Genomic DNA, 57,671 nt, shown 5'->3' with positions numbered 1-57,671 from the left:
TACGATCGGAGGACAGGGTGTAATGAACTCCCAGGGCGTTGAGGGCATTCAGCATGTGGCGCACATCGTCGCTATCCAGCAGATTGGTCAGCACCGTAGTGCCATGGGCTAATGCCGCCAGCAGCAAAGCACGATTGGAGACACTTTTGGACCCGGGCAGGTTAATAGTGCCATCTACACGTGCGATGGGTTGTAACGTCAGGGATTCCATTAAACTCAACTCTCAAACAAACAGAATAAAAACCCCGCAGGCTGGCTGCGGGGATGAAAAACAAAGCAACGATTAACCGTGACGGCGTTCGAAGTCCTGCATAAAGTCAGTCAGCGCCTTCACACCGGCCAACGGCATCGCATTATAAATGGAGGCTCGCATGCCGCCCACCACGCGGTGACCTTTCAACGCATGCAGACCGGCTGCAAAAGACTCTTCAAGGAACAACTTGTCAAGAGCGCTATCCGCCAGTTGGAACGGCACGTTCATGCGAGAACGGTTCGCCACAGCAACGTCATTGCGATAGAAGCCACTGCGATCAATCACGCCATATAATAAGTCGGCTTTCTGCTGGTTAATTTTATCCATCACGGCGACGCCGCCCTGCTCTTTCAGCCACTTAAACACCAGGCCTGACAGATACCAGGCAAATGTCGGCGGCGTGTTGAACATTGAGTCATTCTCAGCCAGGATGGAATAGTCAAGAATCGACGGGCAGGCTACGTTGGCTTTGCCCAGCAGATCTTCGCGAACAATAATCAGCGTCAAACCTGCCGGACCGATGTTTTTCTGCGCACCGGCGTAGATCACGCCATAACGGCTAACGTCGATTTCACGAGATAAAATAGTCGAAGATAAATCCGCCGTGACTATCACATCGTCAGCAAAGTTCGGCGCTTCTTCGATGGCAATACCATCAATGGTTTCATTCGGGCAGTAGTGCAGGTACGCAGCGCCAGGCGTCAGTTGCCATTCGCTCATTGGTTTAACCGCGCGCAGACCGTCAACGGTGATTTTGGCGTCGATTACGTTCGGATTACAGTATTTATGTGCTTCTTTAACCGCGCTGGCTGCCCAGTAACCAGCATCAACGTAGTCGGCAACGGTTTTATCGCCAAGCAGGTTCAGCGGGATGCCCGCAAACTGCCCGCGGCCGCCGCCATGACAGAATAAAACTTTGTAGTTGGAAGGAATATTGAGCAGGGAGCGAAAATCCTGTTCCGCCTCTTCAGCCACCTTAATGAACTCTTTCCCACGGTGGCTGATTTCCATCACCGACGTCCCCAAACCATTCCAGTCACACAGTTCCTGCTGCGCCAGTTTGAGTACTTCCGCCGGCAGCATTGCCGGGCCCGAACTGAAGTTATAGACCTGAGCCATTTACCCTCACCACGTTGCTATGTTATTTGCCCGCGAACCGTCGCGGGCATAAGTTATTCCTGTGGCTATCGGTTTTATCATTCAGTGACACGTACCGCAACGGCTAAAACTGAACAGTGGCAAAATGCGACCCCACTCACACAAAAGAATCTGCCAGCTTGACGTCATATAACCGACATAATTGCTGTCAGGTGACTCTTTTTGCTCGACTGACCTTCGACCATTCTGCATTTGCACAACGCGGGCATAATTGCTTATCCCCGGCACGAAGCATAAGGATTGCGCTACAGCGGACGCAGGCGTACTCATCATCATGTGGGATGGTAGTAAAACGCTCAGTAAAGCGTGAAGGTAAAATAGAGAGTCCGGCTTTAACATTCGGATCCGGGTAGTAATAAAGGCTAATTTGCCCGTTAGTTTCCAGAATAGCCAGCCGGACCTGCCCCAGTTGTTCCACGCCGTTGGTGCGAAGCTCCATAAAAAACTCAAATTCGGTCATGTTTTCAGCCTGGAGCTTTTCCCATGCCAGCTCGCCGTCTTCCACCACCACGATCGGCTTACCTTCAAGTAAATCCTCCAGCTTTTCACTGTGCCCCATCAGCCACATGACTAACCGGTACAGGAGCGCCAGGGTGATAAAAACGGCCAGCACCGGCAACATGGGGACGTCATCATAGAATGCGACATCACCCGCCGCTGAACCGAGGGTCAGAATGATCAGTACTTCAAACAACGACATCTGTCGAACACCACGCCGACCGGTTATTTTAAGGAAAATGAATACCAGCACGAAGGTATAGAGGCTACGTAACGCCACCTCGGCAAGAAATTCCACTGGCACCTTATCCAGTGCCATACGATGCCAATCAAAAGTCTTCATGGTTAACGCCTGAACAGTTATCGAATAACATAAGCATAGCCAGACGATGGAGATAGCACCTGTCATCTAAAACCCGTATGATTGCGCGCTTTACGTACGATAAAAGTGACTGCCATGACTCAAACATTTATTACCGGCAAAGATGCCGCCCTGGAAGATTCCATCGCTCGCTTCCAGAAAAAATTGCTCGACCTCGGATTTGATATTGAAGAGGCTTCATGGCTCAACCCGGTACCGCACGTCTGGTCAGTGCACATCCGCGATAAAGAGTGCGCTTTATGTTTCACCAACGGTAAAGGCGCAACCAAAAAAGCCGCGCTGGCTTCCGCACTAGGGGAATACTTCGAGCGTCTCTCCACTAACTACTTTTTCGCTGATTTCTGGTTGGGCGACACCATCGCTAACGGCCCTTTCGTTCACTATCCGAATGAAAAATGGTTCCCGCTCACCGACGATGATGAAGTGCCGGAAGGCTTGCTAGATGCCCGCCTGCGTGCGTTCTACGATCCTGACGATCAGTTAACTGCCAGCATGCTGGTGGATCTGCAATCAGGTAATGACGATCGCGGCGTGTGCGGCCTGCCGTTCACTCGCCAGTCTGACGGCGAGACGATATATATTCCGATGAATATCATTGGCAACCTGTACGTTTCGAATGGCATGTCTGCGGGCAATACCCGCAACGAAGCCCGCGTTCAAGGTCTGTCAGAAGTATTTGAACGCCATATTAAAAATCGCATTATTGCTGAAAGCATCAGCCTGCCGGAAATTCCGGCGGAGGTGATGGCGCGTTATCCGGGCGTTGTGGAGTCGATTAATAAACTGGAAGCCGAAGGTTTCCCGATTTTCGCTTATGACGGTTCACTGGGCGGCAAATATCCAGTTATCTGCGTTGTGCTGTTTAACCCGGCTAACGGAACTTGTTTTGCGTCTTTCGGCGCGCACCCTGATTTCGGCGTCGCGCTGGAACGTACGGTCACTGAGTTACTACAGGGCCGCAGCCTGAAAGATCTCGACGTCTTTACGCCGCCGACCTTCGATGATGAAGAAGTTGCCGAACACGCCAATCTTGAGACTCACTTTATCGATTCCAGCGGTCTGATCTCCTGGGATATGTTTAAGCAGGATGCCGACTACCCATTCATGGACTGGAGCTTCTCCGGAACGACGGATGAAGAGTTCGCCACCCTGATGGCTATCTTCAAACAAGAAGATAAAGAAGTGTATATCGCCGATTACGAACACCTGAGCGTCTACGCATGCCGAATTATCGTTCCGGGCATGTCCGATATCTACCCGGCGGAAGATCTCTGGCTGGCGAACAACAGCATGGGTGCACACCTGCGGGAAACCATTCTTTCCCTGCCGGGAAGCGAGTGGGAAAAAGAAGATTATCTGGCGCTTATCGAACAAATGGACGATGAAGGCCTTGATGATTTCACCCGCGTTCGCGAGCTGCTTGGCCTGGCAACTGGCAAAGATAATGGCTGGTACACGCTACGCATTGGTGAGTTAAAAGCGATGCTGGCGCTGGCGGGAGGTGATATTGAGCAAGCCTTGATCTGGACCGAATGGACCATGGAGTTCAATGCTTCAATATTTAGCGCTGAACGCGCTAATTACTACCGTTGCCTGCAAACGCTACTGTTGCTCAGCCAGGAAGAAGAGCGCCAGCCGCTGCAATACCTGAACGCCTTTGTGCGTATGTACGGCGTTGAAGCAGTAGAAGCCGCCAGCGCAGCGCTTAGCGGCGAAGCTCCTTTCTACGGTTTGCAGACCGTAGACAGCGATCTGCTGGCTTTCCCGGCTCATCAGTCTTTACTGAAGGCCTATGAAAAGTTGCAACGCGCAAAAGCAGAATTCTGGGTTAAATAACGCGTTTTTATCTGTCAAAATATCAGTATCACGGGGTCAGTTGTGACCCCGTTTTCTTATGCTTTTCGCAAGCCTTCGATTATTTGTGGCAACAAAGTTAATTAATAGTGAAAAATAACGAATGGTCGCTGAAAATATTGTTAGTTTTAATAAAAATACCCCATTTTAATTAACCATCAGAGAGGGCGCGAATGAAAAAAATCAACATAATTTGCAAATTTTAAAATTTATTTTTCACATAAAAAACAACACATTAAGTGCATTTAAAGCCAAAACCATACACTAAAAAGGCCTATAGTTCCGGTAGGATATGATCTACATCAAATTCCCTTCTATAATGCTTTGTTAGTATCTCACCGCCAACTTACATAAAGAGAGAGTTAGTGTGAAAGCTGACAACCCTTTTGATCTTTTACTCCCTGCAGCTATGGCGAAAGTCGCCGAAGAAGCGGGTGTCTATAAAGCGACAAAACATCCGATAAAGACGTTTTATCTGGCTATCACCGCAGGTGTCTTCATCTCTATCGCTTTTGTTTTCTATATCACAGCAACAACCGGCGCGGCCGGGATGCCTTTCGGTGTTGCCAAACTGATTGGGGGCGTCTGCTTCTCACTGGGTTTGATTCTCTGCGTCATTTGCGGTGCCGACCTGTTTACCTCCACCGTACTTATTGTCGTGGCGAAAGCCAGTGGACGAATTACATGGGGTCAACTGGCGAAAAACTGGCTCAACGTCTATGTTGGTAACCTGATCGGCTGCTTACTGTTTGTGTTATTGATGTGGCTTTCAGGCGAATATATGACCGCCAATGGTCAATGGGGGCTTAACGTCCTGCAAACCGCCGACCACAAAATGCACCATACTTTTATTGAAGCCGTGTGCCTGGGTATCCTGGCAAACCTGATGGTCTGCCTTGCGGTATGGATGAGTTACTCCGGCCGTAGCCTGATGGATAAAGCCATGATCATGGTTTTACCGGTGGCAATGTTTGTTGCCAGCGGATTCGAGCATAGTATCGCTAACATGTTTATGATCCCGATGGGCATCATAATCCGCGACTTTGCAAGCCCGGAATTCTGGACCGCGGTAGGTTCAACTCCGGAAAGTTTCTCTCACTTAACCGTAATGAACTTCATCACTGATAACCTGATTCCGGTAACTATCGGGAACATCATCGGCGGTGGTCTGCTGGTTGGGTTGACATACTGGGTCATTTACCTGCGTGGCGACGACCATCACTAAGGGTTGTTTCAGGCAGTAAATAAAAAATCCACTTAAGAAGGTAGGTGTTACATGTCCGAGCTTAATGAAAAGTTAGCTACAGCCTGGGAAGGTTTTGCGAAAGGTGACTGGCAGAAAGAAGTCAACGTCCGCGACTTTATCCAGAAAAACTATACCCCGTACGAAGGTGACGAGTCCTTCCTGGCTGGCGCAACTGACGCGACCACCAAGCTGTGGGACAACGTAATGGAAGGTGTTAAACAGGAAAACCGCACTCACGCGCCTGTTGATTTTGACACTTCCCTTGCATCCACCATCACTTCTCATGACGCTGGCTACATCGAGAAAGCTCTCGAGAAAATCGTTGGTCTGCAGACTGAAGCTCCGCTGAAACGTGCGATTATCCCGTTCGGCGGCATTAAAATGGTTGAAGGTTCTTGCAAAGCGTACGATCGCGAGCTGGACCCAATGCTGAAAAAAATCTTCACCGAATACCGCAAAACCCATAACCAGGGCGTATTCGATGTTTACACCAAAGACATCCTGAACTGCCGTAAATCTGGCGTTCTGACCGGTCTGCCGGATGCCTACGGTCGTGGTCGTATCATCGGTGACTACCGTCGCGTTGCGCTGTACGGTATCGACTTCCTGATGAAAGACAAATACGCGCAGTTCGTTTCTCTGCAAGAGAAACTGGAAAACGGCGAAGATCTGGAAGCAACCATCCGTCTGCGTGAGGAAATTTCTGAACAGCACCGCGCTCTGGGTCAGATCAAAGAAATGGCAGCAAAATATGGCTGCGATATCTCTGGTCCGGCAACGACTGCTCAGGAAGCTATCCAGTGGACCTACTTCGGTTACCTGGCTGCTGTTAAATCTCAGAACGGCGCAGCAATGTCCTTCGGTCGTACCTCCAGCTTCCTGGATATCTTCATCGAACGTGACCTGAAAGCTGGCAAAATCACCGAGCAAGATGCTCAGGAAATGATTGACCACCTGGTCATGAAACTGCGTATGGTGCGTTTCCTGCGTACTCCTGAATATGATGAACTGTTCTCTGGTGACCCGATTTGGGCAACTGAATCCATCGGCGGTATGGGCGTTGACGACCGTACTCTGGTGACCAAAAACAGCTTCCGCTTCCTGAACACCCTGTACACCATGGGGCCGTCTCCGGAGCCGAACATCACCATTCTGTGGTCTGAAAAACTGCCGCTGAGCTTCAAAAAATACGCAGCGAAAGTGTCTATCGATACCTCTTCTCTGCAGTATGAGAACGATGACCTGATGCGTCCGGACTTCAACAACGATGACTACGCTATCGCTTGTTGCGTAAGCCCGATGGTTGTTGGTAAGCAAATGCAGTTCTTCGGTGCTCGTGCTAACCTGGCGAAAACCATGCTGTACGCAATCAACGGCGGCGTTGATGAAAAACTGAAAATGCAGGTTGGCCCTAAATCTGAACCGATCAAAGGCGACGTTCTGAACTTCGACGAAGTGATGGACCGCATGGATCACTTCATGGACTGGCTGGCTAAACAGTACGTCACTGCGCTGAACATCATCCACTACATGCACGACAAGTACAGCTACGAAGCTTCTCTGATGGCGCTGCACGACCGTGATGTTATCCGTACCATGGCATGTGGTATCGCAGGTCTGTCCGTTGCTGCTGACTCCCTGTCTGCAATTAAATATGCGAAAGTTAAACCGATTCGTGATGAGAACGGTCTGGCTGTCGACTTCGAAATCGAAGGCGAATACCCGCAGTTTGGTAACAACGACTCTCGCGTCGATGATATGGCCGTTGACCTGGTTGAACGTTTCATGAAGAAAATTCAGAAACTGCACACCTACCGTAACGCTATCCCGACTCAGTCTGTTCTGACCATCACTTCTAACGTTGTGTATGGTAAGAAAACCGGTAACACCCCTGATGGCCGTCGCGCTGGCGCGCCGTTCGGACCAGGTGCTAACCCGATGCACGGCCGTGACCAGAAAGGTGCTGTTGCCTCTCTGACCTCCGTTGCTAAACTGCCGTTTGCTTACGCGAAAGATGGTATCTCCTATACCTTCTCTATCGTTCCAAACGCGCTGGGTAAAGACGACGAAGTTCGTAAGACTAACCTGGCAGGCCTGATGGATGGTTACTTCCACCACGAAGCTTCCATCGAAGGCGGTCAGCATTTGAACGTCAACGTCATGAACCGCGAAATGCTGCTCGACGCGATGGAAAATCCGGAAAAATATCCGCAGCTGACCATTCGTGTATCTGGCTACGCAGTACGTTTTAACTCCCTGACTAAAGAACAACAGCAGGACGTTATCACTCGTACCTTCACTCAGACCATGTAATTCCCTGTCTGACTGAAAACGCGTACAATAAAGGCTCCACGCAAGTGGGGCCTTTTTAGCACTCCCCTCTGCCATAGTCTCTTTTGTCTGCTGTCTATACTCAATGGATAACCGCCAAAACAGACTTAACACAGCCGGTTTGAGCTGTGCATCCACAGGCCCCGAACGGGCCGAATCTGGAGATATCACTGCAATGTCAACTATTGGTCGCATTCACTCCTTTGAATCCTGTGGCACCGTCGATGGCCCGGGGATCCGTTTTATCACCTTCTTCCAGGGCTGCCTGATGCGCTGCCTGTATTGTCATAACCGTGATACCTGGGATACCCACGGCGGTAAAGAGATCACCGTTGAAGAGCTCATGAAAGAAGTGGTGACCTATCGCCACTTCATGAACGCTTCCGGAGGCGGAGTGACAGCATCCGGCGGCGAAGCTATTTTGCAGGCTGAATTCGTTCGCGACTGGTTCCGCGCCTGTAGGAAAGAAGGCATTCATACTTGTCTCGACACCAACGGTTTTGTGCGCCGCTACGACCCAGTTATTGATGAACTGTTGGAAGTGACCGACCTGGTGATGCTCGATCTCAAACAGATGAACGACGAAATCCACCAGAATCTGGTTGGTGTTTCTAACCACCGTACGCTGGAGTTTGCGCGCTATCTATCCAATAAAAACATTAACGTCTGGATCCGCTACGTTGTTGTCCCCGGCTGGTCCGACGATGACGATTCCGCACATCGTCTGGGCGAGTTTACCCGCGATATGGGTAATGTCGAAAAAATCGAGCTGCTGCCGTATCACGAGCTAGGCAAGCATAAATGGGTCGCAATGGGCGAAGAGTACAAGCTAGATGGCGTTCATCCGCCGAAGAAAGAGACAATGGAACGCGTGAAAGGCATTCTCGAGCAGTACGGCCATAAGGTGATGTACTAAAACTAGCCTTAGCAAAACGGCTGCCCTAACCGGCAGCCGTTTTGTTATCCCCCAAGGGAAAAAGCAGGAAAGGAAGCTATGCGTTTATTTATTTCAGGGATTTTATTGCTGTTAGCTCAGCACACTAATGCCGCCAGCAGCTGTGATATCCGCGCCATCGTCCAACAGGTATGGCCGGATGCGAAACCAACGGCGGAAGGCATGATCACCCACCGTAATCAGGCTATAGATATCAGTGGTAACTCTCCACAAAGCGCTATTTGTCGCGTCTGGCCTGCTCACCCGGAACTAACACTTGCGGCTGTGCCATTGATGTCCCAGGAGCAGAGCGACTATGGACATACCGGTGATGTGGAAATGCTGGTGCTCGACTCCGCAACCCTGAAGGTTAAACAACGATTACAGCTGGCTGGACGGATGAATGATGATGCATTTCGCATTACCGGTATTGCACTTGACACCGCGCGCTGGAAAGTTGCCCCTAATCAAACTGCATTTGGCCTGCATATCGCCCGGAGCGGCAGTTCACGAGTTAACCCGTTTAGTGAGGATGCTCTGTCACTTTACGTGATTGAGAACAATCAACTACGTACCTTGCTGGAGGGGATCCTACTGGAGGAAAGCAGTGGTGAATGGGACGGAAACTGCGCTGGCGAGTTCAACGACATCAAGCGCACCCTTTCTATAGACACTTCCTCCCACAACGGTTATGCCGATATTCGGGTTAGCGAAAAAAGCGTTGCATCCACGGCTTATTTTGACGCCAACGATGAATGTACTTCGAAGGATAAGCCCGGCAAAGCCAGTTGGATCCTGCGCTATGATGGCAAACAATATGCCGTCCCGAAAAAACTGACACCGCTTGAGTAGCCACTTTACGACATAAAATATTCCGACAGCTTATTCGCCACGCTCTCAATCGAGAAAATACGTTTCTGATGCGCTTTGCGGTATTCGGCATAGCGTTCATCCTGCTCTTCCAGCGCACTCAGGATCCGATCAGCCACCATCATTGCGCCCGCAATTTCTGCAAATCCGGATTCACCTTCCCCTTGTAAAGCAACGGCTGCCTGAAGGTTCCAGTCAGACAGGCGGGCTAACGGCGTAAACGTCCCACGCGTTAGCGATAATATTTTAACCCCCTGCTGTTTTGCCAGAGACAGGGCCTGCATCATGTCCGCCGATGCCTGCTCGGTATGAATGACAATAATGCCGATTTTTTGATTATCAGCCAGCAGCGGCATCGCCGCTGGATAAGAGCGATCGACAAAACTTGCCGCTTTACCCATATTGATTAAATTCATTTGCAGGAACAACGCGACCGGCACCGCCGTACCTACAGCATAAATAGCAATGTTATTCAGCGAATTAAGCCAGTCTGCCGCAGCTTTCAGCTCCTGATTATCAACAATGGCATTGCTGTCACGGATGCTCGCCAGTACTGGTGCGATCTCTTCATTGCCATTGTCTTCTGAGCGCGCAGCCCCCTGCTCCATCGCCAGCGCCGTTCTGAAATCCGAAAAGCCTTTAAAGCCGAAAGCCCGACAAAAACGGGTGATACTCCCCTCACTGGTATCAATGGAGTCAGCCAGTTCTGAAATAGTGTGACGCATCACAAAATCAGGATTTTCCGTAATAAAACGGCCGACTTTCTCCAGTATCGGGCTTAACCCCGAAGCTCCATTTCTTATGCTTATCAACAAGTTATTGTCTATCTGGCTCATTTTTTGCCTTATTTGCTCAAAATGCAAACACAGTCACATCTTTCGTTCTGCGGTAAAGATAATAATTATTATCTCACACAAACAAATAAAAATAATTATTTTTACAAACAGGAGAACATCTCATGAAAGGTCTCATAGTCTGTCGTACCGGTATGGGTAGCTCGTTAATGCTCAAAATCAAAGCCCAAAAAATTATCGACAAACATGGCTGGGATATCGATCTGGAACACGATGTCCTTTCGGGTCTGAGGACCTGGCGAGACATTGATTTCGTCATCACTATGCGCGATCTCACCGATGAAGTCGAAGCTGCCGGATTCAGAGCTATCGGCATTACCGATCTGATGAATAGTGAAGAAATGGAATCTGCTCTCACTCACGTCGTCCAAAGCAACTAACCTCTCCCGGAGGCAATATGGATCTCCTCAGATTTATTGTATTCGACATTCTGGGTGTAACCCCACTTTTAGTTGGCTTTATCGCGTTAATCGGCTTGTTAATCCAACGTAAGCCGATTGAAAAAGTCCTTTCCGGCACCTTCAAAACTATCGTCGGCTTTTTGGTGTTCGCCGGTGGTGCCGGGCTCGCGGTGACCTCTCTGGGTAATTTTCAGACGTTATTTAGCGATGGATTTGGTTTAAAAGGTGTTATGCCGCTCGCGGAAGCACTAACCGGGCTGGCGCAAACCAAATTCGCGATGTGCGTATCGCTTATCATGGTGATCGGCTTTGGCTGGAACCTGTTCTTTGCACGCGTCACGCCGTTTAAATACATCTTTCTGACCGGACAACATAACCTTTATCTCTCCGCGCTGCTTACCGTCACGCTGAAAGCGCTCGGCTATAGCGACATGACGACCATTATTGTCGGTTCCGTGTTATTAGGTCTGGCGGCCTGTCTTTATCCGGCAATTGCACAACCCTGGATGCGAAAGATCACCGGTAACGATGAAATCGCGATGGGGCACTACGTGACCCTGGCTTACGCCGCATCCGGCTGGATCGGCTCGAAGGTCGGCGATCCTAAACAATCCACCGAAAAGCTGAACCTTCCCGGCTGGTTGGGGATCTTTAAGGATTACATCGTCTCTGTGTCGATCTCGGTGAGTATTTTCTACTACATCGCCGCGCTCGCTGCCGGGAAAGAGGCGGTAACCGCTGCAGCAGGTGGAATGCACTGGCTGGTTTATCCACTCTTCCAGTCGCTGACCTTCACCGCTTCGCTGTACATCATTATTACCGGCGTGCGTCTGCTGCTGTCAGAGATTGTTCCGGCCTTCCTCGGGATCTCGGAGAAATTTATTCCTAACGCCAAACCCGCGCTCGACTGTCCAGTGGTCTTCCCGTATGCCCCCACCGCCACGGTTCTGGGATTTATCTCTTCGTTTGTTGGCGGGCTGGTGGTGATGGGCTTTCTCGCGATTTTGGGGCAAACCGTCATTATCCCCGTAGCCATTCCTTATTTCTTCATCGGCGCCACCGCAGCGGTATTTGGTAATGCCTCTGGCGGCTGGAAAGGTGCGATTGCGGGAAGCTTCGTCACCGGGATCCTCATCGGCATTGGCCCTGCGCTGATTTACCCGATTATGGAGTCCGTGGGTCTGTCAGGCACCAGCTTCCCGGAAACCGACTTCGTTGCCCTGGGCCTGGTTGTGTACTACATCGGTAAAATGCTGCCATAAGAAGGAAAAAACATGAACATTGATGAACTGAAATCTCATGCGCTCGCCGCTCGCCGCGAGATAGTCACCATGATTTACGAGTCCGGAATCGGTCATCCAGGCGGAGCGTTATCGATCATCGACATTCTGACCTGGCTCTATTATCAAGAAGTCGATCTGACAGCCTCTCCGCGTTCGCGAGTGGTGATGAGCAAAGGGCATGCCGTCGCTGCGCAGTACGCCATGCTATACCAAAAAGGGAAAATCGATCGCAGCGAGTTTAGTACGTTCCGCCAGATCAACTCGCGTCTGCAGGGACACCCCAGCATAAAATCGCTGCCGGATGTCGATGCAACAACCGGCCTGTTGGGTCAGGGGTTGTCTATTGCTTTCGGTATGGCAGCGGCAAAAAAGCGGCTCAACGATCCGCACCGGGTATTTGCCATCATTGGCGATGGTGAAATGCATGAAGGGCAGATCTGGGAAACCTTGCAGCAGGCCGGGCATATGAAGATGGATAACCTGGTTGCCATTATCGATTACAACGGCTTCTCTTCTCACGATCCAGTCAACGAAGTCGTTAACCTCGAACCGCTGGCGGATAAAATCCGCGGCTTTGGCTGGCACGTACTTGAGCTTCATAACGGCAATGATATGCATCAGGTGGCCGACACCCTGATGTTATCCCGCCATCTGAAAGGCAAGCCAATTGCCATCGTGGCACACACCACGAAAGGTTCCGGCGTCAGCTACATGGAAAACAACGGCGACTGGCACTCAAAAACCCCGAGTAAAGAACAATATCAGCAGGCAATGGAGGAGTTACAGTGATGAAAGCACCCCGTGATGAGATCGGTAATGCCCTGATTGCCCTGAGAGAAAAAGGCTATCCTGTCGTTGCCATTGACAGCGACTTAGCCAGCTCAACGCGTACCGACCAGTTTCAGGCAATCTACCCTGAGGCCTTTTTCGAAATGGGCATTGCGGAAGGTTCCGCTATGAGCTTTGCGGTCGGTCAGGCGCTGGAGGGCTTTATGCCCTTCTATGTCAACTTTGCGATGTTCGTAACCGGAACCGCCTGGACTCAGCTGCGGCAGGCCTGTTATGCCAAAGCGAATATTAAGCTCGTCGGCAGCCATCCCGGCATGGATGATGGCCCGGACGGCGCATCGCATCACGCACTGGAAGATCTGGCGTTAACCCGCGTACTGCCTGGCTTGACTATTCTGACGCCTGCTGATGCCGAAGAAATTGCCGAAGCCTTTGAACAAGCCGCGAAAATTAATGGGCCAGTCTATATCCGCGTCGCGCGAGAGCCGATGCCGGTTCGCGATAAGAGCGCGATCCCGCGGGTGACCGATATCGCCGCCATCGCCGACAGCGGCAACGATTTCGCCATTATCTTCGAAGGAACCGTGCTCGAGCAGGCTACCGACGGCTACGAAAAACTGCTCGCCAGCGGCAAAAAGGGCAAGCTAATCCATGTGGCTACGCTCAAACCTTTCAATCAGCAGGCATTCTATCAGCTGGTCGAAGACTGCCCGCTCATCGCCACGCTGGAAAATCACAGCGTAAACGGTGGGCTCGGTGGATTGATTGCTGAAACCATGGCTCAGGCGGCTCACCCTGCCCGTCTTGCACGACTGGGGACGCAGGATACGTTTACTGAATCAGGTAATAGCAGGCAACTGAAAGCGAAATATGGTATCTCGGGCGAGGCGCTGTTGAACGCGCTTCGTTAACCATCACGCGAGCCGATCGCGTTGCCGATCGGCTCCGTTATTAAAGAGGTCCAATATGGAAAATGCGTTATTTTCCGCCTGTCAGTTTGCCAGTAACGGGCTGGACTGGCGCAATGCCATTCAGCTCGCCTGCCACCCTTTGGAGCAGCAAGGAAAAATCACCTCGGAATATGCTCAGGCAATTATCAGTGCCACGGAACAACACGGCCCCTGGTACATACTCAGCCCGGAATTTGCGCTACCGCACGCGCGTCCGCAAGAAGGCGTGTTAAGCCAGAGCAGTGTACTTTCGTTGCTTTGTTGCGAAGAAGGCGTTGAATTTCCCGGCTATCCCGGTATACGGCTGATAGTGGTGCTGGCGGCAGCGGATAGCGAACAGCATATTCAAACGATCCAGCGGTTAGTGTGCTGGCTGGATGAGGGGGACAGGCTACAACAATTCACTACAGTTCAGGATAAAGCCCAGTTTGCGGCGCTTATCGCTTCTCACCAATAGTCAGGGGATGTATCCCCTGACTATTGCTTGAATCAGGCGTGCGCCACCGGCGTCGGATGATGTCCGGCCTTGCGCAGCAGCGTCAGAAGGTAGATAAAGGAGACGCTGGCAATCATGATAAACAGCAGATTGTCTGAGAAATTTTGCATCAGCATGGCGGTAAGCGTCGGACCAAGCAGGCTACCAACGGTGTAGCTCATCAACAGCGCCTGGTTCATCGCCACCAGCTGATGACGTTCCACTTTTTCACAGGCCCAGGCCATAGCGACCGGGTAGAGCGTGAAGCCGGAAGCGCCAAGCACGAACAGCGCAGGCGCCATTGCGGCCTGGCTCAACATCGCCAGACAGCCCAAAATCACCACAAAAACCTGAACGCGCAGGACCATCAGACGGCCATAGCGATCGGCCAGTCGACCAATTGGCCACTGCCCAACGATACCCGCACTCACCATCACCGCCATCCAGAAGCCGATACCCGAATCGCTGACGCCCTTATGGTTCAGCCATAGCGGCATCAGTCCGTACAATGAACCGAGGACTATACCGGAGATAATGCAGCCGTTAACTCCGTGACGCGCCTGTCGCAGCCTTAACATTGGCCAGATACGCGCGGGTTCATGCTGCTCATCAGCTTGATTTGCCACGCGGGTAAACAGCAGCGGCAGAATGCCCGCCAGAGCCAGCGCCGTCACCCACGGTAGTACGCTCATCAAATCCGTCGGCAGTTTGCTGACCATTAATTGACCCAGCACCGTGCCGACATAATAAATCATCATATACGCCGCCAGCAGGCGACCACGGCTACGTGAGGTGCCGCTACAGACCAGCGCGCTCTCAACCACCACCCAAATCATCGCGCAGCCCACGCCCGCGATAAAACGCCAGCTAAACCACGTCCAGAAACCAATGGTGATACCAAGACCCACGCAGCCAACGGCAAAAATCATCGATGCCAGATAATAGCTACGGTTAAAACCCAGACGCTTAATCACCCATCCGGCCAACAGCGTTCCCACCAGGTTGCCGGTGAAATAGGACGAACCCACCATCCCAACCTGCCAGGTAGGCATGTTTTCATGGGCGAGCCAAAGCGGGACGAGCGTATTTAAAACCGCTATCGCCAGGGTCAATAAAAGCAGGCCACAGAGCAACATTTGCACTGGCCGGGTGTAGATGGTCATGGATATAAACCGTGATGGAGTTCAGATTTCGTGCGCATCATGCCACTGCCGCAAACATTGTCAATCCACCACAAATCAGGCATCGCGGGGTTTGCGGGCGAACGATAGAAGTTTTTTATCCAGCGAGTCGACAACAGAATCGTTGTTTATATTATTCCATTGTTTTTATTAATTTATTAGAAAACAGAGGCGGGAATATCAGTAGAAATATTTCATGAATCGACCGCACTTTTTATCGCGCCAGAGTACTTATTTCTGGCGCGATAAAGGTCATTAACTGGCGATAGCCATCCCTACGGTCATATGCAGGCCATAGAAGACGCCACGACCAATCATCTCACCAACCAGTACCAGCACAAATGCCAGCCCCAGTAGCGGTAATGCAGGCTGATACCCCTTAAGTTGTGGGGCAACCCAGCAAACCAGCGCCAGCACCAGCGCAACCACGCGCCATGCCATCAGCGAACCGTAATCCGGCACCAGAGCCGAGGCCTGCTGTATGGAACTATGGATTGTTGCCAGTTCGCTCCCCTGCATCAATACCACCGTCACGCTAACCACCAGCGCCAGCAAAGTTACCGCAGGCAACAGACGCATCGCCCAGCCATTAACTCCCGAGAAACGCAGCAGCAGATATCCCAGCAGCGGGCCGCCGATAAACATCGTCAGGAAGAAGCTAAGCGGCGTCCAGATCGTGTACCAGGTAGGTACCGTATCGATGGTGTTATACACTCGCACCATCATCCAGACGAAGATAACGCCCAGCACCATGGTAACGACCAGCCAGAGGTTACGCAGTCCCGACGGGAGTTTATTGACCACCGCCAGCAGCCAGCCAATACCGCCGATGGCGAAGAAAATCGCCCCGCTGGCGATTTCATTACTCAACGACGAAGCACCCACGCGATTCAACGAATTAAAAGCACGCATTGGCGATCCGAGATGCATCGTGGAGGCAATAAAACCAATCCCCATCAGCACCCACAGGCCAAACATACTCCACACCACGCGCTGCTGTTGTTCACGCGATAAGTCGCCTTTCATTAGCGCCAGGGCCAGTACAATAAACCCGCCCACCACGCACTGCCCAAAGACCGTGAAAATCATCAACGGCCATTCATGCCATCCACTCCCCATCTCACACCTCCTTCGGGTTGGCCAGATAGCCGGTGGTATCACCACACGGACGGCTGTTGGCGTTAGGTTTTATTACAATGCTTGGCTTAGTGAAATGCGCGGCAGGTAGCGGCGCAACGGCAGCCAACTGACCGTGTTTTTTACGCAATTCTTCAATAGGGCCAAAATCGAGCGCGCGCAGCGGACAAGATTCGACGCAGATCGGTTTTTTGCCTTCGGCTACGCGTTCATGGCAACCATCACACTTAGTCATATGCCCTTTCGCCGCATTGTACTGCGGCGCACCGTACGGACAGGCCATATGGCAATAGCGGCAGCCGATACACACATCTTCATCCACTACCACAAAACCATCTTCACGCTTGTGCATCGCACCGCTTGGACAAACCTTGGTACAGGCCGGATCCTCACAATGGTTGCAGGCGATAGAGAGATAGTAGGCAAAAACGTTTTGCTGCCAGACGCCGTTATCTTCCTGCCAGTCGCCACCGGCGTATTCGTAAATGCGACGGAAGCTCACATCCGGCGTGAGATTTTTGTAGTCTTTACAAGCCAGTTCGCAGGTTTTGCAACCGGTGCAACGGGCGGAATCAATAAAAAATCCATATTGAGTTGTCATCGGTCACTCCTTACAGCTTTTCAACCTGGACAAGGTTGGTATGCGATGGGTTGCCTTTCGCCAGCGGCGACGGGCGTTGGGTGGTCAGCACGTTAATGCTGCCCGCCTGATCCACGCGACCTGCATCCGGGTTGTACCAGGCCCCCTCTCCCAACGCGACAACGCCAGGCATCATTCGCGGCGTCACTTTAGCTTCGATATGCACTTCACCACGGTCGTTGAAAATACGGATACGATCGCCATTGGCGATCCCGCGTTTCTTCGCATCAAGTGGGTTAATCCACATCTCCTGACGGCAAGCAGCCTTCAGTACATCAACGTTGCCGTAGGTTGAGTGGGTGCGAGCTTTGTAGTGGAAACCGGTAAGTTGTAGCGGATAATTTTTAGTCAAAGGATCGTTATAGTTTTCGAACCCTGGGCTATAGATCGGCAGCGGATCGATAACGTCTTCTTCTTTTAGCTCCCAGGTCGCGGCAATCTCCGCTAGCTGTGCAGAGTAAATTTCGATTTTCCCTGACGGAGTGGTTAACGGGTTAGCCGCAGGATCCTCGCGGAAAGCCCTGTAGGCTACATGATGCCCTTCAGGATCGCGCTGTTTGAACATTCCTTGTTTACGGAATTCATCAAACGGTAATAGCTCAGGAATCGCTTTACGGGATTGCTCATAGAGATGACGTAACCACTCTTCCTGAGTACGCCCTTCCGTAAACTGTTGCTCAACGCCCATACGTTTTGCCAGTTCCGTCGTCATGTCGTAGATGGTCTTGCACTCAAAGCGAGGTTTGATCGCCTGGTCGGCAAAAATCACGTAAGACATGTTGCCGCAAGAAGCATCGAGGGCAAAATCCATCTGCTCTGAGGCCGTACAATCAGGTAGCAAAATATCGGCATATTTCGCTGACGAGGTCATATGGCAATCAATCACCACAATCATCTCGCACTTCTTGTCATCCTGCAGAATTTCATGAGTACGGTTGATTTCTGAATGCTGATTTATCAGACAGTTACCAGCATAGTTCCAGACCATTTTGATGGGCACATCGAGCTTATCTTTGCCGCGCACGCCGTCGCGCAGCGCGGTCATTTCGGTCCCGCGTTCAATAGCATCGGTCCACATAAACATGGAAATGCTGGTTTCAACTGGGTTTTCCAGCGTCGGCATACGTTCAAACGGCAACGAGTAAGAGCCTTCACGCGCGCCGGTATTCCCACCATTGATCCCGACGTTACCGGTTAAAATCGCCAGCATAGAGATTGCACGGGAAACCAACTCGCCGTTGGCGTGACGCTGCGGTCCCCAGCCCTGGGAAATGTAGGCAGGCTTGGCACCAGCAATCTCACGCGCCAATTGCACAATACGCGCCTGCGGGATGCCGGTAATCGTCGATGCCCACTCAGGGGTTTTCGCAATACCATCTTTGCCCTGACCGAGAATATAGGCCTTATAGTGGCCATTGGCTGGCGCACCTTCCGGCAACGTTTTCTCGTCATAGCCTACGCAGTACTTATCCAGGAAAGCCTGATCAACGAGATTTTCGCTAATCATCACCCACGCCAGCGCGGAAACCAGTGCGGCATCAGTACCGGGTCGGATGGGGATCCACTCGTCTTCACGCCCAGCGCCGGTATCGGTGTAGCGAGGATCGATAATGATCAGCCTGGCATTAGATTTCTCTCGCGCCTGCTCCAGGTAGTAGGTCACCCCGCCGCCGCTCATTCGAGTTTCACCTGGGTTGTTGCCAAACAGCACCACCAGCTTACTGTTTTCGATATCCGAAGGGCTATTGCCATCAGCCCAGCCGCCGTAAGTGTAATTCAGACCTGCGGCGATTTGCGCGGTGGAGTAGTCGCCGTAATGGTTAAGATAACCGCCGCAGCAGTTCATCAGGCGGGCAATCAGGGTTTTCCCCGGTGGCCAGGAACGCGTCAAGGTACCACCCAGGGTTCCGGTACCGTAGTTCAGATAGATCGATTCGTTACCGTAGTCTTTAATCAAGCGCTGCATATTGCTGGCGATAGTATCGAACGCTTCCTCCCAACTGATGCGTTCAAACTTACCTTCACCGCGTTTGCCAACGCGCTTCATCGGATATTTCAGGCGATCGGGATTATAGACGCGCCGACGCATCGAGCGACCGCGCAGACAGGCACGAACCTGGTGCAGACCATCATAGTTATCATCGCCGAGATTATCGGTCTCAACATATTTGATTTCGCCATCAACCACATGCATACGCAGCGGACAGCGGCTACCGCAGTTAACCGTACAGGCGCTCCAGGTGACCGTTTCGCTAACAGGAATTTGGGTGTCCGCAGCATAGGCAATGCGAGCGAAGGGTAATGTAAATGCGCTGCTGGCCATCGCCAGCCCGCCAATCGCCGTGGTTTTCATTAAACCACGCCGGCTCACCTCGGCAGCCAGTAAAGCATCGGGGGTTTTGGTTTTCATAAATACTCGCTTTGGTTGCTCACAATTAACTGAAAACCGCTATATAGATTAATATATAACGAAATTAGCCTTTATTAGTTTTTTATACTGGTTAATCCAAAGGGAGTATCTTCGTATTCACTGAGGCGATTATTGCCCGGTATCAAGAAGGGGGTAAAAAAAAAAGCGCCTGAAGGCGCTTTTGAGAAGAGTGTCGAAAAATCAGCCGATAAATTCGAGGCCACGCATGTACGGACGTAGAATTTTCGGGATCTCGATGCGACCATCAGCCTGCTGATAGTTCTCCATCAGGGCAACCAGCGTACGTCCGACCGCGAGGCCAGAGCCGTTCAGCGTGTGCACCAGGCGAGTTTTCTTGTCAGACTTGCTGCGGCAGCGAGCCTGCATACGACGCGCCTGGAAATCCCCGACGTTGGAGCAGGAAGAAATTTCACGGTAGGTGTTCTGCGCCGGAACCCACACTTCCAGATCGTAGGTTTTGCATGCACTAAAGCCCATATCACCAGTGCACAAAGCCACTTTACGATACGGTAGATCCAGCAATTGCAGAACCTTTTCCGCATGCCCGGTCATTTCTTCCAGCGCCGCCATTGAATCTTCCGGACGCACGATCTGTACCATTTCAACTTTGTCGAACTGGTGCATACGGATCAGGCCGCGAGTGTCACGACCGTAGGAGCCCGCTTCAGAGCGGAAGCAAGGGGTATGCGCTGTCATTTTGATCGGCAGATCGTCTTCATCGATGATCTCATCGCGAACCAGGTTGGTCAGCGGGACTTCCGCCGTCGGGATCAGCGCGTAGTTGCTGCTATCGGCTTCTTCTTCCAGCGGGCGGGTGTGGAACAGATCGCCTGCGAATTTTGGCAGTTGGCCGGTGCCGTACAGCGTGTCCTGGTTAACCAGATACGGAACATAGTTTTCGCTGTAACCGTGCTGTTCAGTGTGCAAGTCCAGCATAAACTGCGCCAGCGCGCGATGCAGGCGAGCCAGTTGGCCTTTCATCACCACAAAACGGGAACCAGTCAGCTTCACGGCGGCGGCAAAATCCAGGCCCCCGTGCATTTCGCCCAGCGTCACGTGATCGCGAACGTCAAAATCAAACTCACGCGGCGTACCCCAGCGGCTAACTTCAACGTTATCGTTTTCATCGCGACCGGCCGGAACATCGTCGTGCGGGAGATTAGGGATAGTCAGCGCGATATCACGGATTTCCGCCAGTAGTGTATCCAGTTCGGCCTTCGCAGCATCGAGCTGTTCACCGAGCTTATTCACTTCCAGGCGTAATGGCTCGATATCTTCCCCACGCGCTTTCGCCTGGCCTATGGATTTCGATCGGGAGTTGCGCTCCGCCTGCAGGTTTTCAGTTTGAACCTGAAGAACTTTACGACGCTCTTCCAGAGCGCGAAGTTTATCTACATCCAGCTTATAGCCCCGGCGTGCCAGTTTTTCTGCGACTGCGTCTGGCTCGGTACGCAGCAGATTGGGATCGAGCATGCTTATCCTGTGCTTATCGAATTAATAAAGAAAAATGGCCGCAGATGCGACCACGGAAATATTGTGACAACCTTACCGCAACGCCCCAATTATCGGTAGCGTTTTATCGGGCTATTTTGATCCTGTTCGGTTAACCAGGCGAGCTTTTCGCCTATTTTGACTTCCAGCCCCCGGTTTGTCGGCTGATAATAGCGTGTTTGTGCCATTTCCTGCGGGAAATACTGCTCTCCCGCGGCATAAGCATTGGGTTCATCGTGCGCATAGCGATACTCTTGCCCGTAGCCCATTTCTTTCATCAGTTTGGTTGGTGCATTACGCAAATGCACCGGTACATCATAGTCAGGGCGCTCGCGAGCATCAGCCATCGCCGCTTTAAATGCCGTGTAAACTGCGTTGCTTTTTGGCGCGCAGGCAAGATAGACAATCGCCTGCGCAATCGCCCGCTCGCCTTCAGCCGGGCCGACGCGGGTGAAGCAGTCCCAGGCGGAAATGGCGACCTGCATCGCCCGCGGATCGGCATTGCCGACGTCTTCCGAAGCTATCGCCAGACAGCGCCGAGCCACATACAGCGGATCGCCACCGGCAGTAATAATTCGCGCATACCAGTACAGGGCCGCGTCCGGTGCACTCCCGCGAACCGATTTGTGTAGTGCGGAGATTAAATCGTAGAAACGGTCGCCTTTATTATCGAACCGCGCGCTGCGTTCTCCGGCAATTTCAGTCAACAACTCAACGTTCAGCACTCGATTACCGGAAGCATCGGTTTCGGCCATATCGGCCATCATTTCCAGAGTATTCAGCGCCCGGCGCGCATCACCGTTTACCAGATCGGCAATGGCCTTGCGCGTCTGGTCCGGCAGAACTATATTTTGCCCGCCGTAGCCTCGGGTTTTATCACTCATTGCCTGATCGAGAACCTGCTCAATGTCGTCACCGGTTAGTGATTTCAGCAGATAGACGCGCGCACGCGATAGCAGCGCAGAGTTGAGTTCAAAGGAAGGGTTTTCCGTTGTCGCACCGATAAAGGTGATGGTCCCGTCTTCAATATGCGGCAGAAAAGCATCCTGCTGGCTTTTATTGAAACGGTGAACTTCGTCGACAAACAGGATCGTGCGGCGGCCTGCGTTGCGGTTTTGACGCGCCCGCTCGATGGCCTCACGGATCTCTTTCACGCCGGAGGTCACTGCCGAGATGCGTTCTACGTCGGCGCTGGCATAGCGGGCAATGACCTCAGCCAGCGTAGTTTTTCCGGTACCCGGCGGTCCCCACAGGATCATGGAGTGCAGATGCCCGGCTTCAATTGCCCTCGGCAAAGGTTTACCGGGTGCCAACAGATGCTGCTGGCCGATGTACTGTGCTAAATTTTCTGGCCGCATACGAGCGGCCAGTGGTTGAAACGCGTTATCGGAAAAATCGAGCGACAGATTGCTCACGTTCGCCTCTACTTACGTTGATCGTCCACCGTAACCCCTTGCGGCGGCGTAAAGGTGAACTTAGATGCATCGACGGCACCATTTTGTTGCGATTTCAGCTGATAGCTGCTGCGTTGATCGTCCTGTTCCACGGCGCTGAACTGATGAATCGTGCCGTCACGACCCACGTTGATGGTGAACTGCTTCAGATTACCGCTACCGCTTTTCGGGGTCAGAATAAAATCATCACCGTTCTGTTTGATGTTGTAGTTTTGCCAGTCGCTGGCCTGATTGCGGGCAATCAGCATAAACGGCGTATTGCTGGTCGCATCTTTCAGCCAGGTGGCAGTAGCCTGCTCAACAAACGGGTTGTAAAACCACAGGGTTTTACCATCGGAAACCAGTACGCTTTCGTCCGGCTGAGTCATATGCCAGTTGAACAGATTGGGGCGCTTGACCCACAGGTCACCTTGTCCGTCCTGTACGGCATTACCGCTGCCATCGGTCACTTTCTGCGTAAAGCTGGAGTGGAAACTGCTCACTTTATCAAGGCGGCTTTTTAAATCGCTGGCGGCATCCGCCCATACCTGGCTTACGACAAAACCGGACAATAATGCACAGGTGATTGCGAGTTTTTTCATTGTTGTTCCTTAATGTGCGTCACTCCCGACGCGGGAGCCTCTTCTGCTCCTAATGTAGGACCACCAACGGCGGCGTAACAGCAGAACAGGCTGATTTTCACTTATTTACCCAACTTTGCCATTACTCGAAAGGCGGCGGAGCCAGCACTTCACGGTTACCATTATGACCTTGTTCGCTAACAATACCCTGAGCTTCCATCTGTTCGATGATACGCGCTGCACGGTTATAGCCGATGCGGAACTGACGCTGCACCCCGGAAATAGAGGCTTTGCGTTTTTCCGTTACAAAGTTGACGGCCTGATCGAATAGCGGATCAAGCTCTTCGCCACCTTCGTAGCCACCGCCACTGCCTTCACTTTCGCTATCAGAGGTGATGCCATCAACATACTGTGGACGTCCACGAGCTTTCCAGTCCTGAACCACAGCATGCACTTCCTCGTCGCGAACAAAGGCGCCATGAACACGCACTGGGATCGTCGAGTTTGGCGCCGAATAGAGCATATCGCCCATACCCAGCAGTGATTCCGCTCCGCCCTGGTCAAGGATTGTGCGCGAGTCAATTTTACTCGACACGGTAAAGGCAATACGCGTCGGGATGTTCGCTTTGATAAGGCCGGTAATAACGTCAACCGAAGGACGCTGGGTCGCCAGTACCAGATGAATCCCTGCGGCACGCGCCTTCTGCGCCAGACGAGCAATCAGCTCCTCCACTTTCTTGCCGACGGTCATCATCAGGTCAGCAAATTCATCGACCAGAACCACAATATAAGGCTCTTTTTTCAGCACCGGATGGGTGGCATCCATACTATCGCCGGGTTTCCAGTACGGATCAGGAATTGGCCGTCCCATGCGCGCAGCTTCAGCAATCTTCTCGTTGTAGCCCGACAGGTTACGCACACCCAGAGCAGACATGAGCTTATAACGACGCTCCATCTCATTAACGCTCCAGCGCAGTGCGTTGGCTGCGTCTTTCATATCCGTAACGACTTCCGTCAACAGATGCGGGATCCCTTCATAAACCGACAGCTCTAGCATTTTCGGGTCGATCATGATGAATTTCACATCTTCCGGCTGCGCTTTATAGAGCATGCTGAGGATCATAGCGTTGACCCCAACCGATTTACCGGAACCGGTGGTACCGGCGACTAGCAGGTGCGGCATTTTAGCCAAATCAGCGGTAACCGGATCGCCTGCGATATCTTTACCCAGAACAACAGTCAGCGGTGAAGGATTGTCGCGGAATTTCGCACAATCCAACACTTCACGCAGGTAAACGGTCTGACGCTTTTTGTTCGGCAGTTCCAGACCCACATAAGGCTTGCCTGGAATAACTTCCACGACGCGCACAGCAGCGGTCGACAGCGAACGCGCCAAATCTCGCGACAAGTTGGAAATTCGCGCTGCTTTCACCCCAGGAGCCAGATTCAGCTCAAAGCGGGTGATAACCGGGCCTGGCGAGTAGTTCACCACATCAGCTTTGATACGGAAATCAGCCAGACGCGCTTCGACCAGCCGCGCCATTTGCTCCAGCGCGAAAGTATCGACTGGCTCAACTTCAGACGGCGGCGGCGTCAGCAGATCTAAAGACGGCAGTAGCGTAGTCGGTTTTTGTAGCGGACGGCTATCGCCATTACGCATCAACAGCGGATGAATCAGACTTTCCTGCGGCTGTGGTACTGGCTGTTGCGCCACATGACTCTGAGGCGCAGGCTGCTGCGGATAACTACCTGGAGCCGGTGTCATCTGAGGAGCCATTTGCGGATGCTGTACCGGCTGCTGTTGAACCGGCTGATAAACCTGCTGCACAGGCTGCGGCTGCATTTGTTGCTGGGGCATCTGCGGATGTGCCGCATGATGTCCGGGCTGCTGATACTGATGGGCAGGCTGTTGCACTTCCGGCATCGGTGTGAACATCGGCTCGCTCGGCGTATCATCAACTAACGCTTTCATCGGCGAAAATTCATAATCTGCCGGAGAGAACGGATGAGAACCCGGTGGTTGTTCGCTCGCATAGCGCTGCTGCTGAGTCGCAGCAAACTGACGAGCGAGTTCGGCCTCAGCGACAGAATCTTCATCATCGTCTACTTCATCTGCAACGTCAGCACCGTAGGTTTCGCTATAACGCTGGTTTTGAGAGGCGGCAAACTGACGCGCCAGTTCACCCTGCTCAAGTTCAGCAACTTCTTCATCGGTTAATGGCTCATCATCGTAGTGTTGGTGCTCAGCCTGACGAGCACGTTCCTCAGCCATTCGCTGCGATGGCAGTTTAATGCCATAGGAGGCGAGCTCACGACGCGTTGGCACACGAACACGATTTGGGCGCGGCAATTTCGGACCGATACCCTCTTTTACCTGCACGCGAGGACCACCAGATACGGGGCTAAATAACGGCGCAGCGCTGGACGCCGCAGATGCGGCGGAAGCCACCACAGCGCTAGCGGCACCTGCGCCAGTTGCCTGGTGGACGCCTGCAGCCAGCGTGCTGACTACTGCGGCATCAACCGGCGATGGCGTTGGCGGCGCGATCGGTTTTGTCGCCACCGGGTTAACAGGCTCTGGAATGGGCTGATACCACGCTGCAAGCTGTTCACGTTCACGCGCGCGCTTCTCTTCAACCTCTTCAAAGTAATACATAGGCGGACGCTGCGGCTTCACTTCCTCTTGCGGGGCCTCAGGCTCCACGACAGGAGTGGGAGCGTACGGCTCAGGCTGATAAGCTGGCTGCTGCATCGGAGCCTGTTCCGGCTGATATGCCTGCTGCGGCTGGTAAGCGGGCTCAGGCTGATAAGCTGGCTGCTGCATCGGGGCCTGTTCCGGCTGATACACGTGCTGCGGCTGGTAAGCGGGCTCAGGCTGATAACCTGGCTGCTGCATTGGGACCTGTTCCGGCTGATATGCCTGCTGCGGCTGGTAAGCGGGCTCAGGCTGATAAGCTGGCTGCTGCATCGGGGCCTGTTCCGGCTGATACACGTGCTGCGGCTGGTAAGCGGGCTCAGGCTGATAACCTGGCTGCTGTATTGGGGCCTGTTCCGGCTGATACGCGTGCTGTGGCTGGTAAGCAGGTTCGGATTGATACGTTGGCTGGGCCTCATGTCCTGCCACCGGCTCAGCCCACGCTTGGGGCGCACTGGTTGCCAATGCAGCGGTTGCAACCGGGTCGGCAACACTGTGGCCATTCAGCAGTGGATCGTATGGGTCAAAATCACCCGGCCGTGCCGCACTAGCGCCAGAAAATAGAACATCATCAGCATCCGCCGGACGCGCAGCGCTGGATCCAGAGAAAAGTACGTCTTCAGCTGCCACGGGTGCGCCGCTAGCGCTGTACTGAACGTCTTCTTCGGCATCATCCATACGCCTGCCGGAGAACAACGCCGCATCGGTCTTGCGCCCCATCGGGTTGGAAAACTTCTCAGCCAGGCGCTGACGGCGTGCTAAAGCGCTACGTAAAATTCGTGCACGACGCGACTCTTGCGGTTTCGCAGAATCATCGTCTTCATATTCATCTTCATCATCTTCATATTCCCCTTCATCGACCCAGGTATCGTCGCGACGGGTACGGTTGCTGGCGAAAGTTAATACCGAAAGGATCGCGCCGCCTAGCTTTTCAGCGATGCTTACCCAGGACCAGCCGGTAAACAACGTCAGACCAGCCGCCCAGATACATAGCAGCGCGATCGTCCCACCGCTGCTGTGGAGCAATGGCTTTAGCGTGGTGCTAAGAAGGCTACCAATCACGCCACCAGAGGCGAAATACCAGATATCATCAGCATTAATAGCCGCCAACCCACATGAGGTGAGGATCAGCGCTAATGCGCCAATCAAGCGTAATGATACAGCGAAATAGTCAATATATTCGTCGTTTTCCTGATGACGCCATGCAAACCAGCAGCCACCGATGATGATAATCGGAATGGTGTATGCCATTACGCCAAAAATGAAAAATAGCGTATCGGCAAGCCAGGCGCCTGGTATCCCACCTATGTTATGGATAGGCTCGTGCCATGCAGTTTGTGACCAGCTCGGATCCGAGGGATTAAAGCTGAGTAAGGCCGCCATCAACCAGATGGCAAAAAGGGAGCAAAGAATGAGTAACGCCTCAAGGAGTCGACGCCCACTACTAAGCTTTGTAAATTTGACTTCTTTGTCTTCAGTGTATTCCTGGCTCAAGAAAGGCTCTCCAGGTATCAGGCTGTTTCCTGCCTGCAGCTAAAACGGACAACAGTGCCGGGTCTCCCCGGCACTGTTGCTGTATGGATTAACAGGAGTGTAATCAAACTACGTCGATTTTGCACCTGTTCCGTGTTAGCGCGTCTTGATTACCAGACGATTACTTTGCTTGACTTCTTCCATTACCACGTAGGTACGGGTGTCATTTACGCCCGGTAGGCGCAGCAAGGTCTCGCCCAGTAACTTACGATACGCTGACATATCCGGCACGCGGGTTTTCAACAGATAGTCGAAATCTCCGGATACCAGATGACACTCTTGAATTTCTTCAAGTTTTTGCACAGCGGAGTTAAATTGCTCAAACACATCCGGCGCGCCACGATTCAGAGTAATCTCAACAAATACCAGAAGTGATGCATCCAGATAATGCGGGTTGAGCAGCGCTGTATAGCCCTGAATAAAACCCTGTCTTTCCAGTCGACGCACACGCTCAAGGCAAGGCGTCGGAGAAAGTCCCACCCGTTTAGAAAGCTCGACGTTGGAAATACGCCCGTCTTTTTGCAATTCATTCAAAATATTACGATCGATGCGGTCGAGATCTTTGCCTGGGCGCTTCTTGCTATCTACCATTATTATTGTCTCTCTGTATTCCTTCCCTACTCCTGTTCTGACCCTGGCCTTCACTGCCAGAGTCCATCCTGTTATTACCCGTACGGCATTGGGTAACCCAGGGGTACGTGAGAAGTCCGTTGCCTGAAGGCAGCCACCGACATCACGCATGGCGTCTGTCCACACCATGCGTAGATTTCGCTGACCCGGATAAAAATGGCATTTGCGTGCATGAAAATTCGCCACACGCGAAACACTGCTTTTCTTCTTCCATGAATGTTTTCGCAAAAGCACAGGGGATTGTCAAAGCAAAACATCGATTTTTAGTACAAGATGCCAGATATTCATTATCCTCCCCCGTTGATTCTCATGTTTTCCTCTTATAATTGTCCCGCTGACAGTAGAATTAGTTATATTCTTCGTTCGTTAAATCGCCAATTCATCGGCAGCTTCTATTGCACATATCGTTAACAAAACCGCTGCGCTCTTTTTTTACGACAACAAATTCCCTACAATCCAGCACATGTATGCCAATAAATTATGGGGTTCTCATGGGCACGGCCAAACACAGTAAACTGCTTATTCTTGGTTCTGGACCTGCGGGATATACCGCTGCGGTCTACGCAGCGCGCGCAAATCTTCAGCCGGTACTGATTACCGGGATGGAAAAAGGCGGTCAGCTGACCACCACGACAGAAGTGGAAAACTGGCCAGGCGATCCAAGCGATCTGACCGGACCGCTGCTGATGGAGCGCATGCACGAACACGCCACCAAGTTTGAGACCGAAATTATTTTCGATCATATCAACAGCGTCGATCTGCAAAACCGTCCATTCCGCCTGGTGGGTGACAGCGGCGAATATACCTGCGATGCGCTGATTATCGCTACCGGTGCGTCTGCGCGCTATCTGGGACTGCCATCCGAAGAAGCCTTTAAAGGCCGCGGCGTTTCCGCCTGTGCCACCTGCGACGGCTTCTTCTATCGCAACCAGAAAGTTGCCGTTATCGGCGGCGGCAATACCGCAGTAGAAGAAGCGCTGTATCTGTCTAACATCGCTTCCGAAGTCCACCTGATCCACCGCCGTGACGGTTTCCGTGCGGAAAAAATCCTTATCAAGCGCCTGATGGATAAAGTGGAAAGTGGCAATATCGTGCTGCATACCAATCGCACGCTGGAAGAGGTCACCGGTGACCAGATGGGCGTAAGCGGCTTACGTCTGCGCGATACACAACATGCTGACAACGTTGAATCTCTGGAAGTTGCAGGGTTGTTTGTGGCTATCGGCCACAGTCCGAATACGGCAATTTTTGCCGGTCAACTGGAGCTGGAAAATGGCTACATTAAAGTCCAGTCCGGTATCCACGGCAACGCAACCCAGACCAGCATTCCGGGCGTTTTCGCCGCAGGCGACGTAATGGACCATATCTACCGTCAGGCCATTACTTCTGCGGGAACAGGTTGTATGGCGGCGCTGGACGCAGAGCGTTATCTCGATGGTTTAGCCGACGCCTGCAAATAATCTTTACAAGTCAGTAACAAAGGTAAAGAAGGCGACGAAAAGTCGCCTTTATTTTTGCCTCGTTGTAACATTGCCGTGCCCAAAAATACTCATAACTACACCTGCTAAGCGCGCAATGAATAAAACCCGTCAACAAGAATTAACCCGTTGGTTAAAAGATCAAAGCATTATCTCCCGTCGCTGGTTGATGATTTCCCGTGCACTCGGTGTCATTAGCGGTCTGCTGATCGTTGCCCAGGCCTGGTTCCTCGCGCGGATACTCCATCGTATGATCATGGAAAATATCCCCGCTACAGCGTTGTTGCTGCCCTTTACGTTGCTAGCGCTGACCATCGTGCTTCGCGCCTGGGTGGTGTGGCTGCGCGAACGAGTCGGCTTTCAAACGGGGCAACACATCCGCGTTGAGATCCGCCGCCTGGTTCTGGATCGTCTGCAGCAAGCAGGCCCGGCATGGATTCAGGGCAAACCCGCGGGAAGTTGGGCCACGCTGATTCTTGAACAAATTGACGATATGCATGACTACTACGCGCGTTATTTGCCACAGATGACGCTTGCAGCCTGCGTGCCGTTATTAATTGTCATCACCATTTTCCCGATTAACTGGGCTGCAGCGCTCATTCTGCTGGGTACCGCGCCGCTTATTCCGCTGTTTATGGCGCTGGTGGGAATGGGGGCGGCTGATGCCAATCGGCGTAACTTCCTTGCTCTGGCGCGATTAAGCGGCCATTTCCTCGACCGCTTGCGAGGGATGGAAACGCTGCGAATTTTTCATCGCGGCGAAGCAGAAACGGACAACATTCGTGAGGCCTCCCAGGATTTCCGCCAAAGGACGATGGAAGTGCTGCGTCTGGCCTTTCTCTCTTCCGGCGTACTGGAGTTTTTCACCTCGCTCTCTATCGCTCTCGTCGCTGTCTACTTTGGTTTCTCCTACCTTGGAGAGCTCAATTTTGGCCATTACGGTGTCGGCGTGACCTTAATGTCCGGCTTTCTGGCGTTAATTTTGGCCCCAGAGTTTTTCCAGCCGCTACGCGATTTAGGCACTTTCTATCACGCGAAAGCACAAGCCATTGGTGCTGCGGATAGCCTGAAAACCTTTATGGAAGCGCCGCTGGCGCAGGCCGAGCGTGGTGAAAAAGTATTGAGCGACAATGAAATGGTGAGCCTTGAAGCGCGCGACCTGGTGATTAAATCGCCTGAAGGTAAAGTGCTGGCCGGGCCGCTGAACTTTTCATTGCGCGCAGGTGAGCGCGTGGTCCTGGTTGGTCAAAGCGGCTCCGGCAAAAGTTCTCTTCTCAATACCTTGACTGGTTTTCTTCCCTATGAGGGGTCTCTCAAAGTCAATGGCGTTGAGCTACACACCCTGGACGCCGACCGCTGGCGGCGCCTTCTGAGCTGGGTTGGACAAAACCCACAGTTACCTGCGGCAACGCTGCGCGAAAACGTTCTGTTGGCATGGCCCGAAGCCACAGAGGCCCAGCTTCAACTGGCGCTGGATAAGGCCTGGGTCAGCGAATTTGTCTCTCTCCTGCCCCAGGGTATTAATACTTCTGTCGGCGATCAGGCCGGTCGTTTGTCTGTTGGGCAGGCCCAGCGTGTCGCCGTTGCGCGCGCGCTGCTGGTACCTTGCCGTATGCTGCTGCTGGATGAACCCGCCGCCAGCCTTGATGCGCATAGCGAACAGCGAGTGATGCAGGCGCTCACCAATGCTTCAACCCAGCAAACCACGTTGATGGTGACCCACCAACTGGAAGGCCTGGCAAATTGGGACGCCATCTGGGTTATGCAGGATGGCCAAATTGTCGAGCAGGGCCGTTATTCACAGTTGGCAACTGCAGGTGGCCCTTTTGCTACCCTGCTCGCACACCGTCAGGAGGAGATTTAAATGCGCGCATTATTGCCTTACCTGGCGCTCTACAAACGGCACAAATGGCTGCTGATGCTAGGCGTCGTACTGGCGATCGTTACGCTGCTGGCCAGCATTGGTTTGCTGACGCTCTCGGGCTGGTTCCTGTCGGCATCCGCCGTTGTCGGCGTGGCAGGCATCTACAGTTTTAACTATATGCTGCCTGCCGCTGGTGTACGCGGCGCGGCTATTATTCGTACAGCAGGACGCTACTTCGAGCGTCTGGTCAGCCACGACGCCACCTTCCGTGTTCTCCAGCATCTGCGCGTATTTACCTTCAGTAAGCTTCTGCCGCTCTCCCCCGCCGGACTGGCTCGTTTTCGTCAAGGTGAACTGCTCAACCGGGTCGTTGCCGACGTCGATACTCTGGACCATCTTTATTTGCGTGTGATATCGCCGCTGGTGGGTGCCCTGGTGGTGATCCTGGTGGTAACTGCGGGTCTGAGTGTACTGGATGTGCCGCTGGCCCTGACCCTCGGCGGCATTATGCTTCTTACCCTACTGGTACTGCCACCGCTGTTCTATCGCGCCGGTAAACCCGCAGGTGAAAGTATGACCCAGCTTCGTGGCCAGTATCGACAGCAGCTCACTGCATGGCTTCAGGGCCAGGCTGAACTTATGCTGTTCAATGCCAGCGATCGCTACCGGGAGCAGATGGAGAAAACCGAAGTCCGCTGGCAGGATGCACAGCGTCGTCAGGCAGAACTTACCGCACTCTCCCAGGCATTAATGCTGCTGATTGGCGGTATTGCGATCATCGCTATGCTATGGCTCGCCTCGGCGGGCGTCGGCGGTAATACTCAGCCTGGCGCACTAATTGCCTTATTTGTCTTCTGTGCGCTGGCGGCATTCGAAGCGTTAGCGCCAGTAACCGGTGCATTTCAGCATATGGGGCAGGTTATCGCCTCGGCAAAACGCATCACGCAAATTACTGAGCAAGAGCCGGAAGTGACCTTTACGCAAGGTGAAGGTCAGAAGCTGGAGCAGGTCGCGTTAACCTTAAATCAGGTCACCTTCAGCTATCCACAGCAACCCACCCCTGCGCTGGATAATATTTCACTGCAGGTCAAGGCCGGGGAACATATCGCCATTCTGGGCCGCACCGGCTGCGGTAAATCGACTCTATTACAACTACTGACCCGCGCCTGGGATCCGGCTCAGGGTGAAATTTTCCTCAACCATCAGCCGCTGACTCAGCTTGATGAGACAACGTTGCGCCAGGCAATGAGCGTCGTGCCGCAGCGCGTACATCTGTTTAGCGCCACGCTGCGTGACAACCTGCTGCTGGCATCGCCGCAGTCCAGCGATGCACAGCTTGCAGAAACGCTGGAGCGTGTTGGCCTGGGGAAATTACTGGAAGACAGCGGCCTCAATAGCTGGCTGGGTGAAGGCGGGCGTCAGCTTTCCGGCGGCGAATTGCGCAGGCTGGCTATCGCCAGGGCTCTGTTACATGATGCGCCGCTCATGCTGCTTGACGAACCAACTGAAGGCCTCGACGCGACGACAGAAAGCCAAATTCTTGATTTACTGGCAGAAGTGATGCGTGACAAAACCGTGTTGATGGTTACCCATCGACTGCGCGGATTGGCGCGTTTTAATCAGATAATAGTCATGGACAACGGCAAAATTATTGAGCAAGGTAGTCACGCAGAACTGCTGGCTGAACAGGGGCGTTACTACCAGTTTAAGCAGCGCCTGTAGGCTACTATTGAATCATCGCCTGATGTGTTGAGGTAAAAATGCGGCTGGTTCAGCTCTCTCATCATTCCATCGCCTTCCCTTCGCCGGAAGGCGCACTGCGCGAACCTAATGGCTTATTAGCGCTAGGCGGCGATCTCAGCCCGGCGCGTTTGCTTATGGCCTATCAGCGCGGTATTTTTCCCTGGTTTTCGCCCGGCGATCCCATTTTATGGTGGTCGCCAGACCCTCGTGCAGTACTGTGGCCGGAGAAATTTCACCTCAGCCGCAGCATGAAGCGCTTTCACCAGCGCTCGCCGTATCGTGTCACTCTGAATCACGCTTTTGGGCAGGTGATTGAAGGCTGCGCCGACCATCGCGATGAGGGGACATGGATAACGCCCGCTATCGTTCAGGCCTATCACCAGCTTCATGAACTAGGCCATGCCCACTCTATTGAAGTATGGCAAGGAGATGAGCTGGTCGGCGGTATGTATGGCGTAGCGCAGGGCGCACTCTTTTGCGGTGAGTCGATGTTTAGCCGTGCGGAAAATGCCTCTAAAACTGCGCTGCTGGTATTTAGCCAGGCGTTTATGCAGGATGGCGGAAAATTAATTGATTGCCAGGTGCTCAATAATCATACGGCATCGTTGGGCGCGGTAGAAATTCCCCGCCGCGATTATCTGGATTATCTCTCTGTACTGCGAACTTATCGTCTTCCAGAGCGATTTTGGGTGCCTCGGATGCTATTTGCGGGCGAAGCATAAATGTTTTCAGCACATTTTTTGTTGGGATGGTATAATTGCGCGGTAGAGTAGCTTCTGCCTGTTGCCCCGCCGCCGTTTGGGAATAATAAGAGTCAGATAACGCCCATCGTTCTGTCACTCCCCTTTACGTTTGCGCCTGTCATGCGGTTTATCCGCGTGAATTCCGGGCAATACGCCAAAACTACTTCGGCGATTTGACGTAAAACTTTACTTACTTGCTGAACTTCGGCATTATCTTGCCGGTTCAAAACTACGGTAGTGATACCCCAGAGGACTAGATGGCCAAAGAAGACAATATTGAAATGCAGGGCACCGTACTTGACACGTTGCCTAACACAATGTTCCGCGTAGAACTGGAAAACGGTCACGTGGTAACTGCGCATATTTCCGGTAAAATGCGTAAAAACTACATCCGCATTCTGACGGGCGACAAAGTGACTGTTGAGCTGACCCCGTACGACCTGAGCAAAGGCCGCATTGTCTTCCGTAGTCGCTGATCGTTTTCGCCCCTAAGGCGCCAGATGCTGAAGGCCGGGATATTTCCCGGCCTTTTCATTTTTGCTATTCCCTCTTCTTCCCGGTTTTGACTGTCGTATCCTTGCGCCCATAGAATGAGTGCGGATTATGGCCGTATTGACTTAGCGAGAAAGGATGCACAAATGAGCGCTCTGCAAATTATCTACCCCAACGATATGCTTCATCCATCACAACCTGACGAAACGTTTTTAGCCGAATACACTCATGCCTGCCAAAGCAATATTCACTGTCTGTTACTCTCCTCTGAGGCTGCAGCGCTGGGAGAATACCGCTTCTCATCACACTTTCTGGCCGATACTCCGGTTTTGTGGCGGGGATGGATGCTGCGTCAGGATGAACACGAAGGATTATCACGTGCGGTAGAAAAGAAAGGCTCCCACTTGTTAACCTCAAGCCTGGAGTATCTTCGCTGCCACCATTTACCGGGATGGTATGAGAGCTGTCGGGACGTGACGCCGGAAACCATTGTGACTCACGCCGATGCTGACTTTGACGCGCTGACCTGTGAATGGCAATGGCCCGCTTATTTTGTGAAGGACTACGTTAAGTCGCTAACCACATCTCGTGGTTCAATCGCCCGAAACGCGCAAGAAATTCGCGAAATCATCGGATTGCTAAAGCAGTATCGGGGTGAAATCGAGGGAGGTATCTGTCTGCGACGTGTGGAGCGATTTGATACTACCAGCGAGAAACGTTTTTTTGTCCTCAATGGGCAAGTCCATTCGCCAAATGACGATATTCCAACGGAGGTCATTGAGATCGCCGCTCGTATTAGCAGCCCTTTTTATTCAATCGATGTTATCCACGATGAGTCCGGGGCTCTAAGACTTGTCGAGATTGGCGATGGGCAAGTATCGGATATTAAAGATTGGCCCGTTGAGCGTTTTGTGAAAATGCTCGGTGGCTATGTAGCAGGATAAAAAGTATATGACCGTGCGCGCCAGAGCGGTAGTGGACGACGATAGCAAAAAACCGGCCTTGAGGCCGGTTTCCCGTGTTTAACACAAGAGCATGTTAATGCGCTGCTTCCGGTTTGTGCTTTTGCGCACTCTGGAACTCGTAGGTCAACGCATTTTTCTCTTTATCCAGCTCAACGGTCACCTGACCGCCGTCAACCAGTGAGCCAAACAGCAGCTCGTTGGCCAGTGGTTTCTTCAGGTTGTCCTGAATCACCCGCGCCATTGGACGTGCGCCCATGGCCCGGTCGTAGCCTTTCTCTGCCAGCCAATCGCGAGCTTCCTGGCTGACTTCCAAAGACACGCCTTTCTGATCCAGCTGAACCTGCAGCTCGACGATAAACTTATCCACCACCTGATGGATAACCGTCGTAGACAGGTGATCGAACCAGATAATGTTGTCGAGACGGTTGCGGAACTCCGGCGTAAAGATCTTCTTGATCTCATCCATCGCATCCGGGCTGTTGTCCTGATGGATAAGACCAATGGATTTACGCTCGGTTTCACGCACCCCGGCGTTGGTGGTCATCACCAGCACCACGTTGCGGAAATCCGCTTTGCGGCCGTTATTATCGGTCAGCGTACCGTTGTCCATCACCTGCAGTAGCAGGTTAAAGACGTCCGGGTGCGCTTTTTCAATTTCATCCAGAAGCAGCACCGCATGCGGATGCTTGATAACCGCATCGGTCAGCAGTCCGCCCTGGTCGAAACCGACATATCCCGGAGGGGCACCGATTAAGCGGCTGACGGTATGACGTTCCATATATTCGGACATGTCAAAACGCAGCAGTTCAATGCCCAGCGACTTCGCCAACTGCACGGTCACCTCGGTTTTCCCAACCCCGGTCGGCCCGGCGAACAGGAAAGAACCCACGGGTTTGTGCTCATGGCCCAGCCCGGCACGCGCCATCTTAATAGCTTCAGTTAACGCCTCAATCGCCTTATCCTGACCAAAGACCAGCATTTTCAGACGATCGCTGAGGTTTTTCAGCGTATCGCGATCGCTGCGGGAAACGCTCTTCTCAGGAATACGCGCAATGCGCGCGACCACGGATTCAATATCCGCCACGTTGACCGTTTTTTTACGTTTGCTGACCGGCATTAAGCGCGCACGCGCACCGGCTTCGTCAATCACGTCAATCGCCTTATCCGGTAGATGACGATCGTTAATATATTTCACCGCCAGCTCGACCGCCGCACGCACCGCTTTCGCGGTATAACGCACGTCGTGGTGCGCTTCGTACTTCGGCTTCAGGCCGTTGATAATCTGCACCGTCTCTTCCACGGAAGGTTCGGTAATATCAATTTTCTGGAAACGACGCGCCAGCGCGCGATCTTTTTCAAAGATATTGCTGAACTCCTGATAGGTCGTCGACCCCATAACCCGAATTTTACCGCTGGAGAGCAACGGTTTAATCAGGTTAGCGGCATCGACCTGCCCACCAGAAGCGGCGCCCGCACCGATGATGGTGTGGATTTCATCAATGAACAGAATGCTGCTGGTATCTTGTTCCAGCTGTTTGAGCAGCGCTTTGAAACGTTTTTCAAAATCGCCGCGGTATTTGGTGCCCGCCAGCAGTGAGCCGATATCCAGCGAGTAGATAGTGCAATCGGCCATCACTTCCGGTACGTCGCCCTGCACGATGCGCCAGGCAAGCCCTTCAGCAATGGCAGTTTTACCGACGCCGGATTCCCCCACCAGCAGCGGGTTGTTTTTACGACGACGGCACAGTACCTGAATAGCGCGTTCCAGCTCTTTCTCGCGGCCGATCAGCGGGTCGATACCGCCAACGCGGGCAAGCTGATTGAGGTTGGTGGTGAAGTTTTCCATACGATCCTCCCCGCCTGCTTGCTCTTCGCTGCTGGGCTGGCTTCCGCTGTTATCGGAAGACTGGCTCGGCTCGTCTTTACGCGTACCGTGAGAGATGAAGTTCACCACATCAAGTCGGCTGACTTCATGTTTACGCAGCAGGTATGCCGCCTGGGACTCCTGTTCACTGAAAATCGCAACCAGCACATTGGCGCCAGTGACTTCGCTACGACCAGAAGACTGAACATGGAAAACGGCACGCTGCAACACGCGCTGGAAGCTTAGCGTCGGCTGAGTATCGCGCTCTTCTTCCGTTGCAGGCAGAACGGGTGTGGTCTGTTCGATGAAGGCTTCGAGTTCCTGACGCAGCGCGACCAGGTCCACGGAACACGCTTCAAGCGCTTCGCGGGCCGAAGGGTTGCTAAGCAGCGCCAGCAACAAGTGCTCGACGGTCATGAACTCATGACGGTGCTCGCGCGCTCTGGCGAAAGCCATGTTTAAACTGAGTTCCAGTTCTTGATTGAGCATAGGCACCTCCCCCAATTTTCGTTGCCTGAATTCAGGCTTTTTCTAGCGTACACAACAACGGATGCTCGTTCTCCCTCGCGTATTCGCTCACCATTGCAACTTTGGTTTCCGCGACTTCTGCGGTAAACACGCCGCAAATCGCTTTACCTTGATAGTGAACTGTAAGCATCAGTTGCGTTGCACGTTCAACATCATAAGAAAAGAATTTTTGTAACACGTCAATAACAAACTCCATTGGAGTGTAGTCATCATTGACCAATATCACTTTATACATAGATGGCGGTTTAAGCGCATCTTTAACTTCGTCCTCTACTAGCTGATCGAAGTCTAACCAGTCTCTCTTACTCATCGTCAGTGTTCATCATCGGTTGCTGTTGCCAACAGGCGGCCGCCTGTCGATGACCAGAGGCTATGCACATCACAAATCTACAATAGATCATAGATAACTATCATCTATTACTTCCATCCGCGATGTCTGTCACATTCCCCGGCAATAGCGTTAACTGCTTCAAATTTTGACGCATTTTTCACCGTCCCCCATCGTCAATTGCTTGACGCATTTCCTGATTTCTCTAAATTGTAGTGGCGAGAGTTGGCGAGCAAATGAACAACTCGTCACTCCACTACCGGTTCATTCCATCTTACTTATAAGATTTACGAAGGATGTCGAAGTATGGAAATGGGTACTGTTAAGTGGTTCAACAATGCCAAAGGGTTCGGTTTTATTTGCCCTGAGGGCGGCGGCGAAGACATTTTCGCCCATTACTCCACCATCCAGATGGATGGTTACAGAACGCTAAAAGCCGGACAAGCCGTTCGGTTTGATGTTCACCAGGGGCCAAAAGGTAATCACGCCAGCGTGATTGTCCCTGTAGAAGTAGAAGAAACGGAAACGGCCGCATAACTCTTTTGCTTCATTGTGTACATCCCGCCAGTAAAATGCCAGTCCTTCTGACTGGCATTTTTTTATCCCTACTCGCGGGCCAGCGCATCAACAGGATCCAATCGCGCGGCGTTGCGCGCCGGTAGCCAGCCAAATAAAATCCCGGTCAGCGTTGAACATAAAAACGCGGTTAATAACGCCAGCGGTGAGAAACCAATCTCCCAGCCAGGTAAAAACAGTTGCAGCACAAAGGCTATCAGCAATGATAGCGTCACGCCCAGCGCTCCGCCGACCAGGCAAACCAGCACCGCCTCAATCAAAAATTGTTGCAGCACATCGCTGGCTCGCGCCCCGACCGCCATACGGATGCCAATTTCTCTCGTGCGTTCAGTCACCGAGACCAGCATGATGTTCATCACGCCGATCCCGCCGACCACCAGCGCAATCACCGCCACCAGCGTCAGAAACAGCTGTAATGTATGTGTGGTCCGTTCTGCGGTTTTCAAGATGTTGTCCATATTCCAGGTGAAGACATCTTTTTTGCCGTGGCGGAGTTCCAGTAAACGCAATAACTGCTGCTCGGCAATCGAACTGTCATAACCATCCCGCAAGCGCACGGTGATTGAGTTTAGCCACGACTGCCCCATGACCCGGCCAGCCATTGTGGTATAGGGCAACCAAACGCGCAAAATTTTACTGCTGCCAAACATCGACTGCTTTTCTGCTGCAACGCCAATCACCGTCGCGGGCATATTTCCCACCAGAATGACTTCACCAACCACCTGAGCTTTATGCGGGAACAGCTGTCGACGCGCATTACTATCAAGCACCACCACCTGCGCGCGGCTATTTAGCTGCAGCTCATTGAAGGTGTTACCTTCGCTAAAGGTCATGCCGTAGACGTTAAAATATTGCGCTCCCACGCCCTCTGCGCTGGCAGCGACGTCAATATTGTTTGCCCGCAGGCGTAGGCTTTTTGATACCGCTGGCGTCGCCGAACTGACCCACGGCTGTTTCTGAATCGCCAGCAAGTCATCGTACTTCAGCGCTTGCTGATAGCGGGGATCGTCATCACCGAAATCCTTGCCGGGATAAACATCGATGGTATTCGTACCAATAGCGCGAATATCCGCCAGCACCATCTGCTTGGCCGCATCGCCCACCACCACAATCGACACAACTGACGCAATGCCGATGATGATCCCGAGCATCGTCAGCAGGGTGCGCATTTTATTCGCCGCCATCGCCCGCCAGGCCATTACCAGCGCCTCGCGAAAGCCGCTGCTGAACTGACGCCATGCCGAAGGCTCAGCCGTCGTGCGCTGGCGCAAAGCGCCGCCTTGCGTTGTGCTCACGGCGGGTGGATTGCGCACGATTTCGCCATCGTGGATTTCGATAACCCGCTCCGCCTGCGCCGCCACCTGCGGGTCATGGGTGACGATAATCACCGTATGTCCCTGCGCTTTCAGCTGGTGAAGGATCCCCATGACTTCTTCACCTGAACGACTGTCCAGGGCGCCGGTGGGTTCATCCGCCAGGATCACTTCGCCGCCGTTCATTAAGGCACGAGCAATACTCACTCGCTGCTGCTGGCCACCGGAAAGCTGCGAAGGCTGATATTCGGCCCTGTCACCAAGCCCCAGCCGCACCAGTAGTTCATGCGCCCGGGCAAGGCGCGCTTTACGCTCCGCTCCGGCATAGACTGCCGGGACCTCCACGTTCTGTGCCGCAGTCAGATGTGATAACAGATGATAACGCTGGAAGATAAAACCAAAATGTTCCCGGCGCAGACGCGCCAGCTCATCGCCGTTAAGACGGGCGACATCCGTCCCCGCCACCTGATAAGTGCCGCTGGTGGGCTTATCCAGACAGCCCAGAATATTCATCAACGTGGATTTACCAGACCCGGATGCCCCGACGATCGCCACCATCTCTCCGGCGGCAATGCTCAACGTGATGCCTTTTAGCACATCGACGCTGCCTCCCCCGGATGGATAGCTGCGGCGGATATCACGCAGCTCCAGCAGCGCCGTCATTTCGCCGCTCCAGGCGCGCCTTCGCCGATAATCACTTCATCGCCCTCTTCCAGCCCTTTAACCACCGCCACATCGGTGTCATTACGCGCACCAATGACGATTTCACGCTCTTTGGCTTCGCCGTTTCGCAGCAGACGCACGTGGTAGCGGTTATCGCCGATGGCATCACCTAGCGCACTCAGTGGAATCGTGATCACGTTTTTCACTTCAGAGAGCTGGATATGCACCTGAGCGGTCATCTCCAGGCGCAGAATACCCTGCGGGTTTGGCACTTCGAAACGGGCGTAATAGAAAATGGCGTCATTGACCTTTTCCGGGGTCGGAAGAATATCCTTCAGCGTTCCCTCATAGCGAGTTAGCGGGTCGCCCAGTACGGTAAACCAGGCCTTTTGCCCTGGCTTAAGATGAATCACATCCGCTTCGGAAACCTGCGCTTTCACCAGCATGGTGCTGAGGTCTGCGAGGGTCAAAATATTCGGTGCCTGCTGGGCGGCGATGACCGTCTGCCCTTGTAGAGTGGTGATTTGCGTCACTTCCCCGGACATGGGCGCCAGAATTTTGGTGTAGTCGAGGTTAGTTTTCGCCGTATCCAGCGTTGCCTGATTGCGCTGAATTTGCGCTTCAATCGTGCCGATTTGCGCCTCTTTTACCGCTAAATCAGTCGCCGCAGTATCCAGGTCCTGGCGTGAAACCAGCTGTCGTTGCGCCAGCTGCTGCTGGCGTCCCAGAGTGACTTCAGAGAGCTTACGTTCAGCTCGCGCCTGATTCAGTTGCGCCCGCAGCTCCATCAGCGTCGCCTCAACTTCTTTAATCTGGTTTTGCGCCTGCTCCGGGTCGATAACCCCCAGCAGTTGATCTTTTTTCACCTTGTCGCCAATCTCGACGCGCAGCGTTTGTAGCTGCCCGCTCACCTGCGCACCAACGTCCACTTTTTGTAACGCATCCAGCTTACCCGTCGCCAGTACGCTCTGCTGCAGGTCGCCTTTACGCACCACCAGCGTTTGATACTGCGGCAACGGCGCATTCAGTATTCGCCATCCCCAGACGGCGAGGGCCAGCACGACTATCGCCAGCAGCCACCAGACTTTCCTGCGCTTTCCATTTAATTTCATAAAAATTCCCGATGTTTCAACCCGCAGATCCAGACGACGATTCTATCGAAACCTGCAAACAACATAACTCTCATTTTTAGCTGTGCTTAATTTTTGTTTAACTGGAGTTGAAGCAAAAACAAAAAGAAGGGAGTGCCGGATGGGTGCCCGGCACCGATAAACAGGTTAATCTGCCCGCCCGCGAGCCAGCCACAGCACGCGGGAGAACATTTTTTTCAGCAACGCAGGGATGGCATCGACGCCGCGACGCCCGGCCTCCATCGCCACTTCAATCGCCAGATCTGGTTTTGACGAACGATGAATGGCTTTGGTTATCACCCGCCTCATGTTCATTGGTATATTCATCGGCAACTGCGCCACCCGGTGATAAACGCTATCAAACCCCTGGCGATACATAAAATGCTCCATATCCATCGCCGGTAACGTCGTCAAATGATCGCGCTCAAGAGTTCTGTCGTCGTTCAGCAGCCCGCGAACCGTCGCGGCATATTTCTTCCCTGCTTCATCACCATCTACCAACACATGCCACTCAATTCCCATTCGCCGGGCGAATTTGATTAGCGGTTTTAACCCCGACTGGGCAAACTCAATGACCTTGACGCCTTCCGCATCAAAGTGATGACCACACTGGCGGGCCAACTCGTTGATAACCCAGGTTTCCGTCTCCCCTTCCACCAACAGCCAGCAGCGGGCAAACAACGACGAGGAACGATTAAAACGGATATGAAACGCGATGCGACGACTGTCTTCGGCATTCATTCCGCCAGGGCCAAGCCGCCAGGCGGATACCCGGGAGGACTCGCGTACCAGTCGGCAAACGTGCTCGACGGGCGTTAACGACAGCAGTTCTCCGGAATTGGTGGTGGTCACTCGCTGCAACGGCAGCAAATTCAGCAGATGCCAGGCGACGGACAGCATGATGGGATGCAAACGGGTTTCCGGGTCCTCAACCAACAGCAACGGTCGCGCGTCGCGATCGAGTCTTACCGTGCCTTTTGCCTGCAGCAAGGTGGAAAACAAGCCCAGTAAAATCACCCGATGGCTACGACCACCGGGTTTGTCGATCATCCGGTTGATAATATCCAGATAGCGCCAGCTACGCTGTTCATCATGTGAATATCGACGCATCAAGCGGTTACGCGATTGCGCGCTACTTTGCTCGGCGAAATAGTGCTCCAGCAGTTGCACCATCGCCGACAGCCCCTGACGTATCTGACCATCGGTTAAATTTTGTGGATGATGAACCAGTTCACGGGAGAGAAAATCAAGCTGCCGGGCGGTAATCTCAATCTGCGGCGAATGCGGTACGGTGTCGTTATGGATCCGCCGCATAAAACGCGCGTCACGCAGGCGCAGCACCGGCATCAGCCGTACCAGATGGCGGGCCAGCTCATCGATATCGTCCAGATCCAGCGCTTCCCCTTCGCCGTTAATAAAACTACGCAGGGTCATGACGCTATCGTCATCGGCAAGCTCTCCTTCCAGGCGATAGAAAACCCGCTGATAGCCATCATCGCAGGGTACCCAGCAGTCGCTTAAGGGTCGATAGCGCCGAACACGATGGCGGCCAGGTTCATTTTCACGGAAAGTCAGAATGATATGCAGGTGGCGCTCGCGCCCCTGAACATCTCCGGGCGGAAACCAAAAATCCTCGCGGACAAAATGGTAGAGATCAAACTCCGGCGACAAGAGCAGCGTCAGAGCATCCAGCAAGCTCGATTTACCCCATGCGTTTTCGCCAATCAGTACGTTGTTTTGCTCAAGCATCAACGATAAACGATTGATACCGCGAAAACCGACAATTTCGACGCGCTCAAGATGCATATATCCTCCGCTCGGTGGTCACTTTCTCCTTCAGTTATCAGCAGTATAGCGAGGCAAACGGGAACATGACACTCCCGGCGTGTCTGGGAACTCCGTCTCTCCGGCTTAAGAATTCAGAATGTGATTTTGCAGATGTCACTTATTTCAGAAAATAATTCATCATTAAAAACCGTTATTTTAATCATTTTTGCTCTACACTTTTAAGAATTCATCATGGCAAAAGGAATACCATCACCTTGTTCTAAATCAAATTACATCAATTTATTTAACTAGTCCCCGGATGGCAATCGTCCCTAGAATAGCGACGTTTTATTTTAATCGTCATTCTTTGTGTCGATAAATAAAGGCCGGCACGATAGTTCGTGCTTGTTTATGTTTTTTATTGAGGTGGTTATGTTTAGAAAATTAGCAGCAGAATGCTTTGGTACATTCTGGCTGGTCTTCGGTGGTTGCGGTAGTGCTGTTTTGGCTGCAGCATTCCCGGAGCTGGGAATTGGTTTTGCCGGTGTCGCACTGGCCTTCGGTTTAACCGTATTAACCATGGCGTATGCCGTCGGTCATATTTCCGGCGGGCACTTTAACCCGGCGGTCACTTTAGGATTATGGGCCGGTGGTCGTTTCCCGGCTAAAGACGTTATTGGTTATATTATCGCCCAGGTTGTCGGCGGTATTATTGCCGCCGCTATTCTGTACATTGTCGCAAGCGGTAAAGCTGGCTTTGACGCTGCCGCCAGCGGATTCGCGTCTAACGGTTATGGCGAACATTCTCCAGGCGGTTTCTCTATGCTTTCCGCCATTGTTATTGAGATTGTCCTGACCTGCGGTTTCCTGCTGGTTATTCACGGCGCGACCGATAAAAATGCACCGGCTGGATTTGCACCTATCGCTATTGGTCTGGCGCTGACCTTAATTCACCTGATCAGCATTCCAGTTACCAATACCTCTGTTAACCCGGCGCGTAGCACCGCGGTGGCTATTTTCCAGGGTGGTTGGGCATTGCAGCAGCTGTGGTTATTCTGGGTCATGCCGATTATTGGCGGCATCCTCGGCGGCGTGCTCTATCGCACCCTGCTGGAAAAGCGCAATTAATCTCCCCCTCCAGGCCCGGCATTGTCGGGCCTTTCTTTCTTTCGACTACTTTACTCAGTCCGGGGATTTGGGTAGTGTCAGTGACGCTATTTTCATTCTGCAAGGACCATGTCGTTCATGTTTTCGGGATTACTCATCATTCTACTGCCGTTGGTCGTAGGCTACCTTATTCCTCTCCGTCAGCCGTCAGCCCTTAAACTTATCACACGACTTCTGAGCTGGATTGTCTACGTTATTCTCTTTTTCATGGGGATTAGCCTCGCCTTTCTCGATAATCTGGCCAGCAACCTGCTGGCGATCCTGCATTATGCGGCGGTCAGCGTGGTCATTATCATGCTGTGCAATATTGCAGCCCTGATGTGGCTGGAGCAGAAAATGCCGTGGCAAAATAATCATCGCCAGGAAAAATTACCCTCGCGCATCGCCATGGCGCTGGAGTCCCTTCAACTGTGCGGCGTAGTGCTGGTTGGTTTCCTCATTGGTCTGAGCGGCTTGTCTTTTTTACAACATGCCACCGAAGCCAGCGAATATACGCTGATCTTCCTTTTATTCCTCATCGGTATTCAGCTACGAAATAATGGAATGACGCTGCGGCAAATTGTGCTTAATCGTCGCGGCATGATTGTCGCGGTAGTGGTGATGGTCAGCTCATTATTGGGTGGCGTCATCAACGCCTTTATTCTCGACCTGCCGCTGAAAACTGGTCTGGCAATGGCTTCCGGTTTCGGCTGGTATTCTCTCTCCGGGATCCTGTTGACCGAATCCTACGGGCCGGTTATTGGCAGTGCCGCATTCTTTAACGATCTCGCCCGAGAACTGCTGGCCATTATGCTTATTCCCGGCCTCGTTCGCCGTAGTCGTTCAACAGCGTTAGGTCTGTGTGGCGCGACGTCAATGGACTTTACATTGCCGGTGTTACAGCGTTCAGGTGGCGTGGAAATCGTCCCGGCAGCGATTGTTCACGGCTTTATCCTCAGCCTGCTGGTGCCTATTTTGATGGCATTGTTCTCCGCTTAATACCCCTCTGGCGGTAGGTCTCTACCGCCAATTTTGCGCTAAATCAATATCCCTGTAAGTTGTATCAGAAATACCTTTTCTCTACGTTCGCTCGAGCATAACCTTAAACATGTATATTAAATATAACTTTAAAAGGTGTGACCATGTTTTGTGTGCAATGTGAACAAACCATCCGTACCCCGGCAGGGAACGGCTGCTCTTACGCGCAGGGTATGTGCGGGAAAACAGCCGAAACGTCCGATCTGCAGGATCTGCTGATTGCTTCTCTGCAAGGCCTGTCTGCATGGGCGGTTAAAGCTCGTGAATACGGTATCATCGACCATGAAATTGATAACTTTGCGCCGCGTGCCTTCTTCTCCACGCTGACTAACGTTAACTTCGACTCCCCGCGTATCGTTGGCTACGCTCGTGAAGCTATTGCCATGCGCGACGCGCTTAAAGCCCAGTGTCTGAACATTGATGCCAACGCCGTGGCCACCAATCCGATGGCCGATCTGCAACTGGTCAGCGACGATCTGGGCGACCTGCAGCGTCAGGCGGCAGAATTTACCCCAAATAAAGACAAAGCGGCGATTGGCGAGAACATTCTCGGCCTGCGCCTGCTATGCCTGTACGGTCTGAAAGGCGCGGCAGCTTACATGGAGCACGCGCACGTTCTCGGACAGTACGACAACGATATCTACGCCCAGTACCATAAGATCATGGCGTGGCTGGGCACCTGGCCTTCCGATATGAACGCTCTGCTGGAGTGCTCAATGGAAATCGGCCAGATGAACTTCAAAGTGATGAGCATTCTGGACGCCGGTGAAACCACCAAATACGGCCACCCGACACCAACTCAGGTCAACGTCAAAGCGACCGAAGGCAAATGTATCCTGATTTCTGGCCACGACCTGAAAGACTTGTACAACCTGTTGGTACAAACCGAAGGCACCGGCGTTAACGTCTACACCCACGGTGAAATGCTGCCAGCGCACGGTTACCCGGAACTGCGTAAATTCAAACATCTGATCGGTAACTACGGCAGCGGCTGGCAGAACCAGCAGGTGGAATTCGCCCGCTTCCCGGGCCCTATCGTGATGACCTCTAACTGCATCATCGACCCAACCGTTGGCGCGTATGATGACCGTATCTGGACTCGCAGCATCGTTGGCTGGCCGGACGTGAGTCACCTGGAAGGCGATGACTTCGCGCCGGTTATCACCCAGGCGCAGCAGATGGCGGGCTTCCCGTACAGCGAAATTCCGCACCTGATTACCGTCGGTTTCGGCCGTCAAACTCTGCTGGGCGCTGCTGATACGCTGATTGACCTGGTGAGCCGCGAAAAACTCCGTCATATCTTCCTCGTCGGCGGTTGCGATGGTGCACGCGGTGAACGTAATTACTTCACCGACTTCGCCACCAGCGTACCTGACGACTGCCTGATCCTGACCCTGGCCTGCGGTAAATACCGTTTCAACAAACTGGATTTCGGCGACATCGAAGGCCTGCCGCGTCTGGTGGATGCCGGTCAGTGTAACGATGCTTACTCGGCCATTATCCTGGCGGTCACCCTGGCGGAAAAACTGGGCTGCGGCGTGAATGACCTGCCGCTGTCTCTGGTGCTCTCCTGGTTCGAACAGAAAGCAATCGTGATTCTGCTGACCCTGCTGTCCCTGGGCGTAAAAAACATCGTCACCGGCCCGACTGCGCCTGGCTTCTTCACCCCGGACCTGCTGGGAGTTCTCAACGAGAAATTTGGTCTGCGTTCCGTGACCACCGTTGAAGAAGACATGAAGCAGTTGCTGAGCGCATAAGGAGTATTAGCATGACTTTGCCAACCAATCAGTGCCCATGGCGGATGCAGGTCCATCACGTTCACCAGGAGACGCCGGACGTCTGGACAATTTCGTTACTGTGCCACGATTACTACCCGTATCGTGCCGGACAGTATGCACTGGTCAGCGTACGTAACTCGGCAGAAACGCTGCGCGCTTACACTATTTCCTCTACGCCGGGCGTCAGCGAGTACATTACGCTGACCGTTCGTCGGATTGACGAGGGTGCCGGTTCGCAGTGGCTAACCCGAGACGTGAAGCGCGGCGACTATATCTGGCTATCTGATGCGATGGGTGAGTTCACCTGTGAGGATAAAGCAGAAGACAGGTTCCTCATGCTGGCTGCCGGCTGCGGCGTGACGCCGATTATGTCAATGCGCCGCTGGTTGGCGAAGTACCGCCCGCAGGCCGATGTGCAGGTGATCTTCAACGTACGTTCGCCGCAGGATGTGATTTTTGCCGACGAATGGCGTCAGTATCCGGTCACTCTGGTGGCAGAAAACAACGCAACCCACGGCTTTGTTTCCGGTCGACTAACCACCGACCTTCTGCAAAGCGTGCCGGATCTAACCTCGCGTACCGTAATGACCTGCGGTCCGGCACCGTATATGGACCTGGTCGAAAAAGAAGTGAAAGCGCTTGGCGTGACGCGCTTCTTTAAAGAGCAGTTCTTTACACCAGTAGCCGAAGCCGTCACCAGCGGCCTGAAGTTCACCAAGCTGCAGCCAGCGAAAGAGTTCTACGCGCCGGTTGGCACCACGCTGCTGGATGCGCTGGAGAGTAATAAGGTTCCGGTGACCGTTGCCTGTCGCGCGGGCGTTTGCGGCTGCTGCAAAACGAAAGTGGTTTCCGGCGAGTATACGGTCAGCAGCACCATGACGCTGACCGATGCGGAAGTTGCCGATGGTTACGTGCTGGCCTGCTCCTGCCATCCACAGGGGGACTTAGTCCTGGCTTAACCCTAAATTGCCGGATGACGTTGCGTCATCCGGCAAATTTTTACCGCCAGACCGAATTTCCAGCCACGGCATAACGCCCAGCGCCCAGGAAGGCAATTGCCAGCGCGCCGATAAAGAAATAGACCAGACTCTCAATGGCCCAGGCCCCTACCGCGTCCAGCGCGAAGGTTTTGCCCGTCCCGACCATCAGCCAGGCGACGACCATTGTAAATGCCAGCACCAGCGCCGCCGGACGCGTCAGAATTCCCAGAATTAACAAACAAGGTGCAACAACCTCGCCCACTAATACGCCATAAGCGATAAAACCCGGCAATCCTTTTGCCACCAGCATATTGCTGATTCCCCCTACACCATCAAATAGTTTATGCAACCCGTGAAACAGCATCAGTCCGCCGACGGCAAGTCGTAACAAGAGTTTGCCAAAGTCGTCATGGGATAGCATTTTATTAACTGAATTTAACAGCAATTTAACCATCTGAAATGATTCCTGTTTACCACTTAATGTGTAGACAGATTATGCGCAATTTTCCCTAAGTAAAAGCAACTGAAAATGAGGGGGAACGACAGGCGTAATGGCTATTTTCATCTAAGCTTGTAAGCGTTATCACTAAAGGAGATGGAAAACCATGAAACAGACCGTGGCGGCATACATTGCTAAAACTCTTGAACAGGCTGGCGTAAAGCGTATTTGGGGCGTTACCGGAGATTCTCTCAATGGTTTAAGCGACAGCCTGAACCGAATGGGAACCATTGACTGGATGCCCACGCGCCATGAAGAAGTCGCCGCCTTCGCCGCCGGAGCGGAAGCGCAGCTGACCGGCGAGCTGGCGGTGTGCGCCGGTTCCTGTGGACCGGGCAACCTGCACCTGATTAACGGTCTTTTCGACTGCCATCGCAACCACGTTCCGGTGTTGGCTATCGCCGCCCATATTCCATCCAGCGAAATCGGCAGCGGCTATTTCCAGGAAACCCATCCACAGGAGTTATTCCGCGAATGCAGCCACTACTGCGAGCTGGTCTCCTCCCCGGAGCAAATCCCGCAGGTGCTGGCCATCGCCATGCGCAAAGCGGTGATTAACCGCGGCGTATCGGTCGTAGTGCTGCCTGGCGACGTGGCGCTAAAAGCCGCTCCAGAGAGCGCCAGTAGCCACTGGTATCACGCGCCGCTGCCTGAAGTGATCCCGCAGGAAGAAGAACTTAAAAAGCTGGCCCAGTTGCTGCGCTACTCAAGCAATATCGCCCTGATGTGCGGCAGCGGCTGCGCCGGCGCGCATAAAGAGCTGGTAGAGTTCGCCGCGAAGCTAAAAGCCCCCATCGTCCACGCCCTGCGCGGGAAAGAGCATGTGGAATACGACAACCCCTACGATGTCGGCATGACCGGGCTGATCGGCTTCTCCTCCGGTTTCCACACCATGATGAACGCCGATACTCTGGTGCTGCTCGGCACCCAGTTCCCCTACCGCGCCTTCTATCCGACGGACGCCAAAATCATTCAGATCGACATTAATCCGGGTAGCATTGGCGCGCATAGCAAAGTCGATATGGCGCTGGTTGGCGATATTAAATCCACTCTCAGAGCGCTACTACCGCATCTGGAAGAGAAAACCGACCGCAAGTTCCTCGATAAGGCGCTGGAACACTATCGCGATGCACGTAAAGGGCTTGATGATCTGGCGAAACCCAGCGAGAAAATCATCCACCCACAGTATCTGGCGCAGCAGATTAGTCACTTTGCCGACGACGACGCCATCTTTACCTGCGACGTCGGTACGCCGACCGTTTGGGCCGCACGTTATCTGAAGATGAACGGTAAACGCCGCCTGTTGGGTTCGTTCAACCATGGATCAATGGCTAACGCCATGCCGCAGGCCATCGGAGCGAAAGCCACGGCTCCGGAACGTCAGGTGGTCGCGATGTGCGGCGACGGCGGCTTTAGTATGCTGATGGGGGATTTTCTCTCGCTGGCGCAGATGAAGCTGCCGGTGAAAATTATCATCTTCAATAACAGCATTCTCGGCTTCGTGGCCATGGAGATGAAAGCCGGAGGCTATCTCACCGATGGTACCGAGCTGCACGACACCAACTTTGCCCGCATCGCCGAAGCCTGCGGTATCAAAGGCATTCGCGTAGAAAACGCGGCGGACGTTGACGAAGCGCTGCAAACCGCCTTCAGCACCGACGGCCCGGTGCTGGTGGATGTGGTCGTCGCCAAAGAAGAGCTGGCGATCCCGCCGCAAATCAAGCTGGAACAGGCCAAAGGTTTCAGCCTGTATATGCTTCGGGCGATTATCAGCGGACGCGGCGATGAAGTTATCGAACTGGCGAAAACCAACTGGCTAAGGTAAAAATATCCTTTTCAATTCATACACAAAATCCTTCGTGTTGCATCAAGGCGGCGAGCCCGAAAATTCCCGGGAGTATAGATAGCCAGGCGACCGGGGTTTGAGGGTGCAGCCAACGCAGAGGCAGCGCGAAGGATGAAGTGTATAAGGATATGACATGATAGATTTACGCAGTGATACCGTCACCCGTCCGGGCCGCGCCATGCTGGAAGCAATGATGGCCGCCCCGGTCGGGGATGACGTTTATGGTGATGACCCAACCGTTAACGAACTTCAGCGCTATGCCGCCGAACTGGCGGGCAAAGAGGCCGCGATCTTCCTGCCGACCGGTACTCAGGCCAACCTGGTCGCTCTGCTCAGCCACTGCCAGCGCGGCGAAGAGTATATCGTCGGCCAGGGCGCACATAACTATCTCTACGAAGCCGGTGGCGCAGCAGTACTTGGTAGTATCCAACCGCAGCCGATCGACGCAGCAGCAGATGGCTCCCTGCCACTGGATAAAGTCGCCGCGAAGATTAAGCCGGACGATATCCATTTCGCCCCCACTCGCCTGCTCACCCTTGAAAACACCCATAATGGCAAAGTGCTGCCGCGTGAATATCTTAAAGAAGCATGGGAATTCACCCGTGAACGCGGCCTGGGGCTGCACGTTGACGGTGCGCGTATTTTCAACGCCGTAGTGGATTACGGCTGCGAGCTGCGCGATATCACGCAGTACTGCGATTCATTCACTATCTGCCTGTCAAAAGGCCTCGGCGCGCCGATAGGTTCTCTGCTGGTGGGGAGCCAGGATTACATTCACCGCGCCATCCGCTGGCGAAAAATGGTCGGCGGCGGGATGCGCCAGGCGGGGATTCTGGCGGCGGCGGGTCTGTATGCCCTGCAGAATAACGTCGAGCGTTTAAAAGAAGATCACGACAACGCCGCATGGATGGCGGAGCAACTGCGCGCTATCGGCGCTGACGTTATGCGCCATGATACCAACATGCTGTTTATCCGCGTCGGCGAAGAACATGCCGCGCTGGGTGAATATTTGCGCGAGCACGGTGTGTTGATAAACGCCTCACCGGCCGTACGCCTGGTGACGCATATTGATGTTAATCGCCAGCAGCTCGCCGAGGTGGTGAGCCACTGGCAGGCGTTTCTGAATCGTTAAAGCGAATTATTAAGGTGAATCGTTAAGGAGTCCGGTGTGTCGCAACGAATTCTGGTGCTTGGCGCCAGCGGTTATATCGGTCAGCATTTGGTGAAAATGCTCAGCGAGCAAGGTTTTCCGGTGCTGGCGGCGGCACGCCATATCGACAGGCTCAAAAAACAGAACCTCCCCGGCGTCGAGTGTCATCAGCTCGATTTAAACCAACCAGACGCGCTCCCCGCTCTGCTGGCGCAGGCCGAAACTGTCTACTACCTGGTTCACGGAATGGGCGAAGGCGGCGACTTTATCCGTCATGAGCGTCAGGTTGCGCTGAACGTGCGCAACGCCCTACGCCAGGTCCCGGTCCGCGAAGTGATTTTCCTGAGTTCACTTCAGGTTGCGGAACAAGAGCAATCTGACCATCTGCGCGCCCGCCAGGTCACTGCCGACCTGCTGCGCGAATCAGGTGTCCCGGTCACGGAAGTTCGCGCCGGGATTATCGTCGGGGCGGGTTCCGCCGCCTTCGAAGTGATGCGCGATATGGTTTACAACCTGCCGGTACTGACGCCGCCGCGCTGGGTGCGCTCGCGCACAACTCCGATTGCGCTGGAAAATTTGCTCTACTATCTGGTGCAGTTGCTTAACCACCCCACTCACGAGCATCGCGTTTTTGAAGCCGCCGGGCCGGAGGTTTTAAGCTATCAACAGCAGTTCACCCGTTTTATGGCGGTTAGCGGCAAGCACCGTCTGCTGATCCCCATCCCCTTCCCGACCAGCTGGATTTCGGTGTGGTTTCTCAACGTCATTACTTCGGTGCCGCCCACCATCGCCAAAGCGCTGATCCAGGGTCTGAAACATGACCTGATCGCCGACGACCGCTCTCTGCGGGCACTCATTCCCCAACCGCTGATCGCTTTCGATGAAGCGGTGCGCCGCACACTCGAAGAAGAGGAGCAACTGGTGAACTCCAGCGACTGGGGTTACGATGCGCAGGCCTTTGCCCGCTGGCGGCCAGAGTATGGCTACTACCCGAAGCAGGCTGGCTGCACCGTAAACACCTCCGCCAGCCTCACCGCATTGTGGAAAGTGGTCAATCAAATTGGCGGCAAAGAGGGTTATTTCTTCGGCAACGTCCTGTGGAAGACCCGTGGAGCAATGGATTTGTTAGTGGGTCATCGGCTGGCAAAAGGCCGCCCGGAAAAAGAATATCTGCAGACCGGCGACGCGGTGGACAGCTGGAAGGTGATTATCGTCGAGCCTGAAAAGCAGCTCACGCTGTTATTTGGCATGAAAGCCCCCGGCCTTGGTCGCCTGAGTTTTACCCTGCACGATAAAGGCGATCATCGCGAGCTGGACGTTCGCGCCTGGTGGCATCCGCACGGTATGCCAGGCCTGTTCTATTGGCTGCTGATGATCCCGGCGCATCTGTTTATTTTTCGCGGCATGGCGCGCCGCATCGCCCGGCTGGCGGAGCAAATCACCATCAAATAGAGTATACGCGCAGAATTCTTTCATGATTCCCATTGCATCGCAGTCAGAATCACGGAAAATGCGCACGAAATTCTTTTTTGGAACAATAGAGCGATATGAAGGTACTGGTTACCGGTGCAACCAGCGGATTAGGCCGCAACGCGGTGGAATATCTGCGTAACAAGGGCATCAGCGTCAGAGCGACCGGACGTAACGAAGCGATGGGCAAGCTTCTGTGCAAAATGGGCGCCGAGTTCGTTCCCGCAGACTTAACCGAGCTGGTCTCCTCGCAGGCCAAAGTTATGCTCGCCGGTATCGATACCCTGTGGCACTGTTCCAGCTTTACCTCGCCGTGGGGCACCCAGCAGGCCTTCGATTTAGCCAACGTTCGCGCCACCCGTCGCCTCGGTGAATGGGCTGTCGCCTGGGGTGTGCGCAACTTCGTGCATATCTCTTCACCATCGCTCTATTTTGATTACCATCATCATCGCGATATTCAGGAAGATTTTCGCCCGCAGCGTTTCGCCAACGAGTTCGCCCGCAGCAAAGCGGCAAGCGAAGATGTGATTAACCTGCTGGCGCAGGCTAATCCGAATACCCGTTTTACGATTTTACGCCCGCAAAGCCTGTTTGGCCCGCATGACAAAGTGTTTATCCCGCGCCTGGCGCAGATGATGCAGCACTACGGCAGCGTTCTGTTACCGCGCGGCGGCAGTGCGCTGGTGGATATGACCTATTATGAAAACGCAGTGCACGCGATGTGGCTCGCCAGCCAGCCGCAGTGTGACCGTCTGCCTTCGGCTCGCGCTTACAACATCACTAACGGCGAACCGCAAACCCTGCACAGCATTGTGCAGAAGCTTATTAATGAGCTGGGGATTAAGTGCCGCATCCGTTCGGTCCCTTATCCAATGCTGGATATCATCGCCCGCAGCATGGAGCACTTTGGCAATAAGTCAGCTAAAGAGCCCGCATTCACCCACTACGGCGTCTCTAAGCTGAACTTTGATTTCACCCTCGACATCACTCGCGCCCAGCAGGAGCTAGGCTACCAGCCGGTGGTGGCGATGGATGGAGGCATCATCCGTACCGCTGCGTGGTTAAAAGACCACGGTAAACTACACCTCTAGCCCCTACCGTACTTTTCCAGCAGCGCTTCAGCAATCGCCAGCGTTTGGGCATCGGCAACGCCATCCCAACGCGCGGGGCGGAAGTGCATCTGGAAAGCCATAATCACTCGCTTCTGCTGCGCTGGGGTCATTTCCGGCGCCACCTGATAGCCATAACGCGACAGCACGTCCAGCAGCTCTGCCGTATCCGCCGGTTCGTATGATGGGCGGCCTTGTAGATAAAAAGTCACCCGCTGCGCATCCGGCCACGCGCCTATCCCCTGCTCCGCAAGCTTGTGCCACGGGAAAAGCGGCCCCGGATCGTCTTTGCGCTGCGGGGCAATGTCTGCATGGGCAACGACGTTCTGCGGCGCAATGTGGTAGCGGGCGATAATATCTTTTGCCAGCGGGATCAGGGCGTCAATCTGCGCCGGATTAAACGGCGTGAAGCTTTTTACCCCTGCCGTTTTTTGCCAGCCGCGATTCTCCAGCTCAATGCCAATCGAAGTATCGTTAATGCGCGTACTCCCGCGCCAGAAACTGATGCCCGCATGCCAGGCCAGATCTTCTTCCGGCACGAGCTGCCAGATCCGCGGCTTGCCGTTATGTCGCGGCGGTTTCTCTGGGATCAGGTAGTGAGAACTCACCTGATTATCCGTCAGCGTCGCCAGTGAAACGTCGAAATCATCGGCGGTGTAGTGGATCACCAGCACCTTGATGCGCGGATAAGCCGCCTGGGCCGGATGGCGCGTATCCAGCTGATAACCGTCGCGATCGATAATGCCTTTTTCCGTGGCGCAGCCCGCCAGCAGCAGCGTAAGCAGCACGCCTGCCCGGCAAATTCTCATCGCCGGGTCTTCACCGCGGTGCCGCTGACGCTCACCATCAGCATGCTGCTGTCTTTACCGACGGTTTCGTAATCAATATCAATACCGACTATCGCATCCGCGCCCAGCGCTTTCGCCTGCTCGCTCAGCTCTTCGAAAGCGATTTCCCGTGCCTTACGCAACTCTTTTTCATAGGCACCGGAACGACCGCCGACAATATCGCGAATGCTGGCGAAAAAATCGCGGAATACGTTAGCACCGAGAATTGCTTCCCCCGTGACGACGCCGCAGTATTCGATAATCGGCTGACCTTCCAGGGTCGGGGTGGTTGAGAATTGCATGGTGAGACTCCTTCTTTAGCGTTCAATGCGTTAGCTCTAAGGGTCAAGCACAATCCCTATCTGATACACTATGCTTGTAAAGATATTCTAACGTAGTGAGCTTATAAGGAAATCATCATGCGCTACAAAGTTCTTGCATTAGTCCTCCCCTGCGCGCTGGCGCTCAGCGCCTGTACTACCGTCACGCCTGCCTACAAAGATAACGGCACCCGCAGCGGCCCTTGCGTCGAAGGCGGTCCGGATGACGTGGCGCAAAAGTTTTATGACTACCAGGTACAGAATCGCAATAGCGATTTAACCGCGCTGCGTCCATATCTGAGTGACGATCTGGCAAAATTGCTGAACGACGCGCGTCAGGACCCGTCAAACAATACCCTGCTGCAGTCTAACCTGTTCTCCAGCAGCACAACGCCTGCCGACAGCGCCGATGTCGCCAGCGCCTCCACGATCCCTAATCGCGATGCGCGTAATATTCCGCTGCGCGTTGAGCTAAAACAGGGTACCCAGAGCTGGAAAGACGAAGTACTGATGATTCAGGAAGGGCAGTGCTGGGCCGTTGACGACGTGCGTTACCTCGGCAATAACTCCCACGCGCCAGCAGGTAGCCTGCGTCAGAGCCTCGAAAAACGCTAATTCAGGTGTTTTAACAGATCCAGCCAAATCAATAACCCCGGTAAAATGTCGGTATTCTTTCCAGTAATACCGACATTTACTCCCCTCGCCTTCACGAAGCCATATTTTGTGCTACCTTTAAATGTAAACGTGGTTTACATTTAACTTTTAACGCATAAATATTGCATAACTATTCTGCCAAAGGTACTATTTGCGGCCTCAATTGCTATTTGTATCAGACTGCCCAGATGAGCATTAAATTAAACGGCATTAATTGCTTCTACGGCGCGCACCAGGCGCTGTTTGACATCACGCTGGATTGCCCGCAGGGGGAAACGCTGGTGCTGCTCGGCCCAAGCGGTGCCGGTAAAAGCTCGCTGCTGCGCGTACTCAACCTGCTGGAGATGCCGCGTTCCGGTACCCTGCACATTGCCGGGAATCATTTCGACTTTACCAAAGCGCCTTCTGACAAAGCCATTCGAGAGCTGCGCCAGAACGTCGGTATGGTTTTCCAACAGTACAATCTGTGGCCACATCTGACCGTGCAGCAAAACCTGATTGAAGCCCCCTGCCGCGTACTCGGCTTAAGCAAGGCTCAGGCTTTGGCCCGCGCCGAAAAGCTGCTCGAACGTCTGCGCCTGAAACCCTACAGCGATCGCTATCCACTGCATCTTTCCGGCGGTCAGCAGCAGCGTGTCGCCATTGCCCGCGCGCTGATGATGGAACCGCAGATTCTGCTGTTTGATGAACCGACGGCAGCGCTCGATCCAGAAATCACCGCTCAGATCGTCAGCATTATTCGCGAACTGGCTGAAACCGGCATCACGCAGGTTATCGTCACCCACGAGGTGGAAGTGGCGCGTAAAACCGCGAGTCGCGTGGTGTATATGGAAAATGGCTATATCGTCGAACAAGGGGATGCAGACTGCTTCACGCATCCGCAAACCGACGCGTTTAAAAACTATCTTTCACATTGATGTTTTCGGGGAAATGACGATGAAAAAAGTACTGATTGCCGCTCTTCTTGCGGGCATGAGCCTCTCCGCCACCGCAGCCCAGACCATTCGTTTCGCCACCGAGGCTTCCTATCCTCCGTTTGAAGCGATTGATGCTAATAACAAAATCGTCGGATTCGATGTCGATTTGGCCAATGCGCTGTGTAAAGAGATTGATGCCACCTGCACCTTTACCAACCAGGCTTTCGACAGCCTGATCCCCAGCCTCAAGTTCCGTCGTTTCGATGCGGTAATGGCCGGGATGGACATCACCCCTGAGCGTGAAAAACAGGTGCTGTTCACCACGCCATATTACGAGAACTCAGCGTTGTTCGTCGGTCAGCAGGGTAAATTCACCAGTATCGATCAGCTTAAAGGCAAAAAAGTCGGCGTCCAGAACGGCACGACTCACCAGAAATTTATCACCGATAAGCA

General features: G+C 53.3%; 49 protein-coding genes (2 of these 49 only partly in view). 28 read left to right on the top strand and 21 right to left on the bottom strand.

From position 1 onward, the window contains the following. The 3 genes from aroA to QVF11_RS19805 all read right to left on the bottom strand — a co-directional run. On the bottom strand, positions 1 to 211 hold the 5' end (the start) of the coding sequence (aroA, locus tag QVF11_RS19815) for a 3-phosphoshikimate 1-carboxyvinyltransferase (protein WP_287858827.1). It extends 1,073 nt beyond the left edge of the window; the window shows 211 of its 1,284 coding nt (coding positions 1-211); its start codon is at positions 209 to 211; the stop codon falls past the left edge of the window. A gap of 72 nt (positions 212 to 283) precedes the next feature. Continuing rightward, positions 284 to 1,372, bottom strand: coding sequence for a 3-phosphoserine/phosphohydroxythreonine transaminase (gene serC, locus QVF11_RS19810; protein WP_112214638.1), 1,089 nt, complete (start codon positions 1,370 to 1,372; stop codon positions 284 to 286). Between the two features lie 187 nt (positions 1,373 to 1,559). Next, the gene (locus QVF11_RS19805) at positions 1,560 to 2,252 is read right to left on the bottom strand and encodes a DUF421 domain-containing protein (protein WP_287858826.1); all 693 of its coding nucleotides are present in this window, start codon (positions 2,250 to 2,252) and stop codon (positions 1,560 to 1,562) included. Positions 2,253 to 2,366: 114 nt separating this feature from the next. Between QVF11_RS19805 and ycaO the strand changes: the two genes are divergently transcribed. From ycaO to QVF11_RS19780, 5 genes are all read left to right on the top strand, one after another. Continuing rightward, positions 2,367 to 4,127 carry a 30S ribosomal protein S12 methylthiotransferase accessory factor YcaO gene (gene ycaO, locus QVF11_RS19800; RefSeq protein ID WP_287858825.1) on the top strand — a complete coding sequence of 587 codons (1,761 nt, stop codon included), beginning with the start codon at positions 2,367 to 2,369 and terminating at the stop codon, positions 4,125 to 4,127. Positions 4,128 to 4,512: 385 nt separating this feature from the next. Further along, positions 4,513 to 5,370 (top strand): formate transporter FocA, encoded by an 858-nt coding sequence (gene focA, locus QVF11_RS19795; protein ID WP_110275170.1) that lies wholly within the window; start codon positions 4,513 to 4,515, stop codon positions 5,368 to 5,370. Positions 5,371 to 5,421: 51 nt separating this feature from the next. Further along, positions 5,422 to 7,704 (top strand): formate C-acetyltransferase, encoded by a 2,283-nt coding sequence (gene pflB / locus QVF11_RS19790; RefSeq protein WP_287858824.1) that lies wholly within the window; start codon positions 5,422 to 5,424, stop codon positions 7,702 to 7,704. Between the two features lie 193 nt (positions 7,705 to 7,897). After that, the gene (gene pflA / locus QVF11_RS19785; RefSeq protein WP_110275174.1) at positions 7,898 to 8,638 is read left to right on the top strand and encodes a pyruvate formate lyase 1-activating protein; all 741 of its coding nucleotides are present in this window, start codon (positions 7,898 to 7,900) and stop codon (positions 8,636 to 8,638) included. 78 nt (positions 8,639 to 8,716) lie between these two features. Continuing rightward, positions 8,717 to 9,508, top strand: coding sequence for a PA3715 family protein (locus tag QVF11_RS19780; RefSeq protein ID WP_287858822.1), 792 nt, complete (start codon positions 8,717 to 8,719; stop codon positions 9,506 to 9,508). A gap of 5 nt (positions 9,509 to 9,513) precedes the next feature. On the opposite strand, the gene QVF11_RS19775 is transcribed toward QVF11_RS19780, so the two are convergent. Beyond that, the gene (locus tag QVF11_RS19775; RefSeq protein WP_112214642.1) at positions 9,514 to 10,362 is read right to left on the bottom strand and encodes a MurR/RpiR family transcriptional regulator; all 849 of its coding nucleotides are present in this window, start codon (positions 10,360 to 10,362) and stop codon (positions 9,514 to 9,516) included. A gap of 122 nt (positions 10,363 to 10,484) precedes the next feature. Here QVF11_RS19775 and QVF11_RS19770 point away from each other — a divergent pair, with 122 nt between their 5' ends. The 5 genes from QVF11_RS19770 to QVF11_RS19750 are packed head-to-tail and all read left to right on the top strand — an operon-like array spanning position 10,485 to position 14,260. Further along, entirely contained in the window at positions 10,485 to 10,760 is a 276-nt protein-coding gene (locus QVF11_RS19770; protein WP_112214643.1) for a PTS sugar transporter subunit IIB, read from the top strand. A 17-nt stretch (positions 10,761 to 10,777) separates the two neighbouring features. Further along, positions 10,778 to 12,043, top strand: coding sequence for a PTS ascorbate transporter subunit IIC (locus QVF11_RS19765; RefSeq protein ID WP_112214644.1), 1,266 nt, complete (start codon positions 10,778 to 10,780; stop codon positions 12,041 to 12,043). Positions 12,044 to 12,055: 12 nt separating this feature from the next. Further along, complete coding sequence (locus QVF11_RS19760; RefSeq protein ID WP_287858820.1) at positions 12,056 to 12,853, top strand: transketolase; 798 nt, start codon at positions 12,056 to 12,058, stop codon at positions 12,851 to 12,853. Next, complete coding sequence (locus QVF11_RS19755; protein WP_112214646.1) at positions 12,853 to 13,764, top strand: transketolase family protein; 912 nt, start codon at positions 12,853 to 12,855, stop codon at positions 13,762 to 13,764. The genes QVF11_RS19760 and QVF11_RS19755 overlap by 1 nt, the downstream gene beginning before the upstream one ends. Positions 13,765 to 13,819: 55 nt before the next feature. Then, positions 13,820 to 14,260, top strand: coding sequence for a PTS sugar transporter subunit IIA (locus QVF11_RS19750; RefSeq protein WP_112214647.1), 441 nt, complete (start codon positions 13,820 to 13,822; stop codon positions 14,258 to 14,260). Between the two features lie 32 nt (positions 14,261 to 14,292). Here the strand turns inward: QVF11_RS19750 and QVF11_RS19745 are convergent, their stop codons facing one another. The 9 genes from QVF11_RS19745 to lrp all read right to left on the bottom strand — a co-directional run bounded on the left by QVF11_RS19745 (position 14,293) and on the right by lrp (position 27,991). After that, a complete protein-coding gene (locus QVF11_RS19745; protein ID WP_112214648.1) occupies positions 14,293 to 15,441 on the bottom strand; it encodes an MFS transporter in 1,149 nt (382 codons plus the stop codon). 273 nt (positions 15,442 to 15,714) lie between these two features. Continuing rightward, on the bottom strand, positions 15,715 to 16,578 hold the full coding sequence (locus tag QVF11_RS19740; protein ID WP_112214650.1) for a dimethyl sulfoxide reductase anchor subunit family protein: 864 nt from the start codon (positions 16,576 to 16,578) through the stop codon (positions 15,715 to 15,717). Position 16,579: 1 nt separating this feature from the next. Beyond that, positions 16,580 to 17,197 (bottom strand): DMSO/selenate family reductase complex B subunit, encoded by a 618-nt coding sequence (locus QVF11_RS19735; RefSeq protein ID WP_110275192.1) that lies wholly within the window; start codon positions 17,195 to 17,197, stop codon positions 16,580 to 16,582. Between the two features lie 10 nt (positions 17,198 to 17,207). Beyond that, positions 17,208 to 19,646, bottom strand: a complete 2,439-nt coding sequence (gene dmsA, locus QVF11_RS19730) for a dimethylsulfoxide reductase subunit A (protein WP_142512449.1) — start codon at positions 19,644 to 19,646, stop codon at positions 17,208 to 17,210. A 201-nt stretch (positions 19,647 to 19,847) separates the two neighbouring features. Beyond that, a complete protein-coding gene (gene serS / locus QVF11_RS19725; protein WP_287858816.1) occupies positions 19,848 to 21,140 on the bottom strand; it encodes a serine--tRNA ligase in 1,293 nt (430 codons plus the stop codon). Between the two features lie 89 nt (positions 21,141 to 21,229). Then, positions 21,230 to 22,573: a replication-associated recombination protein RarA gene (gene rarA, locus QVF11_RS19720; protein ID WP_287858814.1), complete on the bottom strand. Its 1,344-nt coding sequence runs from the start codon at positions 22,571 to 22,573 to the stop codon at positions 21,230 to 21,232. 8 nt (positions 22,574 to 22,581) lie between these two features. Continuing rightward, the gene (lolA, locus tag QVF11_RS19715) at positions 22,582 to 23,193 is read right to left on the bottom strand and encodes an outer membrane lipoprotein periplasmic chaperone LolA (RefSeq protein WP_112214654.1); all 612 of its coding nucleotides are present in this window, start codon (positions 23,191 to 23,193) and stop codon (positions 22,582 to 22,584) included. Between the two features lie 121 nt (positions 23,194 to 23,314). Then, complete coding sequence (gene ftsK / locus QVF11_RS19710; protein ID WP_287858811.1) at positions 23,315 to 27,361, bottom strand: DNA translocase FtsK; 4,047 nt, start codon at positions 27,359 to 27,361, stop codon at positions 23,315 to 23,317. A gap of 135 nt (positions 27,362 to 27,496) precedes the next feature. After that, positions 27,497 to 27,991 carry a leucine-responsive transcriptional regulator Lrp gene (gene lrp, locus QVF11_RS19705; protein WP_002439523.1) on the bottom strand — a complete coding sequence of 165 codons (495 nt, stop codon included), beginning with the start codon at positions 27,989 to 27,991 and terminating at the stop codon, positions 27,497 to 27,499. Positions 27,992 to 28,521: 530 nt separating this feature from the next. On the opposite strand from lrp, the gene trxB reads away from it, so the two are divergent. The 6 genes from trxB to QVF11_RS19675 all read left to right on the top strand — a co-directional run bounded on the left by trxB (position 28,522) and on the right by QVF11_RS19675 (position 35,294). Further along, positions 28,522 to 29,490 carry a thioredoxin-disulfide reductase gene (gene trxB / locus QVF11_RS19700; RefSeq protein WP_112214656.1) on the top strand — a complete coding sequence of 323 codons (969 nt, stop codon included), beginning with the start codon at positions 28,522 to 28,524 and terminating at the stop codon, positions 29,488 to 29,490. A 115-nt stretch (positions 29,491 to 29,605) separates the two neighbouring features. Next, positions 29,606 to 31,372, top strand: coding sequence for a heme ABC transporter permease/ATP-binding protein CydD (gene cydD / locus QVF11_RS19695; RefSeq protein ID WP_287858809.1), 1,767 nt, complete (start codon positions 29,606 to 29,608; stop codon positions 31,370 to 31,372). Further along, the gene (gene cydC, locus QVF11_RS19690; protein WP_287858807.1) at positions 31,373 to 33,094 is read left to right on the top strand and encodes a heme ABC transporter ATP-binding protein/permease CydC; all 1,722 of its coding nucleotides are present in this window, start codon (positions 31,373 to 31,375) and stop codon (positions 33,092 to 33,094) included. 38 nt (positions 33,095 to 33,132) lie between these two features. Then, a complete protein-coding gene (gene aat / locus QVF11_RS19685) occupies positions 33,133 to 33,837 on the top strand; it encodes a leucyl/phenylalanyl-tRNA--protein transferase (RefSeq protein WP_112214659.1) in 705 nt (234 codons plus the stop codon). Between the two features lie 278 nt (positions 33,838 to 34,115). Beyond that, entirely contained in the window at positions 34,116 to 34,334 is a 219-nt protein-coding gene (gene infA, locus QVF11_RS19680) for a translation initiation factor IF-1 (protein WP_002211347.1), read from the top strand. Between the two features lie 162 nt (positions 34,335 to 34,496). Beyond that, positions 34,497 to 35,294 carry an ATP-grasp domain-containing protein gene (locus QVF11_RS19675; RefSeq protein WP_287858803.1) on the top strand — a complete coding sequence of 266 codons (798 nt, stop codon included), beginning with the start codon at positions 34,497 to 34,499 and terminating at the stop codon, positions 35,292 to 35,294. A 94-nt stretch (positions 35,295 to 35,388) separates the two neighbouring features. On the opposite strand, the gene clpA is transcribed toward QVF11_RS19675, so the two are convergent. Together clpA and clpS are read right to left on the bottom strand one after the other, a co-directional pair. Further along, entirely contained in the window at positions 35,389 to 37,668 is a 2,280-nt protein-coding gene (gene clpA / locus QVF11_RS19670) for an ATP-dependent Clp protease ATP-binding subunit ClpA (RefSeq protein ID WP_112214661.1), read from the bottom strand. Between the two features lie 31 nt (positions 37,669 to 37,699). After that, on the bottom strand, positions 37,700 to 38,017 hold the full coding sequence (gene clpS, locus QVF11_RS19665; RefSeq protein WP_112214662.1) for an ATP-dependent Clp protease adapter ClpS: 318 nt from the start codon (positions 38,015 to 38,017) through the stop codon (positions 37,700 to 37,702). 324 nt (positions 38,018 to 38,341) lie between these two features. Here clpS and cspD point away from each other — a divergent pair, with 324 nt between their 5' ends. Next, positions 38,342 to 38,572, top strand: a complete 231-nt coding sequence (cspD, locus tag QVF11_RS19660; protein WP_110275216.1) for a cold shock-like protein CspD — start codon at positions 38,342 to 38,344, stop codon at positions 38,570 to 38,572. 68 nt (positions 38,573 to 38,640) lie between these two features. Here the strand turns inward: cspD and macB are convergent, their stop codons facing one another. The 3 genes from macB to QVF11_RS19645 form a co-directional block, all read right to left on the bottom strand. Then, a complete protein-coding gene (gene macB / locus QVF11_RS19655; RefSeq protein ID WP_112214663.1) occupies positions 38,641 to 40,587 on the bottom strand; it encodes a macrolide ABC transporter ATP-binding protein/permease MacB in 1,947 nt (648 codons plus the stop codon). Further along, positions 40,584 to 41,699, bottom strand: a complete 1,116-nt coding sequence (gene macA, locus QVF11_RS19650; RefSeq protein WP_112214664.1) for a macrolide transporter subunit MacA — start codon at positions 41,697 to 41,699, stop codon at positions 40,584 to 40,586. The genes macB and macA overlap by 4 nt, the downstream gene beginning before the upstream one ends. A 165-nt stretch (positions 41,700 to 41,864) precedes the next feature. Next, the gene (locus tag QVF11_RS19645; protein ID WP_112214665.1) at positions 41,865 to 43,523 is read right to left on the bottom strand and encodes an ATP-dependent endonuclease; all 1,659 of its coding nucleotides are present in this window, start codon (positions 43,521 to 43,523) and stop codon (positions 41,865 to 41,867) included. 393 nt (positions 43,524 to 43,916) lie between these two features. Between QVF11_RS19645 and aqpZ the strand changes: the two genes are divergently transcribed. From aqpZ to hcr, 4 genes are all read left to right on the top strand, one after another. Next, the gene (gene aqpZ, locus QVF11_RS19640) at positions 43,917 to 44,612 is read left to right on the top strand and encodes an aquaporin Z (RefSeq protein WP_110275400.1); all 696 of its coding nucleotides are present in this window, start codon (positions 43,917 to 43,919) and stop codon (positions 44,610 to 44,612) included. A 117-nt stretch (positions 44,613 to 44,729) separates the two neighbouring features. After that, complete coding sequence (locus QVF11_RS19635; protein ID WP_112214666.1) at positions 44,730 to 45,629, top strand: LysO family transporter; 900 nt, start codon at positions 44,730 to 44,732, stop codon at positions 45,627 to 45,629. A gap of 143 nt (positions 45,630 to 45,772) precedes the next feature. Continuing rightward, complete coding sequence (gene hcp / locus QVF11_RS19630) at positions 45,773 to 47,425, top strand: hydroxylamine reductase (protein WP_287858799.1); 1,653 nt, start codon at positions 45,773 to 45,775, stop codon at positions 47,423 to 47,425. 11 nt (positions 47,426 to 47,436) lie between these two features. Then, the gene (gene hcr / locus QVF11_RS19625) at positions 47,437 to 48,405 is read left to right on the top strand and encodes an NADH oxidoreductase (RefSeq protein ID WP_112214668.1); all 969 of its coding nucleotides are present in this window, start codon (positions 47,437 to 47,439) and stop codon (positions 48,403 to 48,405) included. A 40-nt stretch (positions 48,406 to 48,445) separates the two neighbouring features. On the opposite strand, the gene QVF11_RS19620 is transcribed toward hcr, so the two are convergent. After that, a complete protein-coding gene (locus QVF11_RS19620; RefSeq protein WP_112214669.1) occupies positions 48,446 to 48,880 on the bottom strand; it encodes a DoxX family protein in 435 nt (144 codons plus the stop codon). Between the two features lie 151 nt (positions 48,881 to 49,031). On the opposite strand from QVF11_RS19620, the gene poxB reads away from it, so the two are divergent. The 4 genes from poxB to QVF11_RS19600 all read left to right on the top strand — a co-directional run bounded on the left by poxB (position 49,032) and on the right by QVF11_RS19600 (position 54,482). Further along, complete coding sequence (gene poxB / locus QVF11_RS19615) at positions 49,032 to 50,750, top strand: ubiquinone-dependent pyruvate dehydrogenase (RefSeq protein ID WP_112214670.1); 1,719 nt, start codon at positions 49,032 to 49,034, stop codon at positions 50,748 to 50,750. A gap of 154 nt (positions 50,751 to 50,904) precedes the next feature. After that, positions 50,905 to 51,903: a low-specificity L-threonine aldolase gene (gene ltaE / locus QVF11_RS19610; RefSeq protein WP_287858797.1), complete on the top strand. Its 999-nt coding sequence runs from the start codon at positions 50,905 to 50,907 to the stop codon at positions 51,901 to 51,903. A gap of 36 nt (positions 51,904 to 51,939) precedes the next feature. Further along, positions 51,940 to 53,373, top strand: a complete 1,434-nt coding sequence (locus QVF11_RS19605) for a DUF2867 domain-containing protein (RefSeq protein ID WP_287858796.1) — start codon at positions 51,940 to 51,942, stop codon at positions 53,371 to 53,373. A gap of 95 nt (positions 53,374 to 53,468) precedes the next feature. After that, a complete protein-coding gene (locus QVF11_RS19600; protein ID WP_287858794.1) occupies positions 53,469 to 54,482 on the top strand; it encodes an NAD-dependent epimerase/dehydratase family protein in 1,014 nt (337 codons plus the stop codon). Here QVF11_RS19600 and QVF11_RS19595 read toward each other — a convergent pair. Next, positions 54,479 to 55,309, bottom strand: coding sequence for an N-acetylmuramoyl-L-alanine amidase (locus QVF11_RS19595; protein ID WP_287858793.1), 831 nt, complete (start codon positions 55,307 to 55,309; stop codon positions 54,479 to 54,481). The genes QVF11_RS19600 and QVF11_RS19595 overlap by 4 nt on opposite strands. Then, complete coding sequence (locus tag QVF11_RS19590; protein WP_287858792.1) at positions 55,306 to 55,629, bottom strand: heavy metal-binding domain-containing protein; 324 nt, start codon at positions 55,627 to 55,629, stop codon at positions 55,306 to 55,308. Before QVF11_RS19590 ends, QVF11_RS19595 begins: the two co-directional genes overlap by 4 nt. A gap of 117 nt (positions 55,630 to 55,746) precedes the next feature. Here QVF11_RS19590 and QVF11_RS19585 point away from each other — a divergent pair, with 117 nt between their 5' ends. The 3 genes from QVF11_RS19585 to artI form a co-directional block, all read left to right on the top strand. Then, positions 55,747 to 56,262, top strand: coding sequence for a lipoprotein (locus QVF11_RS19585; RefSeq protein ID WP_182237545.1), 516 nt, complete (start codon positions 55,747 to 55,749; stop codon positions 56,260 to 56,262). A 227-nt stretch (positions 56,263 to 56,489) separates the two neighbouring features. Next, positions 56,490 to 57,218 carry an arginine ABC transporter ATP-binding protein ArtP gene (gene artP / locus QVF11_RS19580; RefSeq protein ID WP_287858789.1) on the top strand — a complete coding sequence of 243 codons (729 nt, stop codon included), beginning with the start codon at positions 56,490 to 56,492 and terminating at the stop codon, positions 57,216 to 57,218. Positions 57,219 to 57,237: 19 nt separating this feature from the next. Next, positions 57,238 to 57,671, top strand: partial view of an arginine ABC transporter substrate-binding protein ArtI gene (gene artI / locus QVF11_RS19575; protein ID WP_110275253.1) — the 5' portion only. The gene runs 298 nt beyond the window's last position; 434 of the gene's 732 nt are visible here — the first part of the coding sequence; the start codon lies at positions 57,238 to 57,240; its stop codon lies beyond the right edge, outside the window.

Source organism: Klebsiella sp. (assembly GCF_027492335.1).
GTDB lineage: Bacteria > Pseudomonadota > Gammaproteobacteria > Enterobacterales > Enterobacteriaceae > Klebsiella > Klebsiella huaxiensis.
The sequence above is the reverse complement of the archived record's forward strand: the minus strand, read 5'-3'. Positions and strand labels throughout refer to the sequence as shown.

What these genes read in the sequence shown, in the direction of transcription:
- serC (WP_112214638.1), bottom strand. Translation starts at nt 1,372, where the DNA reads ATGGCTCAGGTCTATAACTTCAGTTCGGGCCCGGCAATGCTGCCGGCG.
- QVF11_RS19805 (WP_287858826.1), bottom strand. Translation starts at nt 2,252, where the DNA reads ATGAAGACTTTTGATTGGCATCGTATGGCACTGGATAAGGTGCCAGTG.
- ycaO (WP_287858825.1), top strand. Translation starts at nt 2,367, where the DNA reads ATGACTCAAACATTTATTACCGGCAAAGATGCCGCCCTGGAAGATTCC.
- pflB (WP_287858824.1), top strand. Translation starts at nt 5,422, where the DNA reads ATGTCCGAGCTTAATGAAAAGTTAGCTACAGCCTGGGAAGGTTTTGCG.
- pflA (WP_110275174.1), top strand. Translation starts at nt 7,898, where the DNA reads ATGTCAACTATTGGTCGCATTCACTCCTTTGAATCCTGTGGCACCGTC.
- QVF11_RS19780 (WP_287858822.1), top strand. Translation starts at nt 8,717, where the DNA reads ATGCGTTTATTTATTTCAGGGATTTTATTGCTGTTAGCTCAGCACACT.
- QVF11_RS19775 (WP_112214642.1), bottom strand. Translation starts at nt 10,362, where the DNA reads ATGAGCCAGATAGACAATAACTTGTTGATAAGCATAAGAAATGGAGCT.
- QVF11_RS19770 (WP_112214643.1), top strand. Translation starts at nt 10,485, where the DNA reads ATGAAAGGTCTCATAGTCTGTCGTACCGGTATGGGTAGCTCGTTAATG.
- QVF11_RS19765 (WP_112214644.1), top strand. Translation starts at nt 10,778, where the DNA reads ATGGATCTCCTCAGATTTATTGTATTCGACATTCTGGGTGTAACCCCA.
- QVF11_RS19760 (WP_287858820.1), top strand. Translation starts at nt 12,056, where the DNA reads ATGAACATTGATGAACTGAAATCTCATGCGCTCGCCGCTCGCCGCGAG.
- QVF11_RS19755 (WP_112214646.1), top strand. Translation starts at nt 12,853, where the DNA reads ATGAAAGCACCCCGTGATGAGATCGGTAATGCCCTGATTGCCCTGAGA.
- QVF11_RS19750 (WP_112214647.1), top strand. Translation starts at nt 13,820, where the DNA reads ATGGAAAATGCGTTATTTTCCGCCTGTCAGTTTGCCAGTAACGGGCTG.
- QVF11_RS19745 (WP_112214648.1), bottom strand. Translation starts at nt 15,441, where the DNA reads ATGACCATCTACACCCGGCCAGTGCAAATGTTGCTCTGTGGCCTGCTT.
- QVF11_RS19740 (WP_112214650.1), bottom strand. Translation starts at nt 16,578, where the DNA reads ATGGGGAGTGGATGGCATGAATGGCCGTTGATGATTTTCACGGTCTTT.
- QVF11_RS19735 (WP_110275192.1), bottom strand. Translation starts at nt 17,197, where the DNA reads ATGACAACTCAATATGGATTTTTTATTGATTCCGCCCGTTGCACCGGT.
- dmsA (WP_142512449.1), bottom strand. Translation starts at nt 19,646, where the DNA reads ATGAAAACCAAAACCCCCGATGCTTTACTGGCTGCCGAGGTGAGCCGG.
- serS (WP_287858816.1), bottom strand. Translation starts at nt 21,140, where the DNA reads ATGCTCGATCCCAATCTGCTGCGTACCGAGCCAGACGCAGTCGCAGAA.
- lolA (WP_112214654.1), bottom strand. Translation starts at nt 23,193, where the DNA reads ATGAAAAAACTCGCAATCACCTGTGCATTATTGTCCGGTTTTGTCGTA.
- lrp (WP_002439523.1), bottom strand. Translation starts at nt 27,991, where the DNA reads ATGGTAGATAGCAAGAAGCGCCCAGGCAAAGATCTCGACCGCATCGAT.
- trxB (WP_112214656.1), top strand. Translation starts at nt 28,522, where the DNA reads ATGGGCACGGCCAAACACAGTAAACTGCTTATTCTTGGTTCTGGACCT.
- cydD (WP_287858809.1), top strand. Translation starts at nt 29,606, where the DNA reads ATGAATAAAACCCGTCAACAAGAATTAACCCGTTGGTTAAAAGATCAA.
- cydC (WP_287858807.1), top strand. Translation starts at nt 31,373, where the DNA reads ATGCGCGCATTATTGCCTTACCTGGCGCTCTACAAACGGCACAAATGG.
- aat (WP_112214659.1), top strand. Translation starts at nt 33,133, where the DNA reads ATGCGGCTGGTTCAGCTCTCTCATCATTCCATCGCCTTCCCTTCGCCG.
- infA (WP_002211347.1), top strand. Translation starts at nt 34,116, where the DNA reads ATGGCCAAAGAAGACAATATTGAAATGCAGGGCACCGTACTTGACACG.
- QVF11_RS19675 (WP_287858803.1), top strand. Translation starts at nt 34,497, where the DNA reads ATGAGCGCTCTGCAAATTATCTACCCCAACGATATGCTTCATCCATCA.
- clpA (WP_112214661.1), bottom strand. Translation starts at nt 37,668, where the DNA reads ATGCTCAATCAAGAACTGGAACTCAGTTTAAACATGGCTTTCGCCAGA.
- clpS (WP_112214662.1), bottom strand. Translation starts at nt 38,017, where the DNA reads ATGAGTAAGAGAGACTGGTTAGACTTCGATCAGCTAGTAGAGGACGAA.
- cspD (WP_110275216.1), top strand. Translation starts at nt 38,342, where the DNA reads ATGGAAATGGGTACTGTTAAGTGGTTCAACAATGCCAAAGGGTTCGGT.
- macB (WP_112214663.1), bottom strand. Translation starts at nt 40,587, where the DNA reads ATGACGGCGCTGCTGGAGCTGCGTGATATCCGCCGCAGCTATCCATCC.
- macA (WP_112214664.1), bottom strand. Translation starts at nt 41,699, where the DNA reads ATGAAATTAAATGGAAAGCGCAGGAAAGTCTGGTGGCTGCTGGCGATA.
- QVF11_RS19645 (WP_112214665.1), bottom strand. Translation starts at nt 43,523, where the DNA reads ATGCATCTTGAGCGCGTCGAAATTGTCGGTTTTCGCGGTATCAATCGT.
- aqpZ (WP_110275400.1), top strand. Translation starts at nt 43,917, where the DNA reads ATGTTTAGAAAATTAGCAGCAGAATGCTTTGGTACATTCTGGCTGGTC.
- QVF11_RS19635 (WP_112214666.1), top strand. Translation starts at nt 44,730, where the DNA reads ATGTTTTCGGGATTACTCATCATTCTACTGCCGTTGGTCGTAGGCTAC.
- hcp (WP_287858799.1), top strand. Translation starts at nt 45,773, where the DNA reads ATGTTTTGTGTGCAATGTGAACAAACCATCCGTACCCCGGCAGGGAAC.
- hcr (WP_112214668.1), top strand. Translation starts at nt 47,437, where the DNA reads ATGACTTTGCCAACCAATCAGTGCCCATGGCGGATGCAGGTCCATCAC.
- QVF11_RS19620 (WP_112214669.1), bottom strand. Translation starts at nt 48,880, where the DNA reads ATGGTTAAATTGCTGTTAAATTCAGTTAATAAAATGCTATCCCATGAC.
- poxB (WP_112214670.1), top strand. Translation starts at nt 49,032, where the DNA reads ATGAAACAGACCGTGGCGGCATACATTGCTAAAACTCTTGAACAGGCT.
- ltaE (WP_287858797.1), top strand. Translation starts at nt 50,905, where the DNA reads ATGATAGATTTACGCAGTGATACCGTCACCCGTCCGGGCCGCGCCATG.
- QVF11_RS19600 (WP_287858794.1), top strand. Translation starts at nt 53,469, where the DNA reads ATGAAGGTACTGGTTACCGGTGCAACCAGCGGATTAGGCCGCAACGCG.
- QVF11_RS19595 (WP_287858793.1), bottom strand. Translation starts at nt 55,309, where the DNA reads ATGAGAATTTGCCGGGCAGGCGTGCTGCTTACGCTGCTGCTGGCGGGC.
- QVF11_RS19590 (WP_287858792.1), bottom strand. Translation starts at nt 55,629, where the DNA reads ATGCAATTCTCAACCACCCCGACCCTGGAAGGTCAGCCGATTATCGAA.
- QVF11_RS19585 (WP_182237545.1), top strand. Translation starts at nt 55,747, where the DNA reads ATGCGCTACAAAGTTCTTGCATTAGTCCTCCCCTGCGCGCTGGCGCTC.
- artP (WP_287858789.1), top strand. Translation starts at nt 56,490, where the DNA reads ATGAGCATTAAATTAAACGGCATTAATTGCTTCTACGGCGCGCACCAG.